General features: G+C 53.2%; 55 protein-coding genes (2 of these 55 only partly in view). 40 read left to right on the top strand and 15 right to left on the bottom strand.

Annotated features, from left to right (window positions below; translation table 11 throughout):
- The 4 genes from ACX9GU_RS18205 to ACX9GU_RS18190 all read left to right on the top strand — a co-directional run.
- A protein-coding gene (locus tag ACX9GU_RS18205; RefSeq protein WP_473195212.1) for a CS1-pili formation C-terminal domain-containing protein crosses the window boundary here: on the top strand, positions 1–1,731 show its 3' portion. The gene continues 753 nt to the left of window position 1, outside the view; only the last 1,731 of its 2,484 coding nucleotides appear in the window; its start codon lies off the left edge, out of view; it ends in the stop codon at positions 1,729–1,731.
- Positions 1,721–3,364, top strand: a complete 1,644-nt coding sequence (gene ecpD / locus ACX9GU_RS18200; RefSeq protein WP_473192451.1) for a fimbrial adhesin EcpD — start codon at positions 1,721–1,723, stop codon at positions 3,362–3,364. The genes ACX9GU_RS18205 and ecpD overlap by 11 nt, the downstream gene beginning before the upstream one ends.
- Before the next feature lie 10 nt (positions 3,365–3,374).
- Positions 3,375–4,034 carry a fimbrial biogenesis chaperone gene (locus tag ACX9GU_RS18195; RefSeq protein ID WP_473192450.1) on the top strand — a complete coding sequence of 220 codons (660 nt, stop codon included), beginning with the start codon at positions 3,375–3,377 and terminating at the stop codon, positions 4,032–4,034.
- A gap of 78 nt (positions 4,035–4,112) precedes the next feature.
- Entirely contained in the window at positions 4,113–4,799 is a 687-nt protein-coding gene (locus ACX9GU_RS18190) for a LuxR C-terminal-related transcriptional regulator (protein ID WP_473192449.1), read from the top strand.
- Here ACX9GU_RS18190 and ACX9GU_RS18185 read toward each other — a convergent pair.
- Both ACX9GU_RS18185 and ACX9GU_RS18180 read right to left on the bottom strand, forming a co-directional pair.
- On the bottom strand, positions 4,738–6,204 hold the full coding sequence (locus tag ACX9GU_RS18185) for an ATP-binding protein (protein ID WP_473192448.1): 1,467 nt from the start codon (positions 6,202–6,204) through the stop codon (positions 4,738–4,740). The two genes, ACX9GU_RS18190 and ACX9GU_RS18185, sit on opposite strands and share 62 nt — an antisense overlap.
- A 3-nt stretch (positions 6,205–6,207) precedes the next feature.
- Entirely contained in the window at positions 6,208–6,921 is a 714-nt protein-coding gene (locus tag ACX9GU_RS18180) for a response regulator transcription factor (protein WP_473192447.1), read from the bottom strand.
- Positions 6,922–7,071: 150 nt separating this feature from the next.
- Here ACX9GU_RS18180 and ACX9GU_RS18175 point away from each other — a divergent pair, with 150 nt between their 5' ends.
- Genes ACX9GU_RS18175 through ACX9GU_RS18165 form a run of 3 tightly spaced genes read left to right on the top strand, consistent with a single transcriptional unit; the run spans position 7,072 to position 8,821 of the window.
- Positions 7,072–7,671, top strand: a complete 600-nt coding sequence (locus ACX9GU_RS18175; protein WP_473192446.1) for a cytochrome b/b6 domain-containing protein — start codon at positions 7,072–7,074, stop codon at positions 7,669–7,671.
- Positions 7,672–7,681: 10 nt separating this feature from the next.
- Positions 7,682–8,470 (top strand): molybdopterin-dependent oxidoreductase, encoded by a 789-nt coding sequence (locus ACX9GU_RS18170; RefSeq protein WP_473192445.1) that lies wholly within the window; start codon positions 7,682–7,684, stop codon positions 8,468–8,470.
- A 60-nt stretch (positions 8,471–8,530) separates the two neighbouring features.
- Positions 8,531–8,821, top strand: coding sequence for a pentapeptide MXKDX repeat protein (locus ACX9GU_RS18165; protein WP_473192444.1), 291 nt, complete (start codon positions 8,531–8,533; stop codon positions 8,819–8,821).
- A gap of 76 nt (positions 8,822–8,897) precedes the next feature.
- On the opposite strand, the gene ACX9GU_RS18160 is transcribed toward ACX9GU_RS18165, so the two are convergent.
- On the bottom strand, positions 8,898–9,488 hold the full coding sequence (locus ACX9GU_RS18160; RefSeq protein ID WP_473192443.1) for a helix-turn-helix transcriptional regulator: 591 nt from the start codon (positions 9,486–9,488) through the stop codon (positions 8,898–8,900).
- 21 nt (positions 9,489–9,509) lie between these two features.
- Entirely contained in the window at positions 9,510–10,226 is a 717-nt protein-coding gene (locus ACX9GU_RS18155; RefSeq protein ID WP_473192442.1) for an EAL domain-containing protein, read from the bottom strand.
- Between the two features lie 471 nt (positions 10,227–10,697).
- Between ACX9GU_RS18155 and ACX9GU_RS18150 the strand changes: the two genes are divergently transcribed.
- The 4 genes from ACX9GU_RS18150 (at position 10,698) to ACX9GU_RS18135 (ending at position 15,817) form a co-directional block, all read left to right on the top strand.
- On the top strand, positions 10,698–11,255 hold the full coding sequence (locus ACX9GU_RS18150; RefSeq protein ID WP_037412058.1) for a fimbrial protein: 558 nt from the start codon (positions 10,698–10,700) through the stop codon (positions 11,253–11,255).
- A 169-nt stretch (positions 11,256–11,424) separates the two neighbouring features.
- The gene (locus ACX9GU_RS18145) at positions 11,425–12,156 is read left to right on the top strand and encodes a fimbrial biogenesis chaperone (protein WP_473192441.1); all 732 of its coding nucleotides are present in this window, start codon (positions 11,425–11,427) and stop codon (positions 12,154–12,156) included.
- A 74-nt stretch (positions 12,157–12,230) separates the two neighbouring features.
- Entirely contained in the window at positions 12,231–14,789 is a 2,559-nt protein-coding gene (locus ACX9GU_RS18140) for a fimbria/pilus outer membrane usher protein (protein ID WP_473192440.1), read from the top strand.
- Positions 14,786–15,817 carry a fimbrial protein gene (locus ACX9GU_RS18135; RefSeq protein ID WP_473192439.1) on the top strand — a complete coding sequence of 344 codons (1,032 nt, stop codon included), beginning with the start codon at positions 14,786–14,788 and terminating at the stop codon, positions 15,815–15,817. Before ACX9GU_RS18140 ends, ACX9GU_RS18135 begins: the two co-directional genes overlap by 4 nt.
- A gap of 99 nt (positions 15,818–15,916) precedes the next feature.
- On the opposite strand, the gene ACX9GU_RS18130 is transcribed toward ACX9GU_RS18135, so the two are convergent.
- The 4 genes from ACX9GU_RS18130 to ACX9GU_RS18115 all read right to left on the bottom strand — a co-directional run bounded on the left by ACX9GU_RS18130 (position 15,917) and on the right by ACX9GU_RS18115 (position 19,714).
- Positions 15,917–16,360, bottom strand: coding sequence for a helix-turn-helix domain-containing protein (locus ACX9GU_RS18130; RefSeq protein WP_021180553.1), 444 nt, complete (start codon positions 16,358–16,360; stop codon positions 15,917–15,919).
- 335 nt (positions 16,361–16,695) lie between these two features.
- On the bottom strand, positions 16,696–18,108 hold the full coding sequence (phoA, locus tag ACX9GU_RS18125) for an alkaline phosphatase (protein ID WP_473192438.1): 1,413 nt from the start codon (positions 18,106–18,108) through the stop codon (positions 16,696–16,698).
- A gap of 138 nt (positions 18,109–18,246) precedes the next feature.
- The gene (locus ACX9GU_RS18120; protein WP_473192437.1) at positions 18,247–18,954 is read right to left on the bottom strand and encodes a glutathione S-transferase N-terminal domain-containing protein; all 708 of its coding nucleotides are present in this window, start codon (positions 18,952–18,954) and stop codon (positions 18,247–18,249) included.
- Between the two features lie 76 nt (positions 18,955–19,030).
- A complete protein-coding gene (locus ACX9GU_RS18115; RefSeq protein ID WP_209524085.1) occupies positions 19,031–19,714 on the bottom strand; it encodes an ArsR/SmtB family transcription factor in 684 nt (227 codons plus the stop codon).
- Between the two features lie 79 nt (positions 19,715–19,793).
- Here ACX9GU_RS18115 and ACX9GU_RS18110 point away from each other — a divergent pair, with 79 nt between their 5' ends.
- The 13 genes from ACX9GU_RS18110 to ACX9GU_RS18050 all read left to right on the top strand — a co-directional run bounded on the left by ACX9GU_RS18110 (position 19,794) and on the right by ACX9GU_RS18050 (position 30,779).
- A complete protein-coding gene (locus tag ACX9GU_RS18110) occupies positions 19,794–20,771 on the top strand; it encodes a cytochrome P450 (protein ID WP_473192436.1) in 978 nt (325 codons plus the stop codon).
- Positions 20,752–21,099, top strand: a complete 348-nt coding sequence (locus tag ACX9GU_RS18105) for an antibiotic biosynthesis monooxygenase family protein (protein WP_473192435.1) — start codon at positions 20,752–20,754, stop codon at positions 21,097–21,099. The genes ACX9GU_RS18110 and ACX9GU_RS18105 overlap by 20 nt, the downstream gene beginning before the upstream one ends.
- A 205-nt stretch (positions 21,100–21,304) precedes the next feature.
- Complete coding sequence (locus ACX9GU_RS18100) at positions 21,305–22,123, top strand: winged helix-turn-helix domain-containing protein (protein ID WP_473192434.1); 819 nt, start codon at positions 21,305–21,307, stop codon at positions 22,121–22,123.
- A gap of 2 nt (positions 22,124–22,125) precedes the next feature.
- On the top strand, positions 22,126–22,614 hold the full coding sequence (locus ACX9GU_RS18095; RefSeq protein WP_473192433.1) for a hypothetical protein: 489 nt from the start codon (positions 22,126–22,128) through the stop codon (positions 22,612–22,614).
- A gap of 352 nt (positions 22,615–22,966) precedes the next feature.
- A complete protein-coding gene (locus ACX9GU_RS18090; protein WP_473192432.1) occupies positions 22,967–23,524 on the top strand; it encodes a fimbrial protein in 558 nt (185 codons plus the stop codon).
- 29 nt (positions 23,525–23,553) lie between these two features.
- Positions 23,554–24,111, top strand: a complete 558-nt coding sequence (locus tag ACX9GU_RS18085) for a fimbrial protein (protein ID WP_473192431.1) — start codon at positions 23,554–23,556, stop codon at positions 24,109–24,111.
- Positions 24,112–24,179: 68 nt separating this feature from the next.
- Entirely contained in the window at positions 24,180–26,663 is a 2,484-nt protein-coding gene (locus tag ACX9GU_RS18080) for a fimbria/pilus outer membrane usher protein (protein WP_473192430.1), read from the top strand.
- Between the two features lie 15 nt (positions 26,664–26,678).
- Entirely contained in the window at positions 26,679–27,398 is a 720-nt protein-coding gene (locus ACX9GU_RS18075; protein WP_473192429.1) for a fimbria/pilus periplasmic chaperone, read from the top strand.
- Positions 27,399–27,406: 8 nt separating this feature from the next.
- Complete coding sequence (locus ACX9GU_RS18070) at positions 27,407–27,985, top strand: fimbrial protein (RefSeq protein ID WP_473192428.1); 579 nt, start codon at positions 27,407–27,409, stop codon at positions 27,983–27,985.
- Positions 27,986–28,020: 35 nt separating this feature from the next.
- On the top strand, positions 28,021–28,509 hold the full coding sequence (locus ACX9GU_RS18065; RefSeq protein ID WP_473192427.1) for a fimbrial protein: 489 nt from the start codon (positions 28,021–28,023) through the stop codon (positions 28,507–28,509).
- 15 nt (positions 28,510–28,524) lie between these two features.
- The gene (locus ACX9GU_RS18060; protein WP_473192426.1) at positions 28,525–29,046 is read left to right on the top strand and encodes a fimbrial protein; all 522 of its coding nucleotides are present in this window, start codon (positions 28,525–28,527) and stop codon (positions 29,044–29,046) included.
- Positions 29,047–29,104: 58 nt separating this feature from the next.
- A complete protein-coding gene (locus tag ACX9GU_RS18055; RefSeq protein WP_473192425.1) occupies positions 29,105–29,725 on the top strand; it encodes a hypothetical protein in 621 nt (206 codons plus the stop codon).
- A 28-nt stretch (positions 29,726–29,753) separates the two neighbouring features.
- Positions 29,754–30,779 (top strand): fimbrial protein, encoded by a 1,026-nt coding sequence (locus ACX9GU_RS18050; RefSeq protein ID WP_473192424.1) that lies wholly within the window; start codon positions 29,754–29,756, stop codon positions 30,777–30,779.
- Between the two features lie 70 nt (positions 30,780–30,849).
- Here ACX9GU_RS18050 and cynS read toward each other — a convergent pair whose 3' ends face one another.
- On the bottom strand, positions 30,850–31,320 hold the full coding sequence (gene cynS / locus ACX9GU_RS18045) for a cyanase (protein ID WP_473192423.1): 471 nt from the start codon (positions 31,318–31,320) through the stop codon (positions 30,850–30,852).
- Positions 31,321–31,345: 25 nt separating this feature from the next.
- Entirely contained in the window at positions 31,346–31,999 is a 654-nt protein-coding gene (locus ACX9GU_RS18040) for a carbonic anhydrase (protein WP_473192422.1), read from the bottom strand.
- Between the two features lie 118 nt (positions 32,000–32,117).
- On the opposite strand from ACX9GU_RS18040, the gene cynR reads away from it, so the two are divergent.
- The 3 genes from cynR to ACX9GU_RS18025 all read left to right on the top strand — a co-directional run bounded on the left by cynR (position 32,118) and on the right by ACX9GU_RS18025 (position 35,848).
- The gene (gene cynR, locus ACX9GU_RS18035) at positions 32,118–33,002 is read left to right on the top strand and encodes a transcriptional regulator CynR (RefSeq protein WP_473192421.1); all 885 of its coding nucleotides are present in this window, start codon (positions 32,118–32,120) and stop codon (positions 33,000–33,002) included.
- 145 nt (positions 33,003–33,147) lie between these two features.
- Positions 33,148–33,978 carry an isocitrate lyase/PEP mutase family protein gene (locus ACX9GU_RS18030; protein ID WP_473192420.1) on the top strand — a complete coding sequence of 277 codons (831 nt, stop codon included), beginning with the start codon at positions 33,148–33,150 and terminating at the stop codon, positions 33,976–33,978.
- A 277-nt stretch (positions 33,979–34,255) separates the two neighbouring features.
- Positions 34,256–35,848 (top strand): ABC-F family ATPase, encoded by a 1,593-nt coding sequence (locus ACX9GU_RS18025; RefSeq protein WP_074423417.1) that lies wholly within the window; start codon positions 34,256–34,258, stop codon positions 35,846–35,848.
- A 264-nt stretch (positions 35,849–36,112) separates the two neighbouring features.
- On the opposite strand, the gene moeB is transcribed toward ACX9GU_RS18025, so the two are convergent.
- Together moeB and moeA are read right to left on the bottom strand one after the other, a co-directional pair.
- Positions 36,113–36,922, bottom strand: a complete 810-nt coding sequence (gene moeB / locus ACX9GU_RS18020) for a molybdopterin-synthase adenylyltransferase MoeB (protein ID WP_473192419.1) — start codon at positions 36,920–36,922, stop codon at positions 36,113–36,115.
- A 2-nt stretch (positions 36,923–36,924) separates the two neighbouring features.
- On the bottom strand, positions 36,925–38,163 hold the full coding sequence (gene moeA / locus ACX9GU_RS18015; RefSeq protein WP_473192418.1) for a molybdopterin molybdotransferase MoeA: 1,239 nt from the start codon (positions 38,161–38,163) through the stop codon (positions 36,925–36,927).
- A 107-nt stretch (positions 38,164–38,270) separates the two neighbouring features.
- Here moeA and ACX9GU_RS18010 point away from each other — a divergent pair, with 107 nt between their 5' ends.
- From ACX9GU_RS18010 to gsiD, 6 genes are all read left to right on the top strand, one after another.
- Positions 38,271–38,807: a DUF924 family protein gene (locus tag ACX9GU_RS18010; protein WP_473192417.1), complete on the top strand. Its 537-nt coding sequence runs from the start codon at positions 38,271–38,273 to the stop codon at positions 38,805–38,807.
- A 340-nt stretch (positions 38,808–39,147) separates the two neighbouring features.
- On the top strand, positions 39,148–40,107 hold the full coding sequence (locus tag ACX9GU_RS18005) for an isoaspartyl peptidase/L-asparaginase family protein (protein ID WP_473192416.1): 960 nt from the start codon (positions 39,148–39,150) through the stop codon (positions 40,105–40,107).
- 19 nt (positions 40,108–40,126) lie between these two features.
- Positions 40,127–42,004, top strand: a complete 1,878-nt coding sequence (locus tag ACX9GU_RS18000) for a dipeptide ABC transporter ATP-binding protein (RefSeq protein WP_473192415.1) — start codon at positions 40,127–40,129, stop codon at positions 42,002–42,004.
- 25 nt (positions 42,005–42,029) lie between these two features.
- The gene (gene gsiB, locus ACX9GU_RS17995; protein ID WP_473192414.1) at positions 42,030–43,565 is read left to right on the top strand and encodes a glutathione ABC transporter substrate-binding protein GsiB; all 1,536 of its coding nucleotides are present in this window, start codon (positions 42,030–42,032) and stop codon (positions 43,563–43,565) included.
- Positions 43,566–43,730: 165 nt separating this feature from the next.
- The gene (gene gsiC, locus ACX9GU_RS17990; RefSeq protein WP_473192413.1) at positions 43,731–44,651 is read left to right on the top strand and encodes a glutathione ABC transporter permease GsiC; all 921 of its coding nucleotides are present in this window, start codon (positions 43,731–43,733) and stop codon (positions 44,649–44,651) included.
- Between the two features lie 12 nt (positions 44,652–44,663).
- Positions 44,664–45,569, top strand: coding sequence for a glutathione ABC transporter permease GsiD (gsiD, locus tag ACX9GU_RS17985; protein WP_024485755.1), 906 nt, complete (start codon positions 44,664–44,666; stop codon positions 45,567–45,569).
- A 429-nt stretch (positions 45,570–45,998) separates the two neighbouring features.
- Here gsiD and fghA read toward each other — a convergent pair whose 3' ends face one another.
- Genes fghA through ptrR form a run of 3 tightly spaced genes read right to left on the bottom strand, consistent with a single transcriptional unit; the run spans position 45,999 to position 48,923 of the window.
- Entirely contained in the window at positions 45,999–46,841 is an 843-nt protein-coding gene (gene fghA / locus ACX9GU_RS17980) for an S-formylglutathione hydrolase (RefSeq protein WP_115159877.1), read from the bottom strand.
- Positions 46,842–46,856: 15 nt separating this feature from the next.
- Entirely contained in the window at positions 46,857–47,981 is a 1,125-nt protein-coding gene (locus ACX9GU_RS17975) for an S-(hydroxymethyl)glutathione dehydrogenase/class III alcohol dehydrogenase (protein WP_024485753.1), read from the bottom strand.
- Positions 47,982–48,020: 39 nt separating this feature from the next.
- Positions 48,021–48,923 carry a putrescine utilization regulator PtrR gene (gene ptrR, locus ACX9GU_RS17970; protein ID WP_473192412.1) on the bottom strand — a complete coding sequence of 301 codons (903 nt, stop codon included), beginning with the start codon at positions 48,921–48,923 and terminating at the stop codon, positions 48,021–48,023.
- 105 nt (positions 48,924–49,028) lie between these two features.
- Here ptrR and ACX9GU_RS17965 point away from each other — a divergent pair, with 105 nt between their 5' ends.
- The 7 genes from ACX9GU_RS17965 to mglC form a co-directional block, all read left to right on the top strand.
- A complete protein-coding gene (locus ACX9GU_RS17965) occupies positions 49,029–50,186 on the top strand; it encodes a YbfB/YjiJ family MFS transporter (protein ID WP_218519614.1) in 1,158 nt (385 codons plus the stop codon).
- 273 nt (positions 50,187–50,459) lie between these two features.
- Complete coding sequence (gene folE / locus ACX9GU_RS17960) at positions 50,460–51,125, top strand: GTP cyclohydrolase I FolE (protein ID WP_021180574.1); 666 nt, start codon at positions 50,460–50,462, stop codon at positions 51,123–51,125.
- Between the two features lie 645 nt (positions 51,126–51,770).
- Entirely contained in the window at positions 51,771–52,952 is a 1,182-nt protein-coding gene (gene yeiB, locus ACX9GU_RS17955) for a DUF418 domain-containing protein YeiB (RefSeq protein WP_473192411.1), read from the top strand.
- 129 nt (positions 52,953–53,081) lie between these two features.
- On the top strand, positions 53,082–54,119 hold the full coding sequence (galS, locus tag ACX9GU_RS17950) for an HTH-type transcriptional regulator GalS (protein ID WP_021805063.1): 1,038 nt from the start codon (positions 53,082–53,084) through the stop codon (positions 54,117–54,119).
- 257 nt (positions 54,120–54,376) lie between these two features.
- Positions 54,377–55,369, top strand: coding sequence for a galactose/glucose ABC transporter substrate-binding protein MglB (mglB, locus tag ACX9GU_RS17945; RefSeq protein ID WP_021180577.1), 993 nt, complete (start codon positions 54,377–54,379; stop codon positions 55,367–55,369).
- A 127-nt stretch (positions 55,370–55,496) separates the two neighbouring features.
- A complete protein-coding gene (gene mglA / locus ACX9GU_RS17940) occupies positions 55,497–57,005 on the top strand; it encodes a galactose/methyl galactoside ABC transporter ATP-binding protein MglA (RefSeq protein ID WP_021180578.1) in 1,509 nt (502 codons plus the stop codon).
- An 11-nt stretch (positions 57,006–57,016) separates the two neighbouring features.
- Positions 57,017–57,147: the 5' portion of a galactose/methyl galactoside ABC transporter permease MglC gene (mglC, locus tag ACX9GU_RS17935; RefSeq protein ID WP_021805061.1), read on the top strand. The gene runs 880 nt beyond the window's last position; 131 of the gene's 1,011 nt are visible here — the first part of the coding sequence; its start codon is at positions 57,017–57,019; the stop codon falls past the right edge of the window.

Here is a 57,147-nt window from a genome sequence, read left to right as displayed (position 1 = left end):
ATGTCCTATGGTAGCCGCGCCAATTCAACGGTGTTTGATAATACCCAGTCGCTAACGCCGATTGTTGCCTTCTTCCCCTCGGCAGGTGAGGTTCACCTTTCGCGTGATGGCCGCCTGCTCAGCGTACAGAATTTCTCCATGGGTAACCACGAAGTGGATACCGGCACGTTGCCTTTTGGTATTTACGATGTGCAGGTTGAGGTGGTCGTCAATGGTCAGGTGATCAGCCGCCGTATGCAGCGGGTTAACAAACTCTATAGTCCGCTGCACGCCGCGGGTGCGCCGATGTTCTGGCAGTATTGGGGCGGCATGGTGCGTATGGATGAGTGGCGTGGCGACAACGATCGCTTCGCTGAGGCTAAAGATAGCTACCTGTTGGGGGCTTCTGCCTCAGGCTACCTGTCTCGCTTCAACTGGGCGCTGTCCGGTTATTCTCTGGACAGCACCTCGGTGGCGGAAGGCCGTTTAAGCATACCGATCATTGATTCAGTGCAGGTTAGCACGCAGAGCATGGTGGCCACCGACCGCTCCTGGACGCTGATCAACACCGTGAGCGCCACGCTGCCCGGCGGTTTCAGTACGCTGTGGGCCAACGAAGAAAGAACGGTGATCGGCAATAAACTGCGCCAAAACGATGCCCATAACCGGGCGATTGGCGGCTCGCTGAACTTGGGGGCGATCGTTCCTCACCTCGGCACGCTCAGCGTCAGTTATAACGATGACAAGAAAAATAGCAGCCATTACTACAACGTGGATTACTACCAGAATCTGTTCACCGGCCGTTACGGTACTCTGGGCATACGTGCCGGGATACAGCGATACAATAATGGCCATTCCGGCGGCAATACCGGCAAGTACATTGCGCTCGATTTCTCCTTGCCGCTGGGCAACTGGTTCAGCGCCGGGGTTTCTAACCAGAATGGCTACACCACGGCCAATATTGCGGCGCGTAAAGAGATCGCCGATGGGCCGATCCGTACCGTAGGGGCCAATCTGTCGCGTGCCATCTCCGGGGATACCAACGGGGATAACAGCTTTAACGGCGGTGCCTACGCCCGTTTTGATACCAAATATTCTACCGGCACCGTTAACGTTAGCAGTTCCGCGGACGGCTACGTGAATACCAGCCTGACCGCTAACGGCAGCGTTGGTTGGCAGGGGCGTCATATCGCGGCAAGTGGGCGCAGTGAAGGCAATTCGGGGATCATTATCAATACCGGCCTGGAAAATGAAGGCATGCTGACCGCGCGCGTGGATGGCCGCATCGTCAAGCTGACCGGCGACAAGAACTACCTGCCACTGTCCCCTTATGGTCAGTATGTGGTGGAGTTGATGAACAACAAAAATTCGGCGGAAAGCTTCGACATCGTCACCAATCGTAAGAGCAGCCTGACGCTGTACCCAGGCAACGTGGCGGTCATCGAACCGCAAATCAAACAGATGGTCACGGTATTTGGCCGCATCAAGGCCGAGGACGGTACGCTGCTGGCCAACGCTAATATCAATAACCATATCGGGCGTACCCGTACGGATGAAAAAGGGGAGTTCGTGATGGATGTGGATAAGAAATTCCCGGTGATCGATTTTACCTACCGTCAAAATCAAAGCTGTGAGGTGGCACTGGACCTGAGTAAAGCACAGGGTGCGGTCTGGGTCGGCGACGTGGTTTGCCGCGGCTTGAAGTCCTACGCCAAAGTGGGCCAGCCAGGAGATATGAGCAATGAAGGTTAATAGCATACGTTTGGCGTTGTTGATCGGCGGCCTGCTGAGCATCGCCCCGGCGCAGGCGGTGAACCCGACCAATCTGGGAGACGCCGCGACGATGAAGTTTGTCTTTGTAGAGAACAATGCGGACGATAACTTCTTTGTGACCCCGGCAGGGGGGCTTGATCCGCGTATGACCGGTGCCAATAAATGGACCGGCCTGAAATATGGTGGTTCCGGCACCATTTACCAGCAGAGCCTGGGCTACGTCGATAATGGCTATAACTATGGGCTGACGGCTAACAACCGCTTTGATATGTGGCTGGAAAATGCGCCAATTAAAAACCCGTTCCTTGGCCTGCGCTGCATCAACTGGTATGCCGGCTGCGACATGGATACCAGCCTGATCTTGCCAGAAACCACCGATGAGAAAGGGTTTTACGGTGCCGTCGTCACCTCCGGTGGGGCAAAATGGATGCATGGCATGATGTCGCCGAGTTTTTATCAGTACCTGAAACAGATGGGAGCGGGCAATTCGTTCAGCATGCAGATCAACGGTTGCCAGACCAACGTGGTCTACAATGCCAGCAACGGCGAACGTTGCCAGGATCAGGCTCGTGGCACCTGGTATCGACGTAACGTCACCCATAGCAAGGCGGCACACCTGCGTTTTATCAATACCAATGCGGTATCGGAAGTGTTCGTCAACAGTGATGGGATACCGATCATCGGTGAAGGTAATGCGGACTGCCGCAACCAAACCGTCGGTGCCCGCAGCGGTATCATGTGCAAGATGGTCAGCTATGACCTGCAAACGGATGGCAGCGTCAGCAACACTTCGATCCATATTTTCCCGTCGATTAACCATGCGGCACTGTCATCGGCGGTTAATGCGGCCGATCTGCAATTCAGTTTGAATGGCAACAGTTGGAAAAATACCTCGGGTACCGGCAGCTACTATACGTTTAACGAGTTGAAAAGCAGCAATGCCGTTTACGTGTTTTTTGCCAGTAACTTCTTCAAACAGATGGTCAGACTGGGGATCACCGACGGCGGCACGCACGATCTGATTAACTTCCGTTTCCAGAACACCACCTCGCCAGAATCGGGCTGGTATGAGTTCTCGACCTCTAACCAACTGATCATCAAGCCTCGTGATTTCAGTATCAGCATTATTGCCGAGGATTTCGATAACAACCCGCACCGGGAAGGCTATGTTGGCCCCTCAGAGCCCCCGTTGGAATTTGGCTATATTGTGACTACCAGCGCCAAGACCAATGCCGATCAGGTCAGGGTGATGGCGACCGGCCCAACGCAGTCACTGGGAGGGATCAACTACTGTATTTTCTCCTCGCCAGACAATACCACGCAGGTTCCATTCCCGGCCCAGCTTAGTATTACCACCAGCACGGGAACGGAGCAGGTGTTTGATGCCGGTTGTGACAGCCAGTGGCACGATATGACCAACGCCCTGTGGAGCAGCACACCATGGAACGATATTTCCGGTGACGTGGGGGTGATGAACAAGACCAAGGTCAAGTTCAGGATCCCGATGAACGCGCCGATCTCGCTGAAAACGGTGGAAGGTAACGCCTGGTATGGCGATGTACATGCCGCCGGTGAAATCCACGTTGAGGCAACCTGGCGCAATATCAATTAAAGGGGATGATGTGAAAACTCTGCTGCTATGGCTAATCTTCCTGCCCTTTACCGCCGGGGCGATCAACGTGGGCACCATGACGTTTGCGATGGATCAGGATCAGTCCTTTGTCGCCAAACGGGTGTTGAACAATAACGCCAGTGCCCGGTTTTATCAGGTTGCCATTCGTGCCATCGATCGGCCTGGGGAGCAAGAGGTGCGAACCCGCCCGGCAGAGGGTGAACTGCTGTTTGCCCCCAAGCAACTGACGCTGCGGGCAGGGCAGGGGGAATATTACAAGTTCTATTACCATGGGCCGAAGGATAATAAAGAGCGTTATTATCGCGTCTCATTTCGCGAGGTACCGACCAACCTGCTGACCACCGGGCAAAGCAACAAAGCCGGTGCCAACCTGGAGCCGATCGTGGTAATGGATACCATTCTGGTGGTCAGACCGCGTGTGACCCAGTTTGACTACCAGCTTGACAAGCAGCGCGGTACGCTCAAAAACACCGGTAATACCTTTTTTAAGTTCCTGCTGAAACCCGGCTGTGACAGCACGGATGAAGAGGGGATCACCGAGTATTTACGCCCAGGGGATACGCTGTCGCATCCGGGTATCAAACTGCAAGGTCAGAAATTTATTATTTATAACGATAAATTTATCAACGTGGATAAAAGTTGTCATTAGCCAAATAGCTGCGACCAATAGCGCTACAGGTGGTTTTATAAACTAAAAAAGATAATATTTTCAATAGGGTAGTTAATTATGCATGCCTTCTATAACGAGACTTTTATTCTCTTTGAACCCCATCCTTTGGTGAATATCGGCCTGCAGGCATTGATTGACCCGAGCAATAAGAAAATCAGTCGTCTCAGCAAACTGAAAGATATTGTTTTTTCACTCAATGAAAATGGACAGCAAACGGTTATTATGGAGCTCTACCATCATACCGAAGACATTTATCAGGTAGTACGATTCGTGTTGACCTTCGGTACGTTTTGGCCAAAGGCGTCCTTGGTGGTTTTTACCGATATCATCAACCCGGATATTTTGTCGCTACTTGCCACGCAAAAACACCTCTCATTAGTGGCCAAGCGCGATAGTGTGAATTATTTGCTGGCAGCCATTTCGGCGGCCCATCCCACTGCCAGTTATCGTAGCCCAGCGATGCGGCGGCTGTTGTTGCAGGAGCAGCGGCCATTATCAGGTTGCGAATGGCGCGTCCTGGGGTTGATGGTTGCCGGTGCCAATGCGCAACATGCCGCTCAGGTTATCGGGCGCAGCTATAAGACCGTCTGCACCCATAAGCTGAATATTATGCGCAAGCTGGGGCTGAATCCGGTTGGCTTTATGCAGCTGTTGTTGGCGTTCAGAACGCGTTACAGCGATTCTAGTTTACCGACACGGAAAAACGAAAGCAGGCTCCAGCATGCTGCTGATCCACTAACGTAATGTCACTGTCGTGTAACTGCAGAATGCGTCTGACAATCATCAGCCCCAAACCCCCCGCATGGCGGCGGGCATGGTTGAGAATTGACGGGCGGATAAACAGATCTGGGCGCAGCTCCAAGGGAATGCCAGGCCCGCTGTCATTGACCTGAACCATCACCTTATTACCCTGCGGCCACAGGCGCACTTCGATCTCTCCACCGCTTGGCGTATGGCGGATCGCGTTATCCAGCAGGTTGGTCAGCACTCGTTCCATCATGCTCAGATCGGCAAACACCTGGGGGATGCCCGGCTGAATATCGGCAAGCAGGCGCTGTTGGCGAGCCTCGGCGGCCAATTCGAATTTCTGGAATACGTCCTGCACCAACTCACTGAGGGAGAACGGTTCTTTCTGGGGTTTCACTACGCCGTACTCCAGCCTGGCAAGCTCAAATAGTTCTTGCGCCAGCCGCCCGACTTTGCGGCTTTGTGCCAAGGCGATCTCCAGATAGCGTTGACGGTCGGTGGGTGTCAGCCTGGCGGATTTCACCGACAGCGTTTCCAGATAGCCATGCAGCGAGGTCAATGGAGTACGCAGATCGTGAGAGATATTGGCGATAAACTCGCGCCGTTGTTGGTCCTGCTGCGACAGGGTTTGCCACTGTTCGGTAATGCGCTGTGCCATACGGCGGAATGCCTGCTGCAACTGGCTGACCTCATCACGGCTGTGACTCTCCGCAGGGGTATTGGCATAGGTTTGCAGTGCTGCGATGCCGTCGCTATCCAGCGCACTAACCTGCTGGGTCAGGCGGCGGATCGGGCGTGTCACCCAGTGGAAGGCAAAGCCCCCAGCCAGCAGGCCGAACAGCGCCACCAGTCCCATCGACCACAGCGCGGTATAAATGGCAGAATTGATCTGGGCGCTATTGGCCAGCGCATCATAATCCTCCCCCAGCAGCACTACGTACAAATAGCCTTCAATCTCGCCATTGACCCGCAGCGGCGCGGCGCTGAAGACTTTTTGGTTATCAAGATTGCGCGGGTCGTCACCATAGAGGGGCATTTCAGCCCCGTTCAATAATGTCTGTATCGGTAACAGATCGACCTTTTGGCGTTTCATATGCCCGGCAGGCGCCGCGTTGCCGACAATATTACCTTGTTTATCGAGCAGATAAACCTCAACGCTCGGATTAACCGCCATCAGTTTATCGAACAGGGTATGCACCGACCGATCGTCCCAGCCCTGCGAACTCAACAATGGGTTGCTGGTGGCGATATGCTGCGCCAGATTGGTAGAAAGCCGTTGGATCACTGCCTGGCTATATTGCGTGCTGCTGCGCACCTGTAACCAACCGGAGATCGAACAGCAGATGAGCAGCAGCAGGGCGAAAACCAGAGTCAGGCGTTGTGTCAGCGTGAGATTTTTCATCTTTTACCCTTGCGGCGCCGCCGCGAATTTATAGCCCATGCCCCACACGGTGAGGATGTGCTCGGGTTCTGCCGGGTTGCGCTCAATCTTGATCCGTAGCCGGTTAATATGGGTGTTCACCGTGTGTTCATACCCTTCATGTTGATAGCCCCAGACCTGGTTAAGCAGGCTGAGGCGGGAAAACACTTTGCCAGGGTGGCGGGCGAAAAAATACAGCAGGTCGAACTCGCGCGGTGTCAGTTCCACCGTTTGCTGGTTCAGAAACACTTCGCGGGCGATGGGATCGATCACCAGCCCGTTGACGCTTAACGTTCCCGCCTCCATCCGGAGATTACGGGTCATCGCCTCTTGGCGGCGGAACAGAGCTTTTACGCGGGCGACCAGCTCCAGCATGGAAAAGGGTTTGGCCAAATAGTCGTCTGCACCCAGTTCCAACCCCAGTACCCGGTGGACTTCACTAGAGCGGGCGCTGGTGATAATGATGGGGGTATAGCGTGTCATATTGCGGGCGCGGCGGCAGATTTCCAGGCCATCGATACCCGGCAGCATCAGATCGAGGATCAGCGCGTCCCAACCCCCTTGTTCCAGCATTGCCATGCCCTGATTGCCATCGGCCGCATGGCTGATGTCATAGCCTTCATCGCTCAGATGCAGTTGCAACAGTTCGGCGATATGTCCGTCGTCTTCGACGATCAAAATTCGTTTTGCCTTTTCCATTTTCTCTACCGCGGTTAACTGGCCTACCTGAAGTCTACACAACCCCCACCTTGGAAGTGATCACATTTTATTTAACTTTGCGTGAGGTCTTGGGGAACAAATCCGTTGAATACTGCAGACATTGAACCGATACGGGGCAGGAGAGAAGCGATGATCACGGCGAAACAGACCCTTATCCACCCGCTGTGGCTAAGGCTGACACATTGGCTGAACGCGCTTGCCATGCTGATTATGGTCACCAGCGGTTGGCGCATTTATAACGCTTCCCCGTTGTTTAACTTCAGTTTTATCAACGAGCTGACGCTAGGCGGTTGGTTGGGGGGCGCGCTGCAATGGCATTTTGCCGGCATGTGGCTGTTTGGCATCAACGGCCTGTGCTATCTGCTGCTCAACCTGTTCAGTGGCCGCTTTAAACGCCAATTCTGGCCGCTCAGCCCCAGGCAGTTTGTGGCCGATCTGGCAGCCGCACTGCGCGGTAAGTTGTCACACGCCGATCTGCGCCACTACAACATGGTACAGCGTGTGGCCTATCTGGTGGCTATCGTGGTCAGCATCCTGATGGTGCTTTCTGGGCTGGTGTTATGGAAGTCTGTGCAGTTTCCTCTGCTACGTACCTTGCTTGGGGGCTACGACGCGGCTCGCTATGTTCACTTTTTTGCCATGACGGCGCTGGTTGGCTTCGTGGTGATCCATCTGGTGATGGTGGCCCTGGTGCCACGTACGTTGCTGGCCATGTTGCGTGGACGCTAAGGAGACACCGATGATAACGGAAAATGAACCCATCAGCCTGAGAGAAGGTCAGGATATCGTTAAAGAGGCGCAACGCCTGTTAGCGCGCCAGTTGGCATCGTCGTCGCGCCGCCGTTTTCTGCGCAATGGCTTGACTCTGGGGGGCGTGGCAATGCTGACCGGCTGCGATCTCAGTGATAACGCTCAGGTAGATCAGGCCTTGAGCCGCATCTCAAGTTTCAACGATCGGGTTCAGGGCTGGCTGTTCAATGCCAACCATCTGGCACCAGAGTATGCAGAATCGATGATCACTCGGCCATTCCCGTTTAACGCCTTCTATAGCGAGGATCAGGCTCCGGATATCAACGGTGATGATTATCGGCTGGAAGTCGCGGGGCTGGTACTGCACAAGCAACCCTGGACGTTGGCACAGTTGCATCAGATGACGCAAATCAGCCAGATCACCAGGCACATCTGTGTAGAAGGCTGGAGTGCCATCGGCAAATGGGGTGGGGTGCCGTTTGCCACCTTCCTGAAGGCGATTGGCGCAGATCTTAACGCCCGCTATATCGGCTTTAAATGTGCCGATGACTATTACACCAGCATCGATATGGCCACGGCGTTACATCCGCAAACGCTGATGGCGCTGACCTACGACGGGCAGATTTTGCCGCGTAAATACGGCTATCCGATGAAACTGCGGATGCCCACCAAGCTGGGTTACAAGAACCCCAAACATATTCAAGCGATCGAAGTCACCAACCACTTTCCCGGTGGTTACTGGGAAGACCAAGGATACAACTGGTTTGGCGGTAGTTGATTGCCGCTGGTGCAGTTTCATGGCACGACGCGTGCCGATTAACCAACAAAAGGAAATACCATGAAAAAGTTATTTGCCATGATGATGTGTAGCGCGCTGATGCTGGGTATCACCGGAGCCAATGCGGCCGATAGCATGGGCAAGGACGCGATGAAAAAGGACGGCATGAGCCAGATGTCTCACGATGGAATGGCTAAACAGGGCATGAAAAAAGAGTGCATGGGTAAAGACTGCGTGAAGAAGGACTCTATGGCCAAAGATGGTATGAAGAAGGATCACATGGCCAAAGACGGCATGAAAAAGGACTCTATGGCTAAAGAGGGTATGAAGAAAGATGCCATGAGCCAGTAAGGCGCCGGGGAGCGCTAATTATCCTGTCTCTGGCACGGCAAGGGGCGCGCTCAATTGCTGAGTCCGCCCCTATTGCTCAATTGCCAGCGACGAAAATGGTGCTCATATTTCGCAGGCGTAACTTCTTTAATGCGCTGTATTTCTGTGAAAAAATGGTTTTTGGATGGGTGCCGCGCTTGGCCGCAATGTGCAGCAGGCTATCGCCGCGCAGCAGGTTGAAAATCACATCGCTTTCTGCCGGGCTGAGTTCACGGGTTTTCTGCACCCTTAATTGCCCCGACTCTTCACTCGCCAACAGGTTTTCCACTTTTTCCTGCATCAGATAAAGCGGCATGCGTGCCGATACCAGTTCCACTGAGATCCCCAGGATCGCCAACAGCTTGGCCACCCGCTCATCATCATAAAACACCAGAATACGCGTTGAGCTCATGTGTTGCTGATGTATAGACACCAGGCTTTCGATCACGTTGACGCTTTGTTCCAGATTTTGCGAAGTGAAAATCAGCGCAATATCATGCTTGATAATTTTCTCCGCCTTTGCGCCACCGTGCATAAAGTCCGAAAACAGCTTGATATCGTACTTGCCATAATGCTTTTTCAACAGCATTGAAAGCCCGACATAGCTGTACTTACACTCACTAATCACCAGGACATTGTTTTTAGACATATTGGGGATACCCATAATGAGTTAAAAGTATTCAGCAGCAAGCAGCTGATTCAAATCTTTGATGCTGGATTCCTGCCACAGCTTCCCCTGCAGTGCATAATAGGGCATTTCGTCCAGCCATTTTTTTTGTTCGCGCGTTTCAACCCCTTCAATAATCACCCGGTAATGATTCAGATGAAAAAAACGCAACAAGGCGCGCATCAGCCCATCACCACCGGGCTTTTTCATAAAGTCCCACAGCAACTGTCGATCGAGTTTAACGAAGCGGAAACGGCTGTTATACAAGGCAGAAAACCCGGCATAGCCAGAACCAAAATCATCGAGCCAAAATGAATAATTATTCAGAGAGGGATCGTTGTGGACGCGGTTTTTAACCAGCCTGCTGGCGTTTTCGTTGATTTCGAAATGCAGGCAATTCATCGCGCGAATTTTATCGGCCAACGCACCGTTTGCCAGCGCCTGTAGCGAATGGTCATCGACATTGATGGTGGCAATGATCTGGTGTTGTTGAAACCAGTCGCGGTATTTTTCTATCAATTCAATTTGTTGATGCAGGATCTCGACGCGGGTTTCCCGATCGGCCTGCTGGAAGAATTGTTCTGGCGAGAAATGCGCAAATTCGCTATCAAAAGAGAAGCGCGATAAACATTCAACGGCCAGCAGTTGTCCCGATTTGGCGAACATGGGCTGAAAAACATAATTAATGCCGTTATTTTTATCGTTAAAAACGCTGCGCATTCCTCAATCCTTTGACTGAAATTTATCTGTATGATTTTAAACAATAAACAAATAAAATAATGGCTGTTTATTGGTAATAATCTTATTAAAGAAAGAATCATCTTATCTGGTGGTAAATTCCTCTAAAAGATTGAAATTTCAGAGGGAACACGGTTGCGCTCAAGATGGCCGTACACGCAATAACAGAGTTATGTTCTGGTTTATCGGCGTTTTATCAAATTTTTTGACCGCTCAACTTGACGAATGAAGATTATTACGATCTGGGTAAATCGTCAACATCGATCGATAGGTATTTGTTGATAGTTTTTTCCTATCATGAAGGGCGTTATGAATGTTTTAAACGATTTATCAATGAGAATGTTCTTGGACTATATTTCGCCGGGCAATGGATTCATCGGGCTTCATTCCTGACAGGGAGTAGCATCGTTGAATGTACTTAACGGATGTATTAATTCACCGAGAGTCGAAAATATGAAAATCTCTAAGCTGTCTGCTGTATTAGCACTGACTGTATGCGCCACCGCCATTCCTTCTCTTTCAGCACAGGCTGCCGATGGTACTATTACTTTTAACGGTAAAGTGACCGATCAGACCTGTACTATCAGCACCCCGGGTGGTAAAGATTTTACCGTTACTCTGCCGACGGTATCTTCTTCTACCCTGAATGCGGTTAGCGCTACTGCGGGCCGTACTCCATTCGCGATTAACCTGACCAAATGTTCTAAAGGCCAGGTAGCAACCTATTTCGAACCAGGTTCAACCGTTGATTTCAAAACGGGTCGTTTGAATAACCAAACCAAAACCAATGCTGCGACCAACGTGCAAATCCAGCTGTTGGGTAGCAACAACCAGTTCCTGCCAATTCTGGCTGCCACCAACAACGGTGCACAGGCTAACTCCCAGTGGGTTACCGTTGCCAATGAAGGTGATTCAGCAGACCTGAACTACTATGCGGAATATTTCGCAACCGCAGCGGCGGGCGCTGGTGATGTAACTTCAAACGTACAATACACCATCATCTACCAATAAGTTATTACCCGTCCCTTTTCTAGTTAAATGTTGTTTCCTCCCTGTGACCTTTCGGGGCGAATTGTTTCGCCCTGATAGCCTCTAATTGCAGGGAGTGAAAATCATCGGGTATTTATTCTGGCGGGTGGAAACTTTTCCCCCGCTGTATTTCTATAGTAGTGATATTGAAATGAAAACATCGTTTAAGAAATACAGCGTAATGCTGATGGCCGTGCTTTTCAGCAGCAGCGCTTTTGCCAGCGTTATTGTGAACGGCACACGCGTTATTTATCCGGCCAAACAGCGGGAAGTGACCGTGCAACTATCCAATAATGGGACCGCCCCAGCGCTGGTCCAGGCCTGGATCGATGAGGGCAACGCGGAAACGACGCCAGAAAACAGCAAGGCTCCCTTTATTATTTCGCCTCCGATCAGCCGTATTGAGCCCAACGGCGGCCAGGCGCTGCGCGTTTCGCTGACCACTACGGCGTTGACGCAAGACAAAGAATCTCTGTTCTGGTTGAACGTGCTGGAAATTCCCCCTGCACCAACCGGAACGGCCGCCGACACCACGCCAGAAAACTTCCTGCAGGTGGCCTTCAGAACCCGTGTGAAGTTGTTCTATCGCCCGGAAGGTCTGAGCGGCGTAGCCAATGACGCGCCAGAAAAACTGCAGTGGAGCTTCGTGGCGGCCGGTGTGAAAGTGAAAAATCCCACGCCGTTTTATGTTTCCTTCACCGAAATCAATGCCGTTGCCAATCGCAAGAAAGTCGCGTTGGCACCGCATGGCGACATGCTGGCACCTGGCCAGGAAAAAACACTGGCCTTTTCCGGTGACAGTTCACGCATCGCTGATATTGAGTACACCACCATCAATGACTTTGGTGGCCGGGTTCAACGCAGCAAAAATCAGCAAAAGTAACTCCTGGAAAGCCCCGTGCCGCGAGGTGAAGTCAGCCAGCGGGGACGCTTAATTTGGTAAAGGAATGCATGGATATGAACGAGTTACCTATCTCTGCCGCCGTGAAGTCGGCACTTTTCAACTACAGATCCATCCTGCTGTTGGCCGGTAGTGCCCTTTGCCTGACCACCCCGGCATTTTCCCTGGCAGCGGCTCAAAGCGATGCCAACCAGGCCGCTGCACCGATCGAAGCCACTTTCAACAGCAATTTCCTGGTTGGTCAGGCGCAGGGTGTGGACCTTTCGCGCTTTCGTGACGGCAACCCGGTATTGGCGGGGAAATATTCTCTGGATGTTTACGTCAATGGGGAATGGAAGGGCAAAAAGAACATCGAATTCAAGAGCGTGCCGGGTAAAGACAGTGCCGATACCTGCTTTAGCCTGCTGTCTCTGGAAGAGTTTGGCGTCGATACTGCGGCAATGGGTAGCGATCCGGCGGTGACGACCAGCAGCTGCAAGCCGCTGGGGGAATGGGTGCCGGAAGCGTCTTACCGCCTCAATACCAGCACCTTGCGAATGGATGTCAGCGTTCCGCAGGTCGCGCTGCGCCGTACCGCACGTGGTTATGTCGACCCGAAATTCTGGGATCGCGGCATCACCGCTGGTTTTCTGTCCTATAACTTCAACGCCTTTAATTCGCACAGCTCCAATTCCGGTGGCAACTCGGACTCGACCAACGCTTATCTGACGATGAACGCCGGGGTGAACATTGCCGGTTGGCAGCTGCGCCATGACTCTAACGTGAACTGGCGTAGTCAGGAAAGCACCCATTGGCAGAACACGGCCACCTATGCGCAGCGTGCCATTCCGGCTGTGCGCGGTATGCTGACCTTGGGGGATGCGTTTACCAGCGGGGACTTCTTTGATTCGATCGGTTTTCGCGGTGCGCAACTGAGCACCGACGATCGCATGCTGCCGGACTCCCTTAACGGCTATGCGCCGGTAGTGCGCGGCGTGGCGCAAAGCAACGCTCTGGTAGAGATTCGCCAGAACAACCAGCTGATCTACCAAACCACGGTAGCGCCGGGCGAGTTCGTGATAAACGATCTGTTCCCTACCGGCTACGGCGGCGATCTGGACGTGACGGTCAATGAGGCCGATGGTTCCGTGCGCCAGTTCAGCGTTCCCTATGCTTCGGTGGCGCAGATGTTACGCCCGGGGATCCAGCGCTATGCGTTAACTGCGGGCCAAGTTCGCGATGATAATTTACATACCTTGCCCGAGATGTTCCAGGCGACTTATCAGCGCGGGTTTACCAATATTCTGACCGGTTATACCGGGGCGACCGTGAGTGACGGTTACAGCGCGGTGCTGCTGGGGAGTGCGGTGGCAACACCGTTGGGGGCTTTTGCCGTCGACGTGACCCAGGCCAACACCCGCCTGAAACAGGGCGATATGTCCGGCCAGAGCTACAAAATCAGCTACAGCAAGCTGATGTCGGAAACCAACACCAACTTCACCATTGCGGCCTACCGCTACTCGACTTCCGGCTATCTGTCACTGCGTGATGCGGTGTATGCCCGTGATAACGAGAGCCGGGGCTTAAGTGCCGATGCGGTTAACCGCCAGCGCAGTGAATATCAGCTCACGCTGAACCAGGGGCTGGGTGCCAATCTGGGATCGCTGTATATCACCGGTTCGGTGCGCGATTACTGGAACCGTGGCGGTACCTCCAAACAGTATCAGGTGGGTTACAACAACTTCATCGGCCGAGTTACCTACGGTTTGTCCGCCATGCGTACCACCGATACTTATAACCACGATGAAACCCGTTACTTCCTGAACTTCTCGATCCCGTTCAACATTGGCTCGCAAAACATCAGCCTGAACAGCGCCTTGGCCTACAACGATCAAGGCTACGACAGCAGCCGCATCGGGATTAATGGCTCCACCGGGGAGGATAACAACATCAGCTACAGCGCCACCTTGGCTAACGACCAAAGCGGTGGGACCAACACCAGTGTGAATGGCGAATATCGCAGTCGTTTCGCCACCATGAACGGTTCTTACAGCTATGGCCGCGATTTCCGCCAGTCGTCCATCGGGGCTTCCGGCAGCATTGTGGCCCATAGCGGCGGCGTGACCATGACGCCTCAGCGTGGCCAGACCATGGTGCTGGTTGAAGCGCCGGATGCCGCAGGGGCTATCGTTACCAACTCTCCTGGGGTGCGAATCGATGATAACGGCTATGCGGTGGTGCCTTATGTTGCCCCATACCGCATGACTAACGTCACGCTGGATCCTAACGGCATGTCACGCGATGTTGAGCTGGAAAGCAGCAGCCAGCAGGTAGCGCCTTATGCCGGTGCGATTGCCAAGCTGGAGTTCAAGACCATCAAAGGTCAGGCGCTGATTATCCATGCGCTGGGCCCGAACAACACGGCATTACCTTTTGGTGCCGAAGTATTGGATACCCGTAACCAGGTGATCGGCATCGTCGGCCAGGGCAGCCGCATCTATCTGCGAACCGAAGCGTTACAGGGGCTGCTATTGGTGAAATGGGGTACTCAGCCAACACAACAGTGTGCCGTGAATTACCAGGCCAAAACACAAAACAGCACTGATTACGAAATTATCGAGGCGAGCTGCAAATGATCAACGTTATCCATAAATTCACCGCCATGCGCCAGCGCCCTAAACAAGCCATGCTGTTGTTGTTACTGATGTTGGCCGGGCAACAGGCTTATGCTCAATGTCGGGTTAACACGACCAGGCCGCAGGACATCATTATGAACGTCGGCAGAGTATTGATTACGCCGAATACCAAGGTGGGCGATATCCTGGCCACTGGCAAATTCGATATCCGCCGGGATGACAATATTTCTTGCAGCGGTAATAGCACGTTGTACGGCCGCATTTTACAAGGCGGCCCGAGTTCGATCAGCGACAAAATCTGGACCACCAACGTGCCGGGGGTGGGGTTGCGGCTTTATCGCCAGATCGGCTCGCAGGAAGGTGCCTATTATCCGCACGAGATTTACCGCAACGGCGGGGTGTATCTGGCTGAGGGGTATTTTGTGGTTGAGGTGATCAAAATTGCCCAGAATACCGGTACCGGAGCGTTGGCTCCCGGGCAGTATTCTTCTTACTATGCGGATGGGACGGGTCCTGCAAGACCGATCCTGATCTCCCACGTGTTGGCGAACAGTATCACCATTGTCACCTCGTCCTGTTCGGTGGATGCCGGTTCCAAAAACAAGGTGATCAACCTGAGTACGGTGGCTACTGCGGCATTTAAAGGCGTGGGCAGTACCGCTGCAGAGCAGGACTTTTCGATTAACATCAACTGTGTAGGTGGTACGGGGACGGAACTGTTGCCTGGCGGTACAGGGGAGGGGCTGGTGAACGTACGTTTTGACTATACCCGCGATACCTCGAATGCACCCGGTGTACTCCAGCCGGTACAGGATAGCAATGCTGCCAGCGGCGTCGGTGTCCAACTGCTGACCGGCAATAACTCAACGCCAATCACTAGCGGCACGGCGGTGTATGCCGGGCATACCATTGCCAACCAGACCAATACCATCACCTTGCCGCTCAAGGCGCGTTACTACCAGACCGCAGCGAAAATGAAGGGCGGCACCATCAAGTCGATTGCCACCTTTACCCTTGAATATAACTGATAAGACGTCAGCCAGTTCAATACGTTAGGGCGCTGCTGCGCCCGTTTAGCGGGATCTGAAAAGGCCAATGGGTTTATACACCCGTTGGCCTTTTTACTTTTAACGCTGGCCGACCCAGTTGGTGCAACCTTCGTCTACGCATTGGCGCTTGTAGAGTGAATGCAGGCTCGGTGTGCTGTGCCGATAGCTGTGTTCTGAGGAGAGGGCCACTTCATCTTGCTGCGGCGTGCGGCGATAGACCGCTGGCGTTTCACCAAACTGCTTTTTAAAGGCCCGGGAAAATGAAGGCTGGGAATCAAAATGGAACTGCAGGGCGATATCCAGAATGGGACGCGGCGTGGCGCGTAGTGCCTGTGCGGCCTTGGACAAACGGCGCTCGCGGATATAGCTGCCGAGTGCATGGCCAGTGGTACTGCGGAACATACGTTGCAGATGCCATTTGGAGTAGCCAGATTTTGCCGCCACGTTATCCAGCAGCAGCGGTTGATCCAGGTGGTTTTCGATCCAGTTCAGCAAATCGTGAATGATATTGGCGCGATCCATTGGTTTAATTCTCCTGCAGCGACGACATTCGGGTAACCGTCAAATGGGACTTAATAATCCAAGTTTATTCTTTGATAATAGGCGCGCATGGGCGGTTACGCAAGGGTAAACTTGGATAATTGACGTGGCGAAAAATGCTCCGCCAGGGGTAGGGGTTTAGTTTCCCCTCACCCCAACCCTCTCCCACAGGGAGAGGGAGCAGCCCGGTATCTCTGATGAGGCTGTGCTGCTCCGAAACGTGATGAGAAAGAAGTATTGCGCAGAAAAATCAGCGAACTCGATCGGTCCCCTCTCCTTTTGGGAGAGGGTTAGGGTGAGGGGAATGAGCCTGTTAGTTACTTGATGTTCATGGCGTCGCGCATGGTGAAGAACAGGTCGGTCTGATCGGTCAGCCCCACGATGTTGGCGGCATGCGGGCCATAAGCGGCAACGCGCAACTGGGTACCGGTATGGCCCTGGGAGCCTTCTTCCGAGTTGCCATAGCTGATGGTCATCACCGCGCCATCTTTGGTGGTTAATGATTGGGTCAGCCCCGGCGCCTTGGCCTTGGCGGCAATAATCTGGCTGGAGTGGGCGTGGTCGGCGGTAACGATCACCAGGGTATTACCGTCGGCGCGGGCGAACTCCAGCGCTTTTTGTACCGCTTCATCCAGATCGACCGTTTCTCCAAACTGGCCGCATGGGTTGGCATCATGATCCTGTTTGTCGATGGACGCACCTTCCACCTGCAGGAAGAAACCGTTGGGGTTGTTCTTTAGCAGCTCGATGGCTTTCTCGGTCATCGCCGCCAGCGTTGGCACATTGGCGCCGCGCTCTGGGTTATTCTCACAGGTCACCGCAGGCTGATCGAGATTACCGTGGTAGGAGGCTTTCGGTCCCTTCCAGCGTACTGGCATATTGCCTGGCGCGAACAGGCCCAGCAGCGGCTTTTGCTGATTGGCGAGGTTAATCGCGTTCAGGCTTTCGGCATCTTCCACCCACTGGTAGCCTAATGCGGCGGCCTGGGCCTTCAACGTTTTCCCCTGCCATTCACCGCTTTTCGCCAACTGAGCGAAGGATTTTGCCCCGCCGCCCAGCGTGACGTCGGCACGGGTTTTAATCAGCTGCTCGGTGATAGAACCATGCCCGCCGTTTTCCAGCGCGTTGCTGGCGCATTGCTCACTGGTTTCCTCTGGGCCGTAGCACTTGCGCGAGGTTACGTGCGAAACCAGTGCTGCCGGTGTGGCATCTTGCAGCTCCGCCGTGGAGACGTTGCCGGTGGCTTTACCCGCGGCCTTGGCCAGTTCCAAAATCGTCGGTTGATCTTTGCCGTTTACATCTACGCCCAACGCGCCGTTGTAGGTCTTGACGCCGGTAGCCCAGGCGGTGGCCGAGGCGGCAGAGTCGGTGACATAGTCCGGCTTATGGCTTTTCTTATCCAGCGAGTAGTGGGTGTATTGGCCGGTTAGCGGCAGAGCATCGATCCCTTTGAAGTAACCGCCTGCGCCTTGCGCATAGTTGCGTGCGCCGGTGATTTCCGAATCGCCCATGCCGTCGCCGATCAGCAGGATCACGTTTTTAGCGGTTTTATTCGACAGCGACGCTTGCAGCGCGGCGGTTTGATCGCCTGCCAAACGGCGTGCCCCGCCGGGTTCGGTAATATCGCCACGAGCCGCGCGGTTGTTGAGTTGATTGTTGTCAGCCAGGGCGGTGGAACATAACAGCGCGGATAATACGGCACCGGCGATCAGAGAAACGGACTGCTGCATGGGTAGGGCTCCTTGTCGTAATGCAAAAATATAGTTGGCATTATTTTGTTACATCGGAGAGTAGAGCAGGAAAGTGACATTTTTATGACGAGAGAGGTGGGAAAAGGGATGGCCTTTCCTGGCTATCCCAATAGGTTATCAGGCTTGGCGAGCAGGAATATTGATGCCGCGCTGTACGGCAGGCCTTGCCAGCCCACGTTCCAGCCATTGGCCAACAAGGGGGAAACTGTCGAACTCCACCACGTCGCGTGCTTCATAAAAACCGATCAGGTTGCGTACCCAGCCGAGTAGGGAAATGTCGGCAATGGTGTATTGCGCACCCATGATCCAATCACGCCCTTGCAGCCGCTCTTCCAGCACACCCAGCAGCCGTTTGGACTCTTTCTGGTAGCGCTCAAACGGCCGTTTGTCTTCATATTCACGCCCGGCGAATTTGTGGAAGAAGCCTAGCTGGCCGAACATTGGCCCAACGGACGCCATCTGGAAAAACACCCACTGGATGGTTTCATAACGTTGGGCGGGGTCTTTGGGTAACAACTTGCCGCATTTCTCTGCCAGATACAGCAGGATAGCCCCAGACTCGAACAGCGCTAACGGCTTACCATCTGGGCCCGCGGGATCGAGGATCGCCGGGATTTTACCGTTAGGGTTGAGCGACAGGAATTCCGGCGTCCAGGTTTCATTTTTGCCGATGTCGATCAGGTGTGCCTCATAGGGCAGGCCGATCTCCTCGAGCATGATGGAGACCTTCACTCCGTTAGGGGTCGGCAGCGAGTAGAGTTGTAACCGTTCAGGATGCATGGCGGGCCAACGTTTGGCGATCGGGAATGGGTTAATATCGGACATGATAACTCCTCGGATAGGACGGGATCGTCAACAGGTAAACCCATTGAGTATGGCAGTTAAGCTAGGCGCCAGGCATTCAAAGCGCCAGGCCAAAATGTGCGCTCAGCGCTTTTCTACCGGCAGCGGTCAGTTGCAGTTCACGGCTGTCTAGCTGGCGCTGGACCCATCCGCGTTTTTCAAATGCGGCCAACATGGCAGCGCCCAGTGCGCCACCGAGATGGGCCTTGCGTTCGCTCCAGTCCAGACAATCGCAGGCAAAGCGCCGCCGGGTAGGGGCCGGGGAGCAGTCGATACCCAACTGTGTCAAGGCAGCCTGCCCAGACTCACTGAGCTGATAGTCGTTATCCCCGATTAGCCAGGCCCGCGCCAGCAGCTGGTGATGTAATTGGACCGCGATCTCGCCTGCCATGTGGTCATAGCAGGTGCGTGCATAACGCAATGAGGCCGGGGTGCTGCTTTTGACCGTCGGGCGTTCTACACCGGCCAACGCCATCAGGCTTTCCAGCATATCGGCCACCGGTTTGCCCGCCAGACGGTAAAAGCGATTGCGGCCCTGTTTGACACAGCCGATCAGGTTTTGCTCCTGCAAACGTGCCAGATGGCTGCTGGCGGTGGAGGCCGCGACGTCCACCGCCGCACTCAGCTCCGTTGCGGTATAGGCGCGTCCATCCATCAGCAGGCACAGCATGCGCGCTCGGGTGCGATCGGCGATAGCGGCCGTCAATGCGGCCAGGCGGTCTTCAAGCGTATTGTCATTCATACTTCGAGAATAACCGAAGTGTTGCTGCTCGTCTAACCCGACAATGGTTGCTCTCTATTCTTATCGGAAGGAAATCACCATGACGGCCTGCCCCTTTTCTGTTGCATCGCGGCAAGCGGTGCGTGAAGCCTTAACCCATCCTCACCTCGGCGTTCGCCCCATGGATGAGCAGGTACCCGCAGCTTTAATTGGGACGCCCGCTCAATCGATTTTCGCCTCTCTGGTACGTATGAATGATGGTGCCGTGCAGCGTGAATTAAAGGGAGCGATCGAGGTGGCTCTGGCCGCTATCACCGACGATGAGATCCGTCAGGCTTCGGTTTACGTGGCTCAACGGTTAGCGGCCAGTTTGACAACGGCAGAGCAGCTCACCCGGTTTAACTACGCTTTGCCGATCTGCGTGCTGGCTGACTTATTGGGCGTGGCCCATCGGGATCGATCTGTCTTGGTGGATGAGGTGTTGGACTTTGTGGGCTGCATTGCTCCTGGCGGCAGCGCAGAGCAGATGGCTGTGGGGGCGACGGCTGCCGGGAAGTTGCAGATCCGGATGCAGCAGGCCGATGGCCCACTGTTTGAACAACTGTGCCAACACATTGGCGATCGCTCGTTGGCGATAGCCAATGCCATTGGGCTGTTGTTCCAGGCTTGTGAAGGCACCGCCGGATTAATCGGCCAGACGCTGTTGCTGGCAAATCAACCTCATCAGTCAGCAGAAGAGTTGATCCTGGCGGTGTTGCAGCAAACTCCGCCGATCCATACTACCCGCAGGTTTGCGCGACAGGCTACCTTGCTTGATGGTCAAGAGCTGGCGGTAGGGCAGAGCGTATTGGTGCATTTGACAACGCCGCAGGAAAGTTTTGCCTTCGGTTATGGTGCTCATCGCTGCCCGGGAGAACGTTGGGCACGGTTGATTGCCTTGGTGGGGATCGGCCATTTATCCAAACACCACCTTAAGCCCGAACTGTTAAGCCATTTTCGCTGGCGCGCTTCGCAAAATGCGCGCGTGCCCGAATTTTATACTGCTGGGGAGAACGATAATGATCGCGGTGATTTTTGAACTACGTGCTGCCGTTGGGCAGCGGGATACCTATCTTGAGCTGGCGGCGCAGTTGAAACCGCTGCTGGCGGAGATTGACGGTTTTATCTCTATAGAACGTTTTCAGAGCCTGAGCGAGCCGGACAAGTTGCTCTCGCTGTCGTTCTGGCGTGACGAGGCGGCGGTACAGCAGTGGCGCAATCTGGAGCAACACCGTCAGGCCCAGGCGCGTGGCAGGCATGAGGTGCTGGAATATTACCGGCTGCGGGTGGCCGAGGTGGTGCGGGATTATGGGTTGGAACCGCGTGAAGAGGCTCCGGCGGATAGCCGCCATTTTCATCCTGATTAAATTCGTACTGATAGCTATGTTAGGCGTTATACCTCCGCCACAATTAACCGCGCTCAGCGCGGTTTGTTATATTCAGAATGACACTTTAAAGTTTACGATAGCGCCATAAGAATTTTCTTAGTAAATTGTTGATTAATCTATAGCCATACTTTATTCTATATGCGTATTAGTAAAATTTTAAGAATATCAATATAGAAGAGTGAGCATGAGCAGTAAAATCATCTTAAATCATCATGTTATCTACGATAAAAGCTCAGGTTCTCTGACGGATATCGGGAACAAGTATGATGAAATTGTCCTCACCACACCAGCGAATAACTGTTTACAAATTCTGTTAAAAAATAAACCTGAAATCACTACACAAAAAGAACTGTTTGAGGAAGTGTGGGAAAAATATGGCATTCCAATTAACACCAATACGCTGTACCAAAACATTGCCATGATACGAAAGGCCTTTCGGCAACTAGGTCTTGAGGAGGATATTATTATCACCATCCCAAGACGTGGTATGCTGGTGGCAGATACGGTAGAGATTGCTGAGTATGAAGAGTGCGTTGATCTTAGGCTAGACAACGGGGCGCAAATGGCCAGTCACACATTGCCTAATCATATTCTTGATGAAAGACTGCGTGATGTAAGTAGTAATAATACTCCCCCTCATTACAACCTTAGAACGATAAGCTTGGTATTTATCTCTGTCATTTCACTTTTTATTGTTATTGCTGCAGTGGCTGATTTTATTTACGGTAAATATCTAAAAACACAAAGCATGCTTTATCATTATTCGTACTGGGGTGACTATAATGAATGTCAGCTATATGTTGATAGTTATTTTATAAACAAAGTGAAAAACAATGGGGGTAACTTACCCATTAAGGCAGATTTACACTGTGACAATAAAGAGCGGGTTTATATTTCACTCTATACCGGATTGCCGCGAGAGTCTTTGATTGTCTGTGATGGTGATGCTTTAGATAAAGGAAGCAGCTGTAGGTCAATATATCGCTACTTTATTGAGAGCTAATAATGAAAAGAAAATGGTGTTTAGTTGCGGCTATACTGTCACTGACGGCAGTAGCTGTTGTTTTAATTGACTATATGAATAAAAGACAGCTTCGGGAAGGCATCAGTTGTTACTCACAGGTGCAATATGACTATGTCTCAGATAAAAAAACGGTTGTTATACAGGCGGGGATATTTTTCTTGTTTTCAAATGGATATGGTGTGATCTCATATAGTGGAACACTCACCGATCAAGGCAAAGAGTATACCATTAAACGGGATGCCGTGGTAAGTTATACGGTGAGCAATAATAACTCATTTCTCATTCGAACCGACAAGCTCAATGTTGCGCCATTTGATACTCTGCCCGAACCCTTGGCTAAAAAATTTCTTTACAGTTATATCAGAGAGTCGAATGGCTGGACTAATGTCGGCATTCAGCGTAATGGGGAAAATGGCTATCTGATATCGACGAATCCCATCCCGCAACTTTTATGTCGATTTGTTAAGTAAGCCTAAACGTAACCCTTTTTATCATTAGCTTTTTACCTCCAATTAAGGCCATGCAGATTTCGCTAGCATGGCCTTTTTTATATGTCTTAAATGCGCTTAAATAACGATTTAATATCGTTTTAAATGTTTATATGTTATTGATTTATAGCTAATTTATATTAAATTCTCTTACATTTTATTTTTTAAGGAGAGTTCATTAAAATATTTTCTCATTAGCGGATTAAGATACTCCTCATCGCAGCTTTGTAGGTGACTATTACGGTTGTGGTGCATGAATTGAGAAAGGTGAGCATATTGGCCACTTCTTGATTAAGTGAAGTTTAAAGTCAAAATTAACTGAATGGAAATAGTTATGAAAATGAATAAAATTGTAATGGCAATGGTGATGGCTTCTGGTATTTCTGCGTTTGGGGCGATTGCAGAAGAACCGGCAGTTAACCCGGGTAAAGCAACCGATCAGGGTAGCGGTAATATTACCTTTACCGGTTCTATTATTGATTCGCCATGCTCAATTACGCCTGAGAGTTCTAACCAAACTGTCGATCTTGGCCAGGTGTCAAACTCATTGTTGGCAAAGGCGGGAACTTCTACACCACGCAATTTTACTATTGATTTGGAAAAATGTGATACTACGACGAAGAAAAACGTCGTTATCACCTTTGGTGGGTCTAAAGATAAAGAGAATAGCAAGTTATTGGGGATCACCGGTACCGCTAAAGGTGCTGGTGTTGCCTTGACCGATGGTAGCGGTACGCAAATTACGCTGGGCGAGCCTTCTGAGGCACGTGGTTTGCTGGCAGGCAATAACAAACTGAACTTCTCTGCTTATCTGCAAGGTAATAAAACTGATGGTACCGTAACGCCGGGTGAATTCTCCAGCGTTGCCAACTTTACGCTGACTTACCCTTAATAGATTGGGAGGCATAGGGTATATACCCTATGCTTCGTTTTTTATGTGACTTAAAGGGCGGATATTTGCAATGGATTGTCATGTGTAAGGTCATCCAGACTCTGTTGTTTATGGCTCTGCTATACTTAAATACGCCGGTATGGGCACAGGGTACGGTTAAATTAAAAGGGGCTATTCTTGAGTCTGCCTGTGCTATCTCTCCGGATAATGCTTTTCAAACGGTTGAATTGGGGACTATTCCACTCAAAACGCTTGAGCGCAATGGGATCAGCCAAGCCTATCCATTTAAAATAAGGCTGATTAATTGCGTTTTTTCCGACGGGAGAGGTGACGGGAATAAGTCAATAGAAGTGACCTTTAGCCCTGGCAGTCATGGATATGTTGAACATTTGCAGGATCGTGGGTTTGCACTCATGGTGCAGGATGAACAAGGCCATAAAATTACGCCTGGGGTTCCGTTGCCTGATATTTCGATCGATTCAGGTGAAATGCTATTAAAATACAATATCTTTTTAGTGGCTAATGGCAAACGAGTGACGTCAGGGAGTTACTACACCACGATGAATATAGTCGTTAGCTATCGATAGCCCTTATTTTCGCTTAAAAGTAATCTTATCTATATTTTGAGAATGGACTTTTATTTCTGGATTGAACTATGAACGGAATCAATAAGATTACTGTAGCGATTTTTATTTCACTACTGGGGTTCAGTAAACTATCGCAAGCAATAGAATTCAACCTCGACGTGTTAGACTCAGAAGATCGAAATAACGTTGATTTGTCACGATTTTCACAGCTAGGCTATGTGATGCCGGGCAATTATATTATGGCTGTTTATCTTAATGAACAGAATATTGCCGATCGTGAACAAACCATCCCCTTTTATGCTGACGCCAACGTTGCCAATTCCACCAAGCTATGCTTTCCAGCCGAGTTGGTCAACCGGCTGGGCCTGACGGAAGAGGCCGCTAGCAAGATCATTTTTTGGCACCAGAAAGAGTGTGCGGACTTCTCTGCATTACAGGGTTTGACGCTGAAGGGCGATATCGCCAGCGGAACTCTTTACGTCAGTGCTCCTCAGGCCTTTCTGGAATACAGCGATCCTAATTGGTCGCCGTCGTCCCGCTGGGATAATGGCATTCCGGGAGTGTTGCTGGACTATAGCTTCAACGCAGCAACCAGCAAAATGTACCAGGGGGGAAGCTCAAGAAATGCCAGTCTTAGCGGTACCGCAGGGGTTAATATCGGGCCTTGGCGGCTACGGGGAGATTATCAGGGCAACTATGAGTTCTCCTCTGCAACACGTCAGGCGCAACGTCATTTTGATTGGAGCCGCTGGTACGCTTATCGGGCGCTACCTCGTTTGAATGCCACGCTGACGCTGGGTGAAAACTATTTTTATTCCGATATCTTCGATTCATTTCGTTTTACCGGCGTGGGCCTGGCGAGCGATGAACGCATGTTGCCACCTAACCTACGTGGTTATGCCCCTGAAGTCCGCGGTATTGCTAAAACCAACGCCACGGTGACCGTTTCTCAACAAGGGCGGGTGATTTATGAAACTACCGTTGCCTCAGGGCCGTTTCGTATCCGGGACTTGAACCGTGCCGTCAGCGGCAGGCTGGATGTTCGCGTGAATGAACAAGATGGCACCCAGCAAACCTTTGCCGTGGATACCGCCAACGTTCCTTATCTGACACGGCCGGGGACGGTGCGTTATAAAACCGCCGTGGGCCGTCCTTCTACCTATCAGCATCATATAGAAGGGCCTTTGTTTGCCAGCAGCGAGTTCTCATGGGGCGTGGCCAACAACTGGTCGCTTTATGGTGGCGCCGTTGGGGCAAATGATTATCAGGCCGTTTCTGTTGGGCTGGGGCGGAATCTGTTCATGCTGGGGGCGTTGTCGGCAGATGTGACCCAGTCGATCGCCAGGCTACCCGGGTTAGACGGCGAGAAGAAAGGCAAGTCCTATCGGCTGAGCTATTCCAAGCGCTTTGATGAATTTGACAGTGAGGTCACGTTTGCAAGTTATCGCTTTTCTGAGCGTGATTTTATGTCGATGGGGCAATACCTGGATAGCCGCTTTGGGGGGCGCGCCGTCGCGCACAGTAAAGAGATGTATACCATAACGGCTAATAAAAGCTTTACGGCTGCCCAACTGAGCCTGTATGCCACCTATACCCACCAAAGCTATTGGGATCGCCAGCCGGAGGACAGCTATAGCCTGTCGGTAAGCCGTTACTTTGATTTTATGGGGCACAAGGATCTCTCGCTAAACGTGTCTGCTAGCCGTAGCCAATATCAGCAGCGTTATAACGATGCCGTTTTTGTCAGCCTGTCCGTGCCGTTGGGCAATGGCCAGAGTTTGGGGTATAGCGGGCAGAGTTCAAATAACCGTTTGAATCAGGCGCTGAGTTATACCAATAACGTCGATATCAATAATAACTACCGAATTGCCGCCGGGGTTAACACTCTGGGAGGTCAGCAAACGGCGACGCAGGTAAACGGCTTTTACACTCACCGCGGTGATAACAGCGAAATCAGCCTGAATGCGGCTTACGTACAAAATAGCACCACTTCTGCCGGGCTTTCCATGCAAGGGGGGCTAACCGCAACGTCAAAAGGGGCTGCACTGCATCCAGCAGGAACTAATGGTGGTACTCGTCTGATGCTAAGCACCGAGGGAATTGCTGGTGTACCGATAGAAGGGGGCGCAGTTCACAGTAATCGCTTCGGGATCGCCGTCTTGGCGAACATGAATAGTTATTACCGCACGGATACCCGTGTAGATATTAACCAGCTTGCTGATGATGTAGAAGTCAGCAAAGGGGTGGTCGAATCGACGTTAACCGAGGGCGCTATTGGCTATCGGCGTTTTTCCTTGCTGAAAGGTGAAAAAGCACTGGCGGTGATTGTCATGCCAGACGGCAAGCATCCGCCATTTGGGGCCAGCGTGCTTAACCCGAAGGGGCGAGAACTGGCCATTGTCAGTGACGGCGGCCTGGCCTATCTATCGGGTATCACTGCCGGGGAATCGCTCAGTGTGAACTGGAATGGCACAAAAGGCTGTCAGGTGTCCTTGCCTAAGCCATTGCTGGCTCAGGGAAATTTATTATTACCGTGCCACACTATCAAGTAATCAAGAGATCATATTATGAGTAAATCAGCTTTCATGACGTTTGTTATTCTCACTGTTACGTCTATTCATACGGCTTTTGCCGCGATTGCTCTGGATCGCACCAGAGTGATTTATGAAGGCGGCAGCAAAGCGATTAGTTTAAATATCAGTAATGAGAATAAGCAATTACCGTATTTGGCACAGGCATGGGTCGAGGATCATGAACAGCAGAAAGTCGCGGGGCCGTTAATTATTACGCCTCCGATCCAGCGTATTGAACCGGGTGCCAAAAGTATGGTGAGAATTTCAGCCCTGCCTGAGGCTAAAGCGTTGCCTCAGGATCGGGAAACGTTATTTTATTTTAATCTACGCGAAATTCCCCCGCGCAGTGATAAATCCAATGTGATGCAAATCGCTTTACAGACTAAAGTGAAGCTGTTTTATCGCCCGGCATCCATTGTGATGAAACCCGGCGCAATTTGGCAAAACCAGTTGGTGCTGCATAAAACCGCCACGGGATACCAGATTGAAAACCCGACGCCTTATTACATCACCGTGTCAGGGATTGCGGCGCGGGGAAAAGGCCGTGAAGACAACGGCTTTGTGCCGGTAACTCTGGCGCCGAAAAGCCGTACCGACGTGAAAGCAACAGTCTATGACGAGCCTGTTGTCACCTATATCAATGATTACGGTGGGCGGCCTGAACTGGCATTTACCTGTACGCAGCAACGCTGCAGCGTGAATGGCACAAGGTGATGAAAGCTTTGGATCTCATAAAATGGGGATTGGTTAGCACAGTGGTGGCTTGGTCATTGCCAACTTTGGCAGAAAACCACGCCCAGGTGGATGGCATGTTTGCTTCACTGGCGGTTAAAGGCTCGATCGTCAAATCGGCCTGTACGCTCGAGATGGTTTCTGAAGACCAAACCGTCAGCCTTGGGGGCATAGCCAGCCATGTATTAAACCGGTTTGGTGACGAAGCGCCACCCGTAGCATTTCATTTATTGCTGCGCGATTGTGGGCACTGGGGTGGGGTAACTCGCAGTGCAACACAGGGTAATAATCTGGTCTGGGGAGCGGGCCAGCAAACGGTATCCATCACCTTGCGCAGCAAACAGCAGCAAGGAGGGCTGGTCGCGGTCACAGGCCAGGCCAGGGGATTGGCTTTACGGCTGGAGGATGAACAGCATCGCCAGTTATGGCCAGGGATGCCCAGCCAGGCTCAGCTATTAATGCCTGGTGATAATCGCTTAACTTTTTACGTTGTCCCACAGCGTACGGCCGAGCGGCTTATTCCCGGAGCTTTTTACGCAGTGGTTAATTTTCAGCTGAATTATGACTAATCAGTTTGTGATCCCGCACGCTGGATGGAGGCCCTATGCTATGTAAATCTTTGCCTGCGCTATCCCTATTCCTGATGCTTTGCGTATCGCAGGTACAAGCCGATGGTGGCACGGTTATGAATTTCAAGGGGCGCATTTTCGAACCCGCCTGTGAATTTAACGGTGGCAAAACCATTGACGTCAATTTTGACAGGGTGGGGATTAAAAAAGTAGACGGCGTGAAGTATGCACAAGTCACTGCGGTTTCCCTAAATTGTAAGCAAGGTGGGGATAAAAAATTACGCCTACAACTGCAAGGAGATACGTTAGGTGGCATGGGGAATGTATTGACCACCAACGTTAACAACTTGGGTATTGCCATTCAAGATATTAACGGTGAGCCTATTACACTAAATCGATTTTTTGATGCACCAGACCCAATAACGTTCAGTTTTATTGCGGTGCCAGTAAAAAAGGAGGCAGCAATGCCTTTAGAGGCAGGGCCATTCAATGCGATTGCGACATTGGTATCTAGCTACTTTTAAGTGGAAGGAAACGTGATGCTTTATCGGATGATATTTTGTGTCTGGATGCTGGTGGGGATTAATAGCGTCAGCTGGGCGCAGGATCATAATATGTCTCTGCACGGTGAGTTGGTCGAAGAACCCTGTACTCTCAGCATGGCATCGGTTAAACAAACCGTTAAATTAGGTAATGTCATTAAGAATACGCTTTATCTGCATCAACGCACCCACAGTTATGGTTTTTCTATTGTCTTGGAAGAGTGTGATATCAGCTTGGGGAACAGCGTTGAGATTGCCTTCAAGGGTGTTGAGGACTTGCAACAGCCTGGTTTGCTGGCAGTAAACGGGATGGCGGAAGGTATTGCGATAGGCTTGGAGACCGAGGAGGGAAAACCACTGGGGATTAACAAGACGATTAAATCTTACTTACTCCATGACGGTAACCGTACCCTAAAGTTTGCCGCTTACGTCAGTGCATCAGAGGCAGCTATTGAACACCAAGGGATTGTTGAAGGCGATTTTACTGCGAATGTGGCATTTACCTTGGTTTATCCATAATAACAGGTGACAAAATTGCAGTGGGATAATTTAACATTGTAGCATTCTAGAGGGGATCATGCTGAAAGTAATTATAAAAGATAGCAATGCAGTCTTTGCATTGGGCCTAAGGCTTTGCCTGGAGCAGGAACTTTTATGTCGTGGCAAGTTATTTCAATTTTTTGATTGGCCGGGTGAAGCACGGCATGCCGATATCATATTTCACCAAGTCGAACCAAGAGCCGATTGCTTACTGGCCATGCCTTATATCAAGCATGATTTCAACGGGATTTTTTTTCCCATTGTTGAACGGGAACAGGATGGTAAAGAAAGAAACCCGGTGTGCGAATGCTTGAGACATCTGCCGATTATATATAGAGATGAGCCCCTGGCCATTGTAATAGAACGAGTTTTTCGTCAGTTGGCAAGCCGTGAGAAAATGAAATACATTGAACATGACGGTGTTATTTCGAAGTCATGCCACTTTTGTGGTCGGTCTCGGCTATCGGTTAATGAAATAAAGGTTATTAAACTACTGTCCAAGGAGTGCTCTTTAACCAGCATATCCTGGATATTGAAGAAAAATGTCAAGACCATTTTTACGCAGAAGAAAACGGCAATGAAAAAGCTGAACTTACAAAATAATAAAGAGCTTTACTCTTTCATTCTTAATAATCGCAATGCGATAGAGTTGCTTTAACCATATAACCAACATCATTAGGGGTACTATGTCAGTGAAATTGATCCTTGCCTTGTTTTGCTTTATTCCTATAGTGGCGAATGCTAAAGAGGTGGAACAGACCTGTTGGCCATATTATGGGAATAATGATTTCCGTGTCACGCTGACCAAAGGGAGTTTTTCTAGTAGCAAGGCGGGAGCCACGGCTGCGTTCAACTATAGTGGAGTACCTAGCATTTATTATGTGAACTGCTGGTCCAACTACGATCCGGGAACGACTCCAAACGTATACAGTTATTACTTTACCCGGATAGATTTACCAGCCTCGGAATTTGGTAATGGCTTTTATAAGGTAAACGAAGATTTTGATGTTAAAATCACTCTGTTGGGGGAGGGATTTCATGTTGTTCCCTCGGAACGAATTCTGTATGGAGAGGGTGGTGGTGATGGTAAGCCGAACCGGCGTTATACCAGAGGGATTACATTTGCTCGTGACGGGGGATCCTCCATTACGCTGCGTTTACGCCGCGATCAACTGGGGGGCGTGATACAAGTTCCTCCCATGGTCAAGTTATTCCGAGGCTACCGTTTAGTCAGTAAAGGTAATTATCAAGTACCGACCGTGATTAATGACACTCCAATTATGAGTATGTTGACCGCGGGGCAACTGATTCAAGTACCCGTCGTATGTACCATTAACCATGGTGCTGCCATTGAGGTGGACTTTGGTGATATCGATAATACCAAACTCAGCAGCGATGGAAGCCGTTATGTCAAAACCATACCGCTGCAATACCATTGCAACACTGCGGTGACACAAAATGTTGATATCAATCTCATTGCGGCTCCAGCGGCTTTCTCGTCAGAGCTGATCGCCACCACGCTGCCCGATGACGTTGGTGTTATGGTCAGCCGTAACGGCCAAGTGGTCAAACCGAACCAAAAATTTAGTACCACGCTGCTTGATGGCTTTGGGCAAGATGAGTTACAGGTAGCTCCGGTGGCCCGGGATTTGACCAAGTCCATCACCGGCAGTTTCACGGCATCTGCCACCTTGGTCATGTCGGTACAATAAGTGTGCGCCAAAAGGAAGTTCAGCGCCTCTCACCGGACGCTGAATTTAGCTTACTTTATGGCGTAAATTCTCAGAATGGCTTGGTTGGCAAGTATTTACCATCCAGCGTGATCACCGCGCGTTCACCGCCATCGGGGTCCTGGACCTTTTTGATATCCAGTTTGAAGTTGATCGCGCTGATCACCCCGTCACCAAATTGTTCATGCACCAGCGCCCGCAGGGTTGAGCCGTAAATCTGCACCATCTCGTAGAAACGGTAGATGGTCGGGTCTGTCGGCACGCCGCCGGGGATACTGCCGCGCACCGGGATGGTTTGCAGCAGGCGCACCGCATCTTCATCCAAATCCAGCTTTGCCGCTATTGCACGGGCGGCCTGTTCCGGTAACGGATGCTGGCCAAGCAGCGCGGCAGTAACAAACGCCAGGCTCAAGCCGGTGCCTTGGTTAATCGCCTCAAAGGTCAGGCCCTTACGGACTTTGGCATCCATGATGATGTCGGTCAGGCTTTGGCGTGCTGAAACGCTATGTAGGGATTGTGTCATGTTGACTCCTAAAGGTTTGGGTAGATTAGAAACGTTGCATAGCTGGGCTGGCGGTGACGTTCGGGTTGCTAGCCAGCGGTACGAAACGGCGGGTATTGCCATCTAATGCGTCTATACAGCCGGTGGCGATATCGTAGATCCAGCCATGCAGTCGCAGATTGCCTCGATCGAGCGCCAGCGCGACCGAAGGGTGAGTTTTCAGGTTGGTCAGTTGGGCGATGACGTTTTCTCGCACCATCGAATTAATACGATCGTGCTCGCTGGCGTGTTCATTGGCCTGATTGACCGCCTTGGCGGCATCGGCATAACGCAGCCAGTTGGCCACGGTGGGCATGTGATCCAGGCATTGGCAGGTGGCGATGGCGGTCATGGCGCCGCAATCGGAGTGGCCGCAAATCACGATATCCTCTACGCCCAGCGCGGCAACGGCATATTCCACCGAGGCCGAAACACCACCGGGCTCAGGCCCGAAAGAAGGCACGATATTGCCTGCGTTGCGGATGACGAACAGGTCGCCCGGTTCACGTTGGGTGATCAGTTCCGGCACCAATCGGCTGTCGGAACAGGAGATAAATAGGGTGCGTGGGTTCTGGCTGGTGGCCAGACGTTTGAACAGCTCTGTGCGCTCGACAAAAGCCTCGCGCTGGAACTTCAGAAAACCGTCAATAACCTCTTGCATGGTGACTCCATCAATGTGTGGCTCGCTTTCAATGGAGGCAAGAATGGACTTTTCTAGCTATAGGTTCCAAGACTCATTTATAATCACCTCGATAGGTATCACTAATAGTTGAGGCGTTATGTTACTGCGGCACATTCGTTACTTTCTGGCGGTGGCGGAGCAGGGGAACTTCACCCGCGCTGCGGAGGTGCTGCATGTTTCTCAGCCCACCTTGTCACAGCAGATCAAACAGTTGGAAGAGACGCTGCAGGTAGAGCTGTTCGACCGTTCCGGGCGCAGGGTGCAACTCACCGATGCCGGCCAGGCGTGGATGCGCTATGCCCGGCTGGCGTTACAGGATCTGGATGCAGGCAAGCGGGCCATTCAGGATGTCGCGACGTTGGAACGCGGCAACCTGCGTTTGGCGATGACCCCGACCTTTACCTCCTACCTGATTGGCCCGTTGGTCGACGGTTTTTTCCGGCGCTACCCGGGGATTGCGCTGAACATCCGTGAGATGACGCAGGATAAGATGGAGGCGTTATTGTGCGATGACCAATTGGATCTGGGGATTGCCTTCGAGCCGGTTCACTCTGCGGATATAGCCGCGACCAGGCTGTTCACGGAGCGGCTGCAACTGATGGTGGGCAAGGGGCATCAGCTTGCCAAGCGCCGCACTGCCTTGAGCGTTGCGGAGGTGCAGCAGGTGCCGTTGGTGCTACTCAACGGTGACTTCGCCACGCGTCATTACGTGGACGAATATTGCCAGCAGCACGCGATCCATCCTCAGGTTGCCATGGAGGCGAATGCGATTAGCGCCATCGTCGAGATTGTGCGCCACGGCCAGCTCGCGACCATTCTGCCGCAGGCCATAGCGCGGAGTAATCCGCTGCTGCTGCCTATCAAGCTGTCGGTTCCCATGCCCGAACGCCATGCCGTGGTGTTGCAACGCAAAGAGGGCTACCGCAGCGCCGCTTCACGGGCATTTATTGCGATGTTGCATGAGCAAGCGCTGAAAATTTAAGGTGTGAAATACGGATCTGAGAGGAGAACTTCAAGCATGTTGTCGCGCTTTCCAGTTCTAGCAGAGAATACATGTCCGTATTTCGCCAGAGATCCTCGTTTGGCCGCTGTATATTCATTTTATCTAACCAAACGAGAAAATTACTATGAATAGACAATTAAGGTTAACCTCAGATTTTAGAATGCTAAACGAGAAAGGTCACTTTCTGTTAGCCAATGCCTGGGATATTGCCAGTGCCAAGATTTTCGCCAAAGAGGGATTTTTAGCTTTAGGAACGACAAGCGGGGGGATTGCATACAGTCATGGTTTTAAAGATGCGCAGAAAATAAGCCCAGATCTGGTGTTGCAGCAAATATCATCGATAGTGGATGCCGTATCTATTCCTGTTACAGCGGATATTGAATCTGGCTATGGCATCAATGATGCTGAGGTTTATGCTTACGTGCAAAGAGTCATCTGTGCTGGCGTGGTCGGCATTAACATAGAAGATAACAGCCATGGAATCAGACCGACAAGACTGTTCAGCGTTGATGAGCAATGTGCGCGGCTGGTGGCCGCGAGAAAGGCAGCTACGGACTCAAACATCCCAATATGGATTAATGCTCGTATCGATACTTATTTAGTGAATGAGGCCAATAATAAAACCACCTTCGAGGTGACTGTTGAAAGAGCTAATCATTACCTTGGTTCCGGTGCTGATATGGTTTTCATTCCTGGTGTTGATGATCTGCTGTTATTGAACCGGTTGAAGCAGGAAATTCAAGGCCCCATTAATATCATGACGATGCCACGAAGCCCTGATATTAATAAACTTTTTAATGCGGGAGCATCCAGAGTGAGTCTGGGCGTATGCCCAATGCTTGCCTGCATGGGAGCGATTAAAAGTATCGCTAATGAATTTACCAGCAGTGGAACCTCAAATACCTTGGATCATTATTTTTATGGTTTTGCAGATGCGGAGTTATTATTCGAGTAGATAAATTATAAATATAAGCTTACCTGCAACATTCTTTAACCAGCTACACCTTGTAGGGGCGCTGCATGCTGCGCCCGATTAGTCTGCTCTGCTAGGGACAGACTAATAATCAAAGATAAGCGCCGCAATGACATTGTAATTTGTGTGGTTATTGTACGCATGTCGGTTAACGTTTACCTGCGCTCAAATATCAACCAAAAATCCTCGCGATATCTGACCGCCGTTATGGCATAATGCGCGCCAAATCACATTCCCTATCAAATTAAGAGCGAGCGCTGTGTTAAGCACTAACAACATCACTATGCAGTTCGGCAGTAAGCCGTTGTTTGAAAACATCTCTGTCAAATTTGGCGGCGGTAACCGCTATGGTCTGATCGGAGCCAACGGCTGCGGTAAATCGACGTTCATGAAAATCCTCGGTGGCGATCTGGCACCGAGCGGCGGTAACGTGTTCCTGGATCCGAATGAGCGCCTGGGTAAACTGCGCCAGGATCAGTTCGCTTTTGAACAGTTCAGCGTGCTGGACACCGTGATCATGGGCCACACCGAACTGTGGGCGGTGAAGGAAGAGCGTGACCGCATCTACGCCATGGCGGAGATGAGCGAAGAAGACGGTTATAAAGTGGCCGATCTGGAAGTAGCCTATGGCGAGATGGACGGCTACACCGCAGAAGCACGTGCCGGTGAGTTGCTGCTCGGCGTAGGTATTCCGGTAGAACAGCATTATGGCCCGATGAGCGAGATCGCTCCCGGCTTCAAACTGCGTGTCCTGTTGGCTCAGGCGCTGTTCTCCGATCCGGAAATCCTGCTGCTCGACGAACCAACGAACAACCTGGACATCGATACCATTCGTTGGCTGGAGCAGGTGCTGAACGAACGTAACAGCACCATGATCATCATTTCGCACGACCGTCACTTCCTGAACATGGTTTGTACTCACATGGCGGATCTGGACTACGGCGAACTACGTGTCTACCCAGGCAACTACGACGAATACATGACGGCGGCTACCCAGGCTCGTGAGCGCCTGATGTCTGATAACGCCAAGAAGAAGGCGCAGATTAACGAATTGCAGTCCTTCGTTAGCCGCTTCAGCGCCAACGCCTCAAAATCCAAGCAGGCTACCTCTCGTGCCCGCCAGATCGACAAGATCCAGCTGGAAGAGGTGAAAGCCTCCAGCCGTCAGAACCCGTTCATCCGTTTTGAACAGGACAAGAAGCTGTTCCGTAACGCGCTGGAAGTGGAAGCGCTGGCCAAAGGTTTCGACAACGGCCCGCTGTTCAGCAAACTCAACCTGATGGTTGAAGTGGGCGAGAAGGTGGCGATCCTGGGTGCCAACGGTATCGGTAAATCTACCCTGCTGAAAACGCTGGTGGGTGACCTGCAGCCGGATAACGGCACGGTGAAATGGTCTGAAAACGCCAAGATCGGTTACTACGCACAGGATCACGAATACGAGTTCGATGAAACCCTGAGCGTGTTCGACTGGATGAGCCAGTGGAAGCAGGAAAAGGACGATGAGCAGGCGGTACGCAGCATTCTTGGCCGCCTGTTGTTCAGCCAGGACGATATCAAGAAGCGCGTAAAAGTGCTGTCCGGTGGTGAGAAGGGCCGTATGCTGTTCGGCAAGATCATGATGCAGCGCCCGAACATCCTGATCATGGATGAACCAACCAACCACATGGATATGGAATCCATCGAGTCACTGAACATGGCGTTGGAAATGTATGAAGGTACCCTGATCTTCGTTTCCCACGACCGTGAGTTTGTTAGCTCGCTGGCTACACGCGTTCTGGAAATGACGCCGAGCAAGGTGATCGACTTTACCGGCAACTACGAAGACTATCTGCGTAGCCAGGGTATCAACTAATACCTTCGAGTTTTACCGCACGCCCCTCACCCCAACCCTCTCCCACAGGGAGAGGGAGCTGCCCGGAGTAGGTAATTAGCCCGTGCAGCTTCGGAAAGTAGGGAGTAAAAACAAGAAAGGCAAGGTTTTACCCAGGGCAATCAACGAACTCGATCTGTTCCCCCAACCCTCCCACAGGGAGAGTGAGCAGTCCAGAGCGAATGGTTAGCCCGTACTGCTTCGGAACGTGATGAGTAAGAGAACGAAAGGTATTACGCAGAAAAATCAACGAACTCGATCGGTCCCCTCTCCCTGTGGGAGAGGGTTAGGGTGAGGGGCCGCATCTTGACCACACACCTCACACCGTGGATCCTTCGGCAGCTTCATCTCGCGAAACTGCATGCTCATCGCATCAAACATCAATAACTTACCCACCAAAGGCTGGCCATAGTTTGCCAACAGCTTGATGGCTTCCATCGCCTGTAACGTGCCGATGGTGCCGACTAAAGGCGCCATCACGCCCGCCTCAACGCAGGTCAGTGCATTTTCGCCAAACAGCCTGCTCAGGCAGCGATAACAAGGCTGTTCCGGCTGATAAGTGAAGACACTGAGCTGGCCTTCCATGCGGATGGCGGCCCCTGATACCAGCGGTTTACGCTGTGCATGGCACAGGCGGTTGAGCAGATCGCGGGTCGCCACGTTATCGGTACAGTCCAGCACCACGTCGCAAGCGGTAATCTGCGCTGCCATTTGCTCGTCATCCAGCTGAGTATCGAGAGTATCAATACGGATATGCGGATTGATGGCGCTCAGTTCGAGACGTGCGGATTCGACCTTCGCCATACCAATACGCGCATCCCGGTGCAGGATCTGGCGCTGGAGATTGGAGAGGGAAACCGTGTCGAAATCAACCAGCGTCAGATGGCCGACGCCAGCGGCAGCCAAATAAGGCGCCGCCGCACAGCCCAGTCCGCCAAGCCCAACGATCAGCACGTGCGCCGCCTGCAGCTTTTCCTGACCCTCGAAGTCAAAACCCCGCAGTACGATCTGGCGGTTGTAGCGCAGCGCTTGTGCATCGGTTAATTCCGGCAGCATGTTCAGTTCCTCAACAACGCATTGAAAGGTTCGATCTCCACCGTCTCGCCGGCGGCCACCGAGCCGCGTTCGCGTTCCAGCACGATAAAGCAGTTACCTTGGCTGAATGAGCTGAACACGTGGGAACCCTGATGGCCGGTGGTGCTCACTTCCAGCTCGCCTTGGGCATTGCTGGTGAAGATGCCGCGCTGGAAATCGAGGCGACCCGGCGACTTTTTCAGTGGCGTCAGGGCGCGAGCTTTCAAGCGCGGTGGCAGTTGCCATTCGGTGTGACCGGCCAGCTTGGCCAGCAGCGGTTGCACCAGCTGATAGAAGGTCAAAGCCGCAGAGACCGGGTTGCCAGGCAGGCCACAGAACCAGGCGTTCTGGAGCTTGCCAAAAGCAAAAGGCTTGCCCGGTTTGATGGCCAGCTTCCAGAAGCTGACTTTACCCAGTTCATCCAGCATCTGCTTGGTGTAATCGGCTTCACCAACGGAAACGCCGCCGCTGCTGATCACCACGTCGGCCTCGCTATCCGCCTGGATAAACGCCGCGCGTAATGCTTCCTGATTATCACGAATAATCCCCAGATCGATCACCGTGCAGCCGAGCTGTTCCAGCATCAAGCGTACGGCAAAGCGATTGGTGTCGTAGATCTGCCCGGCTTGCAGCGACTGGCCGACCGGCTGCAATTCATCACCGGTAGAGAATACCGCCACCTTCAATTTACGCATCACCTGCACATCGGCCACGCCCAATGAAGCCAGTAACGGCAACTGTGCGGCCCCCAGCGTGATCCCGGCGGGCAGCACGCTCGCCCCGCGCAGGATATCTTCACCCGCCAAACGGATATTTTGCCCGGTGGTTACCGGGACGTTGAAACGCACTCCAGCTTCGGTTACTTCAGCCTGCTCTTGCATGATCACCGCATCCGCACCGGCTGGAATTGGCGCTCCGGTCATGATGCGTACGCAGGTGTTGGCAGGCCAGGCATCCGTAAACGGAGCCCCGGCAAAGGCTTTACCTGCTACAGGTAACGGAGAGGTGCCGTTCAGGTCACTTAGACGTACCGCGTAGCCGTCCATCGCCGAGTTGGCGAAGGGCGGGACATCGATAGGGGAGACCACCGGAGTGGCGGTAATGCGCCCGGCTGCGCTGGTCAAGGCGATAGATTCGCTCTGTTGCAGTGGCGCGATCTGGGAGAGCATTTTCTCCAGTGCCTGCTCAAGAGAAATGAGGTCAGAAGTATGACAGTGATCCATAAACAAAACTCCGTAATCGGCGTGCGCGAATTTTTCGCTATTATGGCAGATAACGCCGAAGGGGAGAAATGCCTGCGGCCCCAGGTAATCACCTATAGGAGACAGCCATGCATCAGCACGTACTGGATTTTTGGTTCGAAGAGATCGACCCAGTCATGTGGTTTAAAAAGGACGATGAGTTCGACCGTTTGCTGCACACCCGCTTTGGCCAACTGTGGCAGGCGGCGTCCCAGGGAGAACTGGCGCATTGGCGTGCAACCATCACCGGCAGACTGGCGGAAATCATCGTGCTCGATCAGTTCAGCCGTAATCTTTTCCGCAACACGCCACGCTCCTTTGCTAGTGACGGAATGGCGCTGGTGCTGGCTCAGGAAGCGATCGCCACGGGGTTATGTGAAAACCTGACGGTTGAGCAGCGTGGCTTCCTCTATTTGCCGTTTATGCATTCCGAATCCGCCTTGATCCACCAGCAGGCGTTGGAGCTGTTTCGCCAATTAAATAATGGTGACCAGTTGGAATTTGAAATACGGCATAAAGCCATAATCGATCGTTTTGGACGTTATCCCCATCGTAACGAGATATTAGGCCGGGAATCTACGTTTGAGGAGCAGGAATTTCTGCAACAACCGGGATCGGGTTTCTGAATATTTTTCATTGGGGTGTAAGCGGGGAATAGCGGAGAGGGGCATGGGATAACGCTTATTAAACATGAGCCAAGCCAGCCTATTTCCTGCTGCCGCCAATAGGCGGGTTAAATCTGTCAGCGGTAAATGAAAAGTCAGATAACCCACTGTTTTTATACCGTTTAGCTCTTTCTATGCACAAAATAGTCTAAGCAGGCTACGCTTAATGCTTGGCGACGAGTTTGTGCTTTACATCGATTGCCGGGCTAAATATAGTCGAAAAACACGAAATAATAATTCTCTCTCCATTTTCATGCGGTACCTGCTTGAATTGCCGCGGATAGACACAGGTGTCAGGTCAATGAGCAAACCAGTGATTGCCATTCATGGTGGTGCGGGCGCAATTACCCGTACGGCATTGAGTGCAGAGAAGGAACAAGATTATATCCAGGCGCTTTCCGACATTGTGGCTGCCGGGCAGGCTATTTTGGCCGCAGGCGGCAGCGCGCTGGACGCGGTAACGGAGGCCGTCAGGCTGCTGGAAGAGTGCCCGCTGTTCAACGCAGGTAAAGGTGCGGTATTTACCCACCAGGGCACCCATGAGCTGGATGCCTGCGTGATGGATGGCCGTACCTGTGATGCCGGGGCGGTCGCCGGGGTCAGCCGGATACGCAACCCGGTACTGGCCGCGCGTACGGTGTTGGAAAACAGCACTCATGTGCTGTTTGGTGGGGAAGGGGCAGAAAGATTTGCCGCCAATCACGGCTTGGAAATGGTCGAGCCCGATTTCTTCTTTACCCAGGAACGTTTTGACCAACTGCACCGTGCTCAGGCAGAGCAGGGCCGGGTGTTGCTCGATCACGACGGCGCAGCGGCGCTCAGTGGTGACCCACTGGATCCCGATCGCAAATTTGGCACCGTGGGGGCGGTAGCGCTGGATGCTCTGGGCAACCTGGCTGCGGCCACCTCAACCGGCGGCATGACCAATAAGGCGGCAGGGCGCATTGGCGATACGCCGATTATTGGCGCCGGTTGCTATGCCAACAACGCCACGGTGGCGGTTTCCAGCACCGGTACCGGCGAAATATTTATGCGCACCGTCGCGGCCTACGACGTTTCTGCACTGATTGAATATGCCGGTCTAACCCTGCAACAGGCCTGCGATAAAGTGGTGATGGAAAAACTGTTGGCGCTGGGTGGCAGCGGTGGGCTGATCGCCATCGATCGTTTTGGCAACGTCGCGCTACCGTTTAACAGTGAAGGAATGTATCGCGGTTTCGGCTACGTCGGCGATGCCCCTTCCGTAGGTATCTACCGCTGAACGCTTGCCGGGAGGGCAAATGACCGATACGGCCATCCAGCCACAGGCAGAACGTGGGCTGATTTTACCGCCCAAGCGCGTACTGGCGGTGAGCGATCTGTGCGTGCAATTTCGCCAAGAAGGCGACGTCATTGAAGCGGTGCGCCATCTGGACTTCGCCGTCGACCGTGGCGAAACGCTGGCGATCGTGGGAGAGTCCGGCTCCGGCAAGTCGGTTACCTCACTGGCGTTGATGCGACTGGTAGAGCAGGGCGGCGGTGAGTTGACCAGCGGTGCGATGCATTTTCGCCGGCGTAACGGCCAGGTGCTCGATCTGGCCAAGGCGAAACCGAGCACCCTGCGCACCTTGCGCGGCGCCGATATGGCGATGATTTTTCAAGAGCCGATGATCTCGCTCAACCCGGTGTTTCCGGTGGGGGAGCAGATCGCCGAATCTTTGCGTCTGCATCAGGGGATGGATCACCGCAGCGCCAAACGTGAAGCGCTGCGCATGCTCGATCTGGTGCGCATTCCCGAGGCCAAAAACGTCCTTGGCCGCTATCCCCATCAACTGTCTGGCGGGATGCGCCAGCGGGTGATGATTGCCATGGCGCTGTCGTGCAAACCGGCGCTGTTGATTGCCGATGAACCTACCACCGCGCTGGACGTCACCATTCAGGCGCAAATCCTGCAACTGATCCGCGTGTTGCAGCAGGAAATGCAGATGGGGGTGATCTTCATTACCCACGATATGGGCGTGGTGGCGGAGATTGCCGATCGGGTACTGGTGATGCATCAAGGCGAGAAGGTGGAACAAGGAGAAGTACGCTCGTTGTTCGCAGCTCCACAGCAGCCTTATACTCGGGCCTTGTTGGCTGCCGTGCCACAACTGGGCGCGATGGCAGATAAAGACTTCCCGGCAAAATTTCCGTTAGCTGGCGTTGACGATAACGATCAGCCGCAAGACACCATACCCGCAGGAGCTTCGCCGATCTTGCAGGTAGAAAATCTGGTCACGCGCTTCGATCTGCGCAGCGGCATTCTCAACCGTGTCACGCGCCGTGTGCATGCGGTGGAAAATATCAGCTTCGACCTCTATCCCGGTGAAACGCTGGGGTTGGTCGGCGAATCCGGCTGTGGCAAATCCACCACCGGCCGCTCACTGTTAAAACTGGTAGACAGCCAACGCGGCACCATTACCTTCAACGGCCAACAGATCAACCGCTTGAAAGGCTCTGCCTTACAGCATTTACGCCGTGATATTCAGTTTATCTTTCAAGACCCTTACGCTTCCCTGGATCCACGGCTCACCGTTGGTTTCTCCATCATGGAGCCGTTGCTGGTGCACAATGTTGCTCGCGGGGCGGAGGCTGAAAAACGGGTCGCCTGGCTATTGGAGCGGGTAGGGCTTAAGCCGGAACATGCGCGGCGTTATCCACATGAGTTCTCCGGTGGCCAACGCCAGCGTATCTGCATTGCCCGCGCGCTGGCACTCAACCCGAAAGTGGTGATTGCCGATGAGGCGGTCTCCGCGCTGGACGTGTCGATTCAGGCGCAAATTGTCAATCTGCTGCTCGATTTACAGCGTGAATTGGGCATCGCATTTCTGTTTATTTCCCACGATATGGCAGTAGTGGAACGCGTCTGCCATCGCGTAGCGGTGATGTACCTGGGCCAGATTGTGGAGATCGGCCCACGCCGTGCGGTGTTCGAAAACCCGCAGCACGCCTATACCCGTAAGCTGATGGCCGCCGTGCCGGTGGCCGATCCAACCCATGCGCATAAACGCCAGCCGTTGCTGGTGGATGAAATACCCAGCCCGATCCGTGGGCTGCACGATGAACCCGTTACCGCACCTTTAGTGCAGGTAGGGCCAGGGCACTTTGTGGCCCGCCACCCTATCGCCGGTGCTTTTTAGCCTTGCCTCAGGAGAGTTAAGCAATATGACTAAGCACACATTCAAGCGTAATGTTTTGGCCGCCGTACTGCTGGCTGCCGCTGCTGGCCCGGCTTGGGCTGCCAAGGATGCGGTGATTGCCGTAGCGTCCAACTTCACCACGCTCGACCCGTACGATGCCAACGACACCTTGTCGCAGGCGGTCGCCAAATCCTTCTATCAGGGGCTGTTTGGCTTTGATAAGGATATGAAGCTGGTGAACGTATTGGCGGACAGTTACGACGTCAGCAAAGACGGTCTGACCTACACCATCAAACTCCAGCCGGGGGTTAAATTCCACGACGGCAGCGCGTTCGATGCCGAAGCGGTCAAGGTTAACCTGGATCGCGCCAGTAACCCGGATAATCGCCTGAAACGCTACAACCTGTTCAAGATGATCGATAAGACCGAAGTAGTCGATCCCACCACGGTCAAGATCGTGCTGAAAGCGCCATTCTCGGCGTTTATCAACAACCTGGCGCACCCGGCGGCGGCGATGATTTCCCCGGCGGCCCTCAAGCAGTATGGCAAGGAGATTGGTTTCCATCCGGTGGGTACCGGCCCTTACCAGTTCGAAACCTGGAACCAGACCGACTATGTGAAAGTGAAGAAATTCGACGGCTACTGGAAAGCGGGCTTACCGAAGCTGGACAGCATCACCTGGCGGCCGGTAGTGGACAACAACACCCGTGCGGCGATGCTGCAAACCGGCGAAGCGACCTTTGCCTTCCCAATCCCTTATGAGCAAGCCAAGGTACTGGAGAAAAACAGCAAGCTGGATCTGGTGGCCGCGCCGTCGATCCTGCAACGCTACATCAGCATGAACGTGACGCAGAAACCGTTCGATAACCCGAAGGTGCGCCAGGCGCTGAACTATGCGATCAACAAGGACGCGCTGATTAAGGTGGCGTTCTCTGGGTTTGCCGTTCCGGCGCAAGGCCCGGTGCCTCCGGCCATTGATTTTGCCACCCTCTACAACGCTTGGCCATACGATCCGGCCAAGGCGCGTGAGCTGCTGAAAGAAGCGGGCTATCCGGACGGGTTTACTACCACATTGTGGTCTTCCCATAACCACAGCACCGCGCAGAAAGTGTTGCAGTTTGCTCAGCAGCAGCTGGCGCAGGTTGGGGTCAAAGTGACCGTCACCGCGATGGATGCGGGCCAGCGTGCGGCGCAAGTAGAGAGCGTAGGTGTGAAGGATACCGGTGTGCGCATGTTCTATACCGGCTGGTCTGCCTCAACTGGGGAAGCCGACTGGGCGCTGACGCCGCTGTTCGCCACCCAATCTGCACCGCCTAAGCAGTTCAATACCGCGTTCTACAGCAACCCGCAGGTGGACAAGGATCTGGCCGAAGCGTTGGCCACCACCGATCGTGACCAGAAGCAGGCGCTATACAAAGATGCCCAGGATCGCATTTGGGCCGATGCGCCATGGATTTTCCTGGTGACCGAGCGCCTGCTGTCTGCCAACAACAAACAGCTGAGCGGTTTCTACGTGATGCCGGACACCTCGTTTAACTTTGATAACGCGGATTTGAAATAAGCCCTCACCCCAACTCTCTCCCACAGGGAGAGGGAGCAGATGGGTGTTGTGAGCAGATACAGACGTTAATTTATGGCACCGTTCCGATGGTGAGGTTAACAACGGAACTTAATCAGTAGCACATTCTGTCCCCTCTCCCTGTGGGAGAGGGTTAGGGTGAGGGGAATGCTTAATTATTTTCTAAAACGTCTGCTGGGCCTGATCCCGACGCTGCTGATCGTGGCAGTGCTGGTGTTTTTGTTCGTCCATATGCTGCCGGGCGATCCGGCGCGGTTGGCCGCGGGGCCGGAGGCCGACGAAGCCGTCGTCCAGTTGGTGCGCCAGGATCTGGGGCTGGACAAGCCGTTGCCGCAGCAGTTTGTGCATTTCTTTGTCAATATTTTGCAGGGTGATTTCGGCACGTCGATGGTGTCCAAACGCCCGGTCAGTGAAGAGATCGCCTCGCGCTTTATGCCAACCTTCTGGCTGACCATCACCAGCATGGTATGGGCGGTGATTTTTGGCATGGCGATCGGCATGATTTCCGCCGTGTGGCGCAACCGCTGGCCGGACCGGCTGGGGATGACGCTGGCCGTCTCGGGCATCTCTTTCCCGGCCTTTGCGTTGGGGATGCTGCTGATGCAGGTGTTCTCGGTCAATCTCGGTTGGTTGCCGACGGTTGGAGCGCAAACCTGGCAGCATTACATCCTGCCTTCAATCACGCTTGGCGCTGCGGTAGCGGCGGTGATGGCACGCTTCACCCGCGCCTCGTTCGTTGAGGTGATGCAGGAAGATTACATGCGCACCGCCCGTGCCAAGGGCGTGCCGGAGTCACTGGTTGTCGTCAAACACGGGCTACGCAACGCCATGATCCCGGTTATCACCATGATGGGCCTACAGTTTGGTTTCCTGCTGGGCGGCTCGATCGTGGTCGAGAAGGTGTTTAACTGGCCGGGGTTGGGGCGCTTGCTGGTGGATTCGGTTGAAATGCGCGATTACCCGGTGATCCAGGCCGAAGTGCTGCTGTTCTCGCTGGAATTTATTCTGATTAATCTGTTGGTGGATATGCTGTATGCGGCAATCAACCCTTCGATTCGTTACCAATAGGCAGGCCGTATGATGAAGTATTGGCGGCGTAATGCCGCGCTCAAGGCAATGCCGGTGATTAATCCCAACGCGGTGCGTACGCCTTGGCATGAGTTCTGGCGGCGCTTTCGTCGCCAGCAGGTCGCGATGGTGGCTGGCGTGTTTGTGTTGCTGCTGGTGGCCGCTGCGCTGCTGGCACCGCATCTGGTGCCTTTTGATGCGGAAAACTTCTTTGATTACGATCGGCTCAATGAAGGGCCTTCGCTGGTGCACTGGCTCGGGGTGGATTCGCTGGGCCGGGATATTTTCAGCCGTATTCTGATGGGCGCGCGGATCTCTTTGGCCGCCGGGGTGTTCTCGGTTCTGGTTGGCAGCGTGATTGGCACGGTGCTCGGGCTCTTGGCGGGCTATTACGAAGGCTGGTGGGATCGCATCGTGATGCGTATCAGCGACGTGCTGTTTGCCTTCCCCGGCATTCTGCTGGCGATTGGCGTGGTGGCGATCATGGGCAGCGGCATGGCAAACGTGATTGTCGCCGTGGCCATCTTCAGCATTCCGGCGTTTGCACGCCTGGTGCGTGGCAATACTCTGGTGCTGAAGCACCTGACCTACATTGAATCGGCGCGTAGCATCGGGGCTTCGGACTGGACCATCATCCTGCGGCATATCTTGCCGGGCACCATCTCGTCGATCGTGGTCTATTTCACCATGCGTATCGGGACTTCAATCATTACCGCAGCCAGCCTGTCGTTCTTGGGTTTGGGGGCGCAGCCGCCAACGCCGGAATGGGGGGCGATGCTCAATGAAGCGCGAGCGGATATGGTGATTGCCCCGCATGTGGCGATTTTCCCCAGCCTGGCAATCTTTTTTACCGTGCTGGCGTTTAACCTATTGGGCGATGGGTTACGTGATGCGTTGGATCCGAAGCTGAAGGGGTAGCCCCTCACCCCAACCCTCTCCCACAGGGAGAGGGAGCTGAAAGTCCCTGCTCTTTTGGAAGTTAAAGAGGCTATCTCAGCAAATTCGATCACTCCTTCATCGAAGGCGCGTCACTGCATTTTCAAACTCACTCGATCGGTCCCCTTGAGGGGCGAGGGAGCTGCCCGGAGCCTTTGGTGGGATCGTTCTGCTTCGGTAAGTGTTTGGTAAGTAAAACGAAAGTCAGAGTATTACACAGAAAAAACAGCGAGCTCGATCGGTCCCCTTGAGGGGAAAGGTAGCTGCCCGGAGCCTTTGGTGGGATCGTTCTGCTTCGGTAAGTATGATGTGGTAAGTAAAACGAAAGTCAGAGTATTACACAAAAAAAACAGCGAGCTCGATCGGTCCCCTCTCCCTTGAGGGAGAGGGTTAGGGTGAGGGGGTTATCGACTATTTAAACAGATGCTCGGCATGAAAACGCAGATGATCTTCGATAAAGGTAGCGATGGTGAAGTAGCTGTGGTCGTAACCCGGCTGAATGCGCAGGGTTAACGGCCAGTCGCGCTGGCGTGCCAACTCCGCCAGCTTGGCCGGTTGCAGCTGATCTGCCAGAAACTGATCCCCATCTCCCTGATCGATCAACATCGGCAACGGTTCCGCCCCGCTGGCCAGCAAATGGCAACTGTCATATTGCAGCCACTGCGTTTCGTCATCCCCCAGATAGGCCGCAAAGGCTTTACGGCCCCAAGGCACCTGGCAAGGGTTGACGATCGGCGCAAAGGCCGATGCCGAACGAAAACGCTGCGGGTTACGCATTGCCATCATTAACGCCCCATGGCCGCCCATCGAGTGGCCCGCAATGGATTGCCGATCGCTGACGCTGAAATGCTGCCTAATCAGCGCTGGCAGTTCATCGCTAATGTAGTCATACATGCGAAAGTGTTGATCCCAAGGTGCCTGAGTGGCATTGAGGTAGAACCCCGCCCCCTGGCCCAGATCGTAACCTTCGTCATTTGGCACCTCATCGCCGCGCGGGCTGGTATCCGCCATCACCAGCACCAACCCTAATTCTGCGGCAACGCGCTGGGCACCGGCCTTCAACGTGAAGTTTTCATCATTGCAGGTCAGACCCGACAGCCAATACAGCACCGGCGGCGGGTTATCGTCGCGCGGTGGTGGCAGATAGATACTGAACGTCATGTTGCAATTCAGGCTCTGCGCCGCGTGACGGTAACGTTGTTGCCAACCACCGAACATGCGGTGCTCTTCGAGAAGTTCTAATGACATCGTCATCCTCTGCCTCCTGGCTTATTTATCGAAATGGATCACGGAACGGATCGATTTGCCTTCATGCATCAGATCGAACGCTTCGTTGATCTGCTCCAGCCCCATGGTATGAGTGATAAAGTCGTTCAGCGCGAATTCGCCGTCCAGATAACGCTGCACGATCCCCGGCAGTTGGCTGCGGCCTTTCACGCCACCAAAGGCGGAACCGCGCCAGACGCGGCCAGTCACCAGTTGGAATGGACGGGTCGCGATCTCTTCACCGGCACCGGCAACGCCGATAATGACCGACTCACCCCAGCCCTTGTGGCAGCACTCCAGCGCCGAACGCATCACGTTGACGTTGCCGATACATTCAAAGGAGAAGTCGACGCCGCCGTCGGTCAGCTCGACGATCACGTCCTGGATAGGTTTATCGTAATCTTTTGGATTGATCAGATCGGTCGCGCCCAGCTTGCGAGCCAGCTCGAACTTGCTGGTGTTGAGATCGATGCCGATGATGCGGCTGGCACCGGCCATCTGAGCGCCGATAATCGCCGACAGCCCGATGCCGCCCAGGCCGAAGATAGCCACGGTATCGCCAGCCTTGACCTTGGCGGTGTTGATCACCGCACCCATGCCGGTGGTGACGCCACAGCCAAGCAGACAAACTTCTTCCAACGGCGCTTCTTTGCTGATTTTTGCCAGTGAGATTTCTGGTACTACGGTGCGTTCAGCAAAGGTGGAGGTGCCCATGTAGTGGAAAATCGGCTTGCCGTCTTTAAAGAAACGGGTGGTGCCGTCTGGCATCAGACCCTTGCCCTGGGTGGCGCGGATGGCCTGACACAGGTTGGTTTTGCCGGATTTACAGAATTTGCACTCGCCGCATTCTGGGGTATACAGCGGGATCACGTGGTCGCCAACGGCCACGCTGGTCACGCCTTCACCAATAGCTTCGACTATGCCACCGCCTTCATGGCCCAAAATCGCCGGGAACACGCCTTCTGGATCCTTGCCTGACAGGGTATAGGCATCGGTATGGCAAACGCCGGTAGCGACGATGCGCACCAGTACTTCACCTTTCTGTGGCGGCATCAGATCGACTTCTTCAATCTTCAGCGGCTGGTTCGGTCCCCAAGCTACGGCAGCACGGGTTTTGATAAATTCCATGATTCTCTCCTCATTAAATTCTAGTGGTGCAGATTTTGGCTACTCTGTCAGGAGGATGGACGCGGCATCCACCTCCGAACTTTCAGCCTGTTCTATAATCAGTTGTTTTAACGCGCGGACGTTTGGCCCAAACGCATCACGCCGCCATAACAGCCAGGTGGCGGTTTCGGCAATGTCGGCTGGGAGTGCATGAACTTTGACCCGCTTGTAGCCGGGCAGCAGGTTGAGCACCGAATACGGGATCATCGCCAGCCCGGCACCGCTGGCCACGCAGGCCAGCATGGAGTGATAAGACTGGATCTCCATGATGGTGCCTGGCAATGAACCGTCACGCTTGAACCAGGACTCCAGGCGCAGGCGATAAGAGCAGCTGGCGCGGAAGGCAAACAGGGTTTCCCCTTTGACATCCTGGGCGCTGTGAATGGGCGGATGATCCAGGCAGGTGATCACCACCATACGTTCGGGGAAAGCAATGCAGCCGTTCAGTTCATCATGTTGCAACGGGCCATCTACCAAGGCGGCGGCCAGGGTTCCTGCGCGTACACGCTCGATGATTTCTCCTGAGGTGCCGGTAGCCAGCGAAAGGGAAACCTGCGGGAATCGCTGATGATAAGCTGCCAGCAAGGTAGGTAGCCGGGTGGCGGCGGTGCTTTCCATCGAGCCAAGCGCAAAGTTACCGGCCGGTTCCCCGGCATGGGTGATGCTCATGGCTTCTTCACTGAGCGCCAGAATGCGGTGGGCGTAGCAGAGAAAATTATGGCCCATCGGCGATAGGCGCAGACGCTGTTTCTCACGGATAAACAGATCGGTGCCCAGTTCCTGCTCGAGCTGACGCAGGCGCGTGGTCAGGTTTGACGGCACGCGGTGCAATTGCTCGGCGGCACGGGCGACGGAGCCGGTTTCGGCCACGCAGCAGAACATGCGCAGTTGGGTGAGATCCATAACCTTCTCTTTTCGTGATGAACTTGATGAGTATTATTCAGTTTTTGTGAGTGTAATACTGCGGCATGCTAGCCGCAACTTTCTTTTAACAGGTTGGATACAGCGATGGCGCTAAAAATAGCCTTGAGTGGTTTTATTGCTTTGATCGTGGCGATGGGGATTGGCCGGTTTGCCTTTACCCCGCAGGTGCCGTTGATGATTGCCGAGCACCAGTTCACCCTGACCGGGGCCGGGCTGGTGGCGGCGTTGAACTACCTGGGCTACCTGTGCGGTGCCTATGATGCGATGCGTGCCAGCCGCCATGTGGAGCGCCGTCTGTGGCTTGGCGTGTGGGGCGCGGTGGCGCTGACGCTGTTGTCTGCCTTGGTGTCGGGCGAGTGGCTGCATGGTGCAGTGCGCTTTGCGATTGGTTGGGCAAGCGGTTGGTCGATGGTGCTGGTGGCGGCCTGGACTAACGAGCGGTTGGCGCATTATGGCCGTCCCGCGTTGAGTGCTGCAGTCTTTGCCGGGCCTGGGGCCGGGATATTCATCAGCGGCATGCTGGCGGTGGCGATCAACAGCTGGGGCTTGAGCGCTTCGCAGGCCTGGCTGGTGTATGGTGCATTGGCGTTGGTGTTAATTGCCGCGATCAGCATTAACTTGCCAAGGGCAGGGGAGTTGCATCGCCCCGATGTGAAGCCTGAGCCGTTGGTGCTCACCCCGGCATTGAAGCGTTTGGTGTGGAGCTACAGCCTGGCGGGTTTTGGCTATATCCTGCCTGCGACCTTCCTGTCACAGATGGCGGCGGCCCGTTTCCCTGACAGCCTGTTCGCCCAGTTTGTCTGGCCGATTTTTGGCGGTGCGGCGGTGCTGGGGATTATCATCGGGATTGCAACCCGGCATCGGCTCACCACGCAGACCCGCTTGGCGATCACGCTGTGGGTACAGGCACTGGGCGTACTTTGTGCCGAAGTGGTGCCGGGCGTTACCGGCCTGGCATTAGGGGCCATGCTAACCGGCGGTGGGTTCCTCAGTGTGGTCCAGCTATCTATCCAGCACGGTAGGGAGTTGGCTCCGAATCACGCACGCTATATGGCCGGGCTGTTGACCACGGGTTATGCCATCGGTCAGTTGGTGGGCCCGATGCTCTCGGCGGTTTCAACGGCGCTGACGCATCGCCTGGAACCCGCGCTGTATGTAGCGGTGCTGGGGCTGCTGATCGCCGGTGTGCTGGTGATCAATACCCCGGCGCGGGCCACGGCCAGCAAGCCAACGTTATCTTGAGTAAAATACATACAAAAAATGTGGGATAGCCGCAGCCAGCCTGCTAAGGGCTGGATGCGGATTTTTCATACTGGGATGAAACACAATCACTGGATAAACGTCTCACTCTCATCTAGAGTGGGGGAAAATATTGATCGGGTTCACGTTATCTATCCGTCGTCTTTCAAGCTGCAGTTAGCTCTTTCCCTGGATTTGTAGGGGCGAGCAACCAGCCGCTGCAATTTGCAAGACCACGGGGATATTGCCGGGGCCGCCTGCTGGAGACACATCGCCATGACATCGTTAAGTAATGAAGCTGCACTGGTGCACGCGGCGCTTGAAGCGCGCGGCCTGGAAACCCCGTTATGTGGGGAAGTGTTGGATCGTGAGACGCGCAAGCGCCGTATCAAAGAGCACATGACGGAAATCATGCAGCTGTTGAACCTCGATCTGTCCGACGACAGCCTGGCAGAAACGCCACACCGTATTGCGAAAATGTATGTCGATGAGATCTTCTCCGGTCTGGATTACGCCAACTTCCCGAAGATCACCGTCATCGAAAACAAGATGAAAGTGGACGAAATGGTGACGGTGCGTGATATCACCTTAACCAGCACCTGCGAACATCACTTTGTCACCATCGATGGTAAAGCCACCGTGGCGTATATTCCCAAAGACTCGGTGATTGGCCTGTCGAAAATCAACCGCATCGTGCAGTTCTTTGCCCGCCGCCCACAGGTACAGGAGCGGCTGACTCAGCAGATCCTGGTGGCGTTGCAAACGCTGTTAGGCACCAACAACGTGGCGGTATCGATCGATGCGGTGCATTACTGCGTTAAAGCTCGTGGTATTCGTGACGCTACCAGTGCTACCACCACCACGTCGCTGGGCGGGCTGTTCAAGTCCAGCCAGAATACGCGTCAGGAATTCCTGCGTGCGGTGCGTCATCATCACGGTTGATAGCGTCCCCTCACCCCAACCCTCTCCCACAGGGAGAGGGAGCTGATAGTCTCTGCTCTTTGGAAGCAAAAGGATCATATCAGCAAATGAATACGAGGCTGCTGCTTAATGGGTCTATCCCACAGGGAGAGTGAGCTGTCCGGCGTTTTGGTTGAGGCTGTGCTGCTTCGGAATAGTATTACGTAGAAAAATCAGCGAACCCGACCGATCTCCCACAGGGAGAGGGAGCTGATAGTCTCTGCTCTTTTGGAAGCAAAAGGATCATATCAGCAAATGAATACGAGGCTGCTGCTTAATGGGTCTATCCCACAGGGAGAGGGAGCTGTCCGGCGTTTTGGTTGAGGCTGTGCTGCTTCGGAATGTGAAGATGGGTAGAGTATTAGGTAGAAAAATCAGCGAACCCGACCGATCTCTCACAGGGAGAGGGAGCTGATAGTCTCTGCTCTTTGGAAGCAAAAGGATCATATCAGCAAATGAATACGAGGCTGCTGCTTAATGGGGTGTCTACTTTTACTAGACTAGAATACAAACTCAATCAACCTCCTCATCGCAAGTGAATCACTATAATTTCAAGCACACTCGATCGGTCCCCTCTCCCTGTGGGAGAGGGTTAGGGTGAGGGGGCCTGAACCACCGCGGGACAAAATGAACGCAAATCCCATTCCACCGCTACCACGCATTGCTACGCTGGACTGCGTACGCGGTATCGCCATCCTTGGCATTCTGCTGCTGAATATCAGCGCGTTTGGCCTGCCGAAAGCCGCCTATCTCAACCCCGCCTATCTGGGTATGCCCTCCACACGCGATGTCTGGACCTGGGCACTGTTGGATCTGTTCGCTCAGGTCAAGTTCCTGGCCATGTTCGCGCTGCTGTTTGGTGCCGGTCTGCAACTGCTATTACGGCGGGGCAAAGTCTGGATCCGTGCCCGGTTGTCCTGGTTGGTACTGATTGGCCTGGGGCACGCCATTTTCTTATGGGATGGGGACATCCTGCTGGCCTACGGGCTGATCGGCCTGGTGTGCTGGAGGATGATCCGTGACGCGCAGAATACCTTCACCCTGTTGAAAACGGGGGCGGTGCTGTATCTGATAGGCGTGGCGGTGTTGCTGCTGCTAGGGTTTATCTCTCACGGTGAGCCGGGCAGTTTCTGGCAGCCGAGCGTGGCCGAATTGCAGTATGAGAAGTTCTGGAAGCTGCAAGGCGGGCCGGAAGCCTGGCGCAGCCGTCTGGATCTGCTCTCTTCCAGCCTGATAGCCATCGGTGCGCAGTATGGCTGGCAATTGGCCGGGCTGATGCTGTTTGGTGCAGGCATGATGCGCAGCGGTTGGCTGCGTAACAGCTATTCACCTGCTTACTACCGCCGCCAGGCCGCCTGGCTGATACCGCTTTCATTGCTGATCCAGTTGCCCTGTGTGCTGCTGCAGTGGCAGCTGAATTGGGATTATCGCTGGAGTGGCTTTCTGCTGCAGGTGCCGCGTGAGTTGGGTTCGCCGCTGCAGGCCATTGGCTACCTGGCTCTGGTCTACGGTTTTTGGCCAACGCTTTCCCGCCTGCGTATCAGCCACTGGTTAACCCAGGTTGGGCGGATGGCGCTAAGTAATTACCTGCTACAAACCCTGATTTGCAGCACGCTGTTCTTTCGTTTTGGCCTCTATCAACAGCTCGACCGTTTGCAGCTATTGGCGGTCGTTCCCCTGGTGTGGCTGGCCAACCTGCTGTTTTCCACCCTGTGGCTGCGTTACTTCGCGCAGGGCCCGATGGAATGGCTATGGCGCAAGCTGACTTACCTTGCTGCGGGCGAAAGTCTACGTCAGCCGACAAAATGAGATCTGGCGCAGGTAGGTTAAAAAATTGTATGTAAACGTTTTCTTTCCTGTGACGTAATTCACGCTGAGGAGGATGACAAACGGGGTAGGATAGCGCCACTGTCTACTCTGTCGACCTCGGGACGTTTCATGAATTCTGTGCATTCAACCACCATTCGCGATGTGGCGAAGCGTGCGGGTGTGTCCGTCGCTACCGTCTCGCGAGTGCTGAACAACAGTGCCCTGACCAGCAAAGAGACCCGCGAGCAGGTGCTGAAGGCCGTGGCGGAACTGGGTTATCGGCCAAACGCCAACGCGCAGGCATTGGCTACCCAGAGCAGTGAAACGCTGGGCGTGGTGGTGATGGATGTCTCCGATCCGTTCTTCGGCGCGTTAGTGAAAGCGGTAGACACGGTGGCGCAGCAAAACCACAAATATCTGCTGATCGGCAACAGTTACCATCAGGCGGACAAAGAGCGCCATGCCATCGAAGTGTTGATCCGTCAACGCTGCAATGCCTTGATTGTTCATGCAAAAGCGTTAGGTGACGCGGAACTGATCGCCTTTATGGATCAGATCCCGGGCATGGTGTTAATTAACAGAATTGTAACGGGCTATGAGCACCGCTGCGTTGGCCTGAACAATGTGTTTGGCGCTGAAGTTGCCATGCGCTTGCTGCTCTCGCAGGGGCATCAGCGGATCGGTTATCTGGGCTCCGATCACCCCATCGAAGACGGCCCGCTGCGCCAGCAAGGTTATAGCCAGGCGATGGCCGCGGCCGGTTTTTCCCCACCGGATAGCTGGCGGGCTTACGGCTCACCGGATCTGCAAGGCGGTGAAGCGGCAATGGTTGAACTACTGGGCCGCAACCTGCACCTGAGCGCCGTATTCGCCTATAACGACGCCATGGCAGCCGGTGCGATGGCGGTGCTGAAAGAAAACGGTATCACAGTGCCGCAGCATTTCTCGCTGGTGGGGTTTGATGATATCCCCATTGCCCGCTATACCAGCCCCAAGCTGACCACCATCCGTTATCCGATCGTTTCAATGGCCACCCTGGCTACCGAGCTGGCGCTGAAGGGCGCTGCCGGGCAGCTTGAACCTCAGGCTTCACACCTGTTTATGCCGACGCTGGTACGCCGCCATTCTGTAGCACCGTGGCAAAGTGAGGCTTCGGTCACTCTCTGAACATTTAATATTGTGTAACCGTTTTCAATCTGTGAGAAAATTCACAGATTATTAACATAGTGCCGTCTATGCTCTAGTCGTTTTCCAGCGCAAAGGCTCTTGCCAGCCAAGCTTTTAATCTGGCGCTGACACAGCATCACAGGAATAACAAGCAACACGGATGACAGAAATTCATTTGAAACTGCCACGCCCAACTGTGTGCATTGTGGCTAAAGGCTTAATACCGAGTACGACCCTCTACAAACCGGAGACAGACAATGAATAAGAAGGTTTTCACCCTGGCCGCGCTGGCCGCAAGCATGATGTTTGGCGCAGCTGCGCATGCTGATACCCGCATTGGCGTCACGATTTACAAATATGACGACAACTTTATGTCGGTGGTGCGTAAGGCGATCGAGAAAGATGCCAAGGCTTCTCCGGATGTCACGCTGCTGATGAATGACTCGCAGAATGACCAGTCCAAGCAGAATGACCAGATCGACGTGCTGATTGCCAAAGGCGTAAAAGCGCTGGCGATCAACCTGGTGGACCCTGCCGCCGCTCCGGTGGTGATTGACAAGGCACGTGCCAACGATATCCCGGTGGTGTTCTACAACAAAGAGCCTTCCCGCAAGGCGTTGGATAGCTACGACAAAGCCTATTACGTTGGTACCGACTCTAAAGAGTCTGGCGTGATCCAGGGTGAACTGATTGCCAAACACTGGAAAGCCAACCCAGCCTGGGATCTGAACAAAGACGGTCAGATCCAATATGTGCTGTTGAAAGGCGAGCCAGGCCATCCGGATGCAGAAGCGCGTACCACCTACGTGATCAAAACGCTGAATGAAAAAGGCGATAAGACTCAGCAGCTGCAGATGGACACCGCGATGTGGGATACCGCTCAGGCTAAAGACAAGATGGACGCCTGGCTGTCTGGCCCTAACGCCAACAAGATCGAAGTGGTAATCGCTAACAACGATGCGATGGCCATGGGGGCGGTTGAAGCCCTGAAAGCTCACAACAAGAGCAGCATTCCGGTCTTTGGTGTCGATGCCCTGCCAGAAGCACTGGCAATGGTGAAATCCGGGGCGATGGCCGGTACCGTGCTGAACGATGCCGACAATCAGGCAAAGGCGACCTTCGATCTGGCGAAGAACCTGGCCGCGGGCAAACCTGCTGCTGACGGCACCCAATGGAAGATCGTCGATAAAATCGTGCGTATTCCTTACGTGGGTGTAGATAAAGATAACCTGTCTCAGTTTGTGAAATAAACCGAGATAGAGAGAAATGCCCCCGCCGGTATTTAGGCGGGGGAACTTATTAGAAGAACCCGTTAATTCTCCACTGCTGCAAGCCAGCTTGGGAGAGTGCTGGTTCCAGAATTAGCCAGGACTATTTATGGCCGAAAACTCTCGTGAGTGGCTACTGGAAATGACGGATATCAGTAAGTCGTTTCCCGGCGTAAAGGCATTAGACAAAGTGAATTTACGCGTACGTCCAAACTCCATTCATGCACTAATGGGGGAGAACGGCGCCGGAAAATCCACCTTATTAAAATGCCTGTTTGGCATTTATAAAAAAGACTCCGGCAGTATTCTGTTTCAGGGGCAGGAAGTCGATTTCAAAAGTTCCAAAGAGGCGTTGGAGCAGGGCGTTTCGATGGTGCATCAAGAACTGAACCTGGTGTTGCAGCGTACCGTGATGGACAACATGTGGCTGGGGCGTTACCCGACCAAAGGGCTGTTTGTCGATCAGGACAAGATGTACAAAGACACCAAGGAAATTTTCGACGAACTGGATATTGATATCGATCCCCGCGCCAAAGTCGGCACGCTGTCGGTATCCCAGATGCAGATGATCGAAATTGCCAAGGCGTTCTCCTACAACGCTAAAATTGTGATTATGGATGAGCCAACCTCTTCTCTGACCGAGAAGGAGGTGAATCATCTGTTCACCATTATCCGTAAGCTGAAGGAGCGTGGCTGCGGCATCGTGTATATCTCGCACAAGATGGAAGAGATCTTCCAGCTATGCGATGAAATCACCATTCTGCGCGACGGCCAATGGATCGCCACCCAGCCGCTGGAAGGGCTGGATATGGACAAGATTATCTCTATGATGGTTGGGCGTTCGCTGAGCCAGCGTTTCCCCGATCGTCAGAATACGCCGGGTGAGGTGATTTTAGAGGTGAAAGGCCTGACCTCTTTGCGCCAGCCTTCGATCCGCGATATCTCCTTTGACCTGCATCAGGGGGAGATCCTGGGCATTGCCGGGCTGGTGGGCGCCAAGCGCACCGACATTGTGGAAACTCTGTTTGGCATCCGCGAGAAGGTGGCCGGCACCATCAAGCTGCACGGTAAAAATATCAACAATAACAGTGCTAACGAAGCCATCAACCACGGTTTTGCCCTGGTGACGGAAGAGCGTCGTTCCACCGGTATTTATGCTTACCTGAATATTGGCTTTAACTCGTTGATTGCCAATATTCGCCAATACAAAAACAAGATGGGCCTGCTGGATAATAACCGGATGAAAAGCGACACCCAATGGGTGATCGATGCCATGCGGGTGAAAACGCCGGGCCACCATACCAATATCGGTTCGCTTTCCGGCGGTAATCAGCAAAAGGTGATCATTGGCCGCTGGCTACTGACACAGCCGGAAATCCTGATGATGGATGAGCCAACGCGCGGTATCGACGTGGGGGCCAAGTTTGAAATTTACCAGTTAATGACCGAGTTGGCGAAGAAGGGCAAGGGGATCATTATAATCTCTTCCGAAATGCCGGAGCTTTTGGGAATTACCGACAGAATATTGGTGATGAGTAATGGTCAGGTTGCGGGCATTGTGAATACCAAACAGACCTCGCAAAATGAAATATTGCGGCTAGCCTCCTTGCATCTTTAAGGATCGTAATTATGAGCGCACTGAATAAAAAAACCTTGTTCACCTATTTTAAAGAGGGTGGCATTTATCTGGTCCTGTTGGTGTTACTGGCGATTATTATTATCCAGGACCCAACCTTTTTAAGCCTGATGAACCTGAGTAA

The organism is Serratia sp. K1WW1, assembly GCF_055790865.1.
Note: the sequence above shows the minus strand (reverse complement) of the source record. Positions and strands in the feature narration are given on the sequence as shown.

Excerpts from the sequence above, each read along its gene's own strand:
- ecpD (WP_473192451.1), top strand. The coding sequence starts at position 1,721 with ATGAAGGTTAATAGCATACGTTTGGCGTTGTTGATCGGCGGCCTGCTG.
- ACX9GU_RS18190 (WP_473192449.1), top strand. The coding sequence starts at position 4,113 with ATGCATGCCTTCTATAACGAGACTTTTATTCTCTTTGAACCCCATCCT.
- ACX9GU_RS18185 (WP_473192448.1), bottom strand. The coding sequence starts at position 6,204 with ATGAAAAATCTCACGCTGACACAACGCCTGACTCTGGTTTTCGCCCTG.
- ACX9GU_RS18180 (WP_473192447.1), bottom strand. The coding sequence starts at position 6,921 with ATGGAAAAGGCAAAACGAATTTTGATCGTCGAAGACGACGGACATATC.
- ACX9GU_RS18175 (WP_473192446.1), top strand. The coding sequence starts at position 7,072 with ATGATCACGGCGAAACAGACCCTTATCCACCCGCTGTGGCTAAGGCTG.
- ACX9GU_RS18170 (WP_473192445.1), top strand. The coding sequence starts at position 7,682 with ATGATAACGGAAAATGAACCCATCAGCCTGAGAGAAGGTCAGGATATC.
- ACX9GU_RS18165 (WP_473192444.1), top strand. The coding sequence starts at position 8,531 with ATGAAAAAGTTATTTGCCATGATGATGTGTAGCGCGCTGATGCTGGGT.
- ACX9GU_RS18160 (WP_473192443.1), bottom strand. The coding sequence starts at position 9,488 with ATGTCTAAAAACAATGTCCTGGTGATTAGTGAGTGTAAGTACAGCTAT.
- ACX9GU_RS18155 (WP_473192442.1), bottom strand. The coding sequence starts at position 10,226 with ATGCGCAGCGTTTTTAACGATAAAAATAACGGCATTAATTATGTTTTT.
- ACX9GU_RS18150 (WP_037412058.1), top strand. The coding sequence starts at position 10,698 with ATGAAAATCTCTAAGCTGTCTGCTGTATTAGCACTGACTGTATGCGCC.
- ACX9GU_RS18145 (WP_473192441.1), top strand. The coding sequence starts at position 11,425 with ATGAAAACATCGTTTAAGAAATACAGCGTAATGCTGATGGCCGTGCTT.
- ACX9GU_RS18140 (WP_473192440.1), top strand. The coding sequence starts at position 12,231 with ATGAACGAGTTACCTATCTCTGCCGCCGTGAAGTCGGCACTTTTCAAC.
- ACX9GU_RS18135 (WP_473192439.1), top strand. The coding sequence starts at position 14,786 with ATGATCAACGTTATCCATAAATTCACCGCCATGCGCCAGCGCCCTAAA.
- ACX9GU_RS18130 (WP_021180553.1), bottom strand. The coding sequence starts at position 16,360 with ATGGATCGCGCCAATATCATTCACGATTTGCTGAACTGGATCGAAAAC.
- phoA (WP_473192438.1), bottom strand. The coding sequence starts at position 18,108 with ATGCAGCAGTCCGTTTCTCTGATCGCCGGTGCCGTATTATCCGCGCTG.
- ACX9GU_RS18120 (WP_473192437.1), bottom strand. The coding sequence starts at position 18,954 with ATGTCCGATATTAACCCATTCCCGATCGCCAAACGTTGGCCCGCCATG.
- ACX9GU_RS18115 (WP_209524085.1), bottom strand. The coding sequence starts at position 19,714 with ATGAATGACAATACGCTTGAAGACCGCCTGGCCGCATTGACGGCCGCT.
- ACX9GU_RS18110 (WP_473192436.1), top strand. The coding sequence starts at position 19,794 with ATGACGGCCTGCCCCTTTTCTGTTGCATCGCGGCAAGCGGTGCGTGAA.
- ACX9GU_RS18105 (WP_473192435.1), top strand. The coding sequence starts at position 20,752 with ATGATCGCGGTGATTTTTGAACTACGTGCTGCCGTTGGGCAGCGGGAT.
- ACX9GU_RS18100 (WP_473192434.1), top strand. The coding sequence starts at position 21,305 with ATGAGCAGTAAAATCATCTTAAATCATCATGTTATCTACGATAAAAGC.
- ACX9GU_RS18095 (WP_473192433.1), top strand. The coding sequence starts at position 22,126 with ATGAAAAGAAAATGGTGTTTAGTTGCGGCTATACTGTCACTGACGGCA.
- ACX9GU_RS18090 (WP_473192432.1), top strand. The coding sequence starts at position 22,967 with ATGAAAATGAATAAAATTGTAATGGCAATGGTGATGGCTTCTGGTATT.
- ACX9GU_RS18085 (WP_473192431.1), top strand. The coding sequence starts at position 23,554 with ATGCTTCGTTTTTTATGTGACTTAAAGGGCGGATATTTGCAATGGATT.
- ACX9GU_RS18080 (WP_473192430.1), top strand. The coding sequence starts at position 24,180 with ATGAACGGAATCAATAAGATTACTGTAGCGATTTTTATTTCACTACTG.
- ACX9GU_RS18075 (WP_473192429.1), top strand. The coding sequence starts at position 26,679 with ATGAGTAAATCAGCTTTCATGACGTTTGTTATTCTCACTGTTACGTCT.
- ACX9GU_RS18065 (WP_473192427.1), top strand. The coding sequence starts at position 28,021 with ATGCTATGTAAATCTTTGCCTGCGCTATCCCTATTCCTGATGCTTTGC.
- ACX9GU_RS18060 (WP_473192426.1), top strand. The coding sequence starts at position 28,525 with ATGCTTTATCGGATGATATTTTGTGTCTGGATGCTGGTGGGGATTAAT.
- ACX9GU_RS18055 (WP_473192425.1), top strand. The coding sequence starts at position 29,105 with ATGCTGAAAGTAATTATAAAAGATAGCAATGCAGTCTTTGCATTGGGC.
- ACX9GU_RS18050 (WP_473192424.1), top strand. The coding sequence starts at position 29,754 with ATGTCAGTGAAATTGATCCTTGCCTTGTTTTGCTTTATTCCTATAGTG.
- cynS (WP_473192423.1), bottom strand. The coding sequence starts at position 31,320 with ATGACACAATCCCTACATAGCGTTTCAGCACGCCAAAGCCTGACCGAC.
- ACX9GU_RS18040 (WP_473192422.1), bottom strand. The coding sequence starts at position 31,999 with ATGCAAGAGGTTATTGACGGTTTTCTGAAGTTCCAGCGCGAGGCTTTT.
- cynR (WP_473192421.1), top strand. The coding sequence starts at position 32,118 with ATGTTACTGCGGCACATTCGTTACTTTCTGGCGGTGGCGGAGCAGGGG.
- ACX9GU_RS18030 (WP_473192420.1), top strand. The coding sequence starts at position 33,148 with ATGAATAGACAATTAAGGTTAACCTCAGATTTTAGAATGCTAAACGAG.
- moeB (WP_473192419.1), bottom strand. The coding sequence starts at position 36,922 with ATGCTGCCGGAATTAACCGATGCACAAGCGCTGCGCTACAACCGCCAG.
- moeA (WP_473192418.1), bottom strand. The coding sequence starts at position 38,163 with ATGGATCACTGTCATACTTCTGACCTCATTTCTCTTGAGCAGGCACTG.
- ACX9GU_RS18010 (WP_473192417.1), top strand. The coding sequence starts at position 38,271 with ATGCATCAGCACGTACTGGATTTTTGGTTCGAAGAGATCGACCCAGTC.
- ACX9GU_RS18005 (WP_473192416.1), top strand. The coding sequence starts at position 39,148 with ATGAGCAAACCAGTGATTGCCATTCATGGTGGTGCGGGCGCAATTACC.
- ACX9GU_RS18000 (WP_473192415.1), top strand. The coding sequence starts at position 40,127 with ATGACCGATACGGCCATCCAGCCACAGGCAGAACGTGGGCTGATTTTA.
- gsiB (WP_473192414.1), top strand. The coding sequence starts at position 42,030 with ATGACTAAGCACACATTCAAGCGTAATGTTTTGGCCGCCGTACTGCTG.
- gsiC (WP_473192413.1), top strand. The coding sequence starts at position 43,731 with ATGCTTAATTATTTTCTAAAACGTCTGCTGGGCCTGATCCCGACGCTG.
- gsiD (WP_024485755.1), top strand. The coding sequence starts at position 44,664 with ATGAAGTATTGGCGGCGTAATGCCGCGCTCAAGGCAATGCCGGTGATT.
- fghA (WP_115159877.1), bottom strand. The coding sequence starts at position 46,841 with ATGACGATGTCATTAGAACTTCTCGAAGAGCACCGCATGTTCGGTGGT.
- ACX9GU_RS17975 (WP_024485753.1), bottom strand. The coding sequence starts at position 47,981 with ATGGAATTTATCAAAACCCGTGCTGCCGTAGCTTGGGGACCGAACCAG.
- ptrR (WP_473192412.1), bottom strand. The coding sequence starts at position 48,923 with ATGGATCTCACCCAACTGCGCATGTTCTGCTGCGTGGCCGAAACCGGC.
- ACX9GU_RS17965 (WP_218519614.1), top strand. The coding sequence starts at position 49,029 with ATGGCGCTAAAAATAGCCTTGAGTGGTTTTATTGCTTTGATCGTGGCG.
- folE (WP_021180574.1), top strand. The coding sequence starts at position 50,460 with ATGACATCGTTAAGTAATGAAGCTGCACTGGTGCACGCGGCGCTTGAA.
- yeiB (WP_473192411.1), top strand. The coding sequence starts at position 51,771 with ATGAACGCAAATCCCATTCCACCGCTACCACGCATTGCTACGCTGGAC.
- galS (WP_021805063.1), top strand. The coding sequence starts at position 53,082 with ATGAATTCTGTGCATTCAACCACCATTCGCGATGTGGCGAAGCGTGCG.
- mglB (WP_021180577.1), top strand. The coding sequence starts at position 54,377 with ATGAATAAGAAGGTTTTCACCCTGGCCGCGCTGGCCGCAAGCATGATG.
- mglA (WP_021180578.1), top strand. The coding sequence starts at position 55,497 with ATGGCCGAAAACTCTCGTGAGTGGCTACTGGAAATGACGGATATCAGT.